This window comes from Variovorax sp. Varisp85 (assembly GCF_047304045.1).
GTDB lineage: Bacteria > Pseudomonadota > Gammaproteobacteria > Burkholderiales > Burkholderiaceae_C > Variovorax.
Genome location: NZ_JBGLYN010000010.1, coordinates 1 through 55,950 on the forward strand (window position 1 = coordinate 1; position 55,950 = coordinate 55,950).

At 66.3% G+C, this 55,950-nt stretch carries 54 protein-coding genes and 1 tRNA gene (1 of these 55 only partly in view); 17 read left to right on the forward strand and 38 right to left on the reverse strand.

Annotated elements, in window-relative coordinates; genetic code table 11:
* Positions 1 to 67 precede the first annotated feature (67 nt).
* From ACCC97_RS06090 to ACCC97_RS06110, 5 genes are all read left to right on the forward strand, one after another.
* A complete protein-coding gene (locus ACCC97_RS06090) occupies positions 68 to 997 on the forward strand; it encodes a branched-chain amino acid ABC transporter permease (protein WP_007830559.1) in 930 nt (309 codons plus the stop codon).
* Positions 998 to 1,000: 3 nt separating this feature from the next.
* Positions 1,001 to 2,065, forward strand: a complete 1,065-nt coding sequence (locus ACCC97_RS06095; protein WP_413331872.1) for a branched-chain amino acid ABC transporter permease — start codon at positions 1,001 to 1,003, stop codon at positions 2,063 to 2,065.
* A gap of 54 nt (positions 2,066 to 2,119) precedes the next feature.
* Positions 2,120 to 3,451 (forward strand): ABC transporter substrate-binding protein, encoded by a 1,332-nt coding sequence (locus ACCC97_RS06100; protein WP_007830557.1) that lies wholly within the window; start codon positions 2,120 to 2,122, stop codon positions 3,449 to 3,451.
* Positions 3,452 to 3,538: 87 nt separating this feature from the next.
* On the forward strand, positions 3,539 to 4,351 hold the full coding sequence (locus ACCC97_RS06105) for an ABC transporter ATP-binding protein (protein ID WP_007830556.1): 813 nt from the start codon (positions 3,539 to 3,541) through the stop codon (positions 4,349 to 4,351).
* A 28-nt stretch (positions 4,352 to 4,379) separates the two neighbouring features.
* Positions 4,380 to 5,630, forward strand: a complete 1,251-nt coding sequence (locus ACCC97_RS06110; protein ID WP_007830555.1) for a phenylacetate--CoA ligase family protein — start codon at positions 4,380 to 4,382, stop codon at positions 5,628 to 5,630.
* Here the strand turns inward: ACCC97_RS06110 and ACCC97_RS06115 are convergent.
* Together ACCC97_RS06115 and ACCC97_RS06120 are read right to left on the reverse strand one after the other, a co-directional pair.
* The gene (locus ACCC97_RS06115; protein ID WP_413331873.1) at positions 5,621 to 6,628 is read right to left on the reverse strand and encodes a hypothetical protein; all 1,008 of its coding nucleotides are present in this window, start codon (positions 6,626 to 6,628) and stop codon (positions 5,621 to 5,623) included. The genes ACCC97_RS06110 and ACCC97_RS06115 overlap by 10 nt on opposite strands.
* 124 nt (positions 6,629 to 6,752) lie before the next feature.
* Entirely contained in the window at positions 6,753 to 7,322 is a 570-nt protein-coding gene (locus ACCC97_RS06120; RefSeq protein WP_413331874.1) for a type 1 glutamine amidotransferase domain-containing protein, read from the reverse strand.
* A 303-nt stretch (positions 7,323 to 7,625) separates the two neighbouring features.
* Between ACCC97_RS06120 and ACCC97_RS06125 the strand changes: the two genes are divergently transcribed.
* Positions 7,626 to 8,600 (forward strand): tripartite tricarboxylate transporter substrate-binding protein, encoded by a 975-nt coding sequence (locus ACCC97_RS06125; protein WP_007830551.1) that lies wholly within the window; start codon positions 7,626 to 7,628, stop codon positions 8,598 to 8,600.
* A 108-nt stretch (positions 8,601 to 8,708) separates the two neighbouring features.
* On the opposite strand, the gene ACCC97_RS06130 is transcribed toward ACCC97_RS06125, so the two are convergent.
* Entirely contained in the window at positions 8,709 to 10,823 is a 2,115-nt protein-coding gene (locus ACCC97_RS06130) for a PQQ-dependent dehydrogenase, methanol/ethanol family (RefSeq protein ID WP_413331875.1), read from the reverse strand.
* 143 nt (positions 10,824 to 10,966) lie between these two features.
* On the opposite strand from ACCC97_RS06130, the gene ACCC97_RS06135 reads away from it, so the two are divergent.
* The gene (locus tag ACCC97_RS06135) at positions 10,967 to 12,238 is read left to right on the forward strand and encodes a helix-turn-helix domain-containing protein (protein WP_007830549.1); all 1,272 of its coding nucleotides are present in this window, start codon (positions 10,967 to 10,969) and stop codon (positions 12,236 to 12,238) included.
* 4 nt (positions 12,239 to 12,242) lie between these two features.
* On the opposite strand, the gene ACCC97_RS06140 is transcribed toward ACCC97_RS06135, so the two are convergent.
* From ACCC97_RS06140 to ACCC97_RS06160, 5 genes are all read right to left on the reverse strand, one after another.
* Positions 12,243 to 13,406: an ROK family transcriptional regulator gene (locus ACCC97_RS06140; protein WP_413331876.1), complete on the reverse strand. Its 1,164-nt coding sequence runs from the start codon at positions 13,404 to 13,406 to the stop codon at positions 12,243 to 12,245.
* Between the two features lies 1 nt (position 13,407).
* Complete coding sequence (locus ACCC97_RS06145; RefSeq protein WP_007830541.1) at positions 13,408 to 14,205, reverse strand: ATP-binding cassette domain-containing protein; 798 nt, start codon at positions 14,203 to 14,205, stop codon at positions 13,408 to 13,410.
* Between the two features lies 1 nt (position 14,206).
* Positions 14,207 to 15,397, reverse strand: coding sequence for a sugar ABC transporter permease (locus ACCC97_RS06150; protein ID WP_007830539.1), 1,191 nt, complete (start codon positions 15,395 to 15,397; stop codon positions 14,207 to 14,209).
* 96 nt (positions 15,398 to 15,493) lie between these two features.
* Positions 15,494 to 16,516 carry a D-xylose ABC transporter substrate-binding protein gene (gene xylF, locus ACCC97_RS06155; protein ID WP_007830537.1) on the reverse strand — a complete coding sequence of 341 codons (1,023 nt, stop codon included), beginning with the start codon at positions 16,514 to 16,516 and terminating at the stop codon, positions 15,494 to 15,496.
* A gap of 188 nt (positions 16,517 to 16,704) precedes the next feature.
* Entirely contained in the window at positions 16,705 to 17,469 is a 765-nt protein-coding gene (locus ACCC97_RS06160) for an SDR family oxidoreductase (protein ID WP_413331877.1), read from the reverse strand.
* Positions 17,470 to 17,592: 123 nt separating this feature from the next.
* On the opposite strand from ACCC97_RS06160, the gene ACCC97_RS06165 reads away from it, so the two are divergent.
* Together ACCC97_RS06165 and ACCC97_RS06170 are read left to right on the forward strand one after the other, a co-directional pair.
* Positions 17,593 to 18,519: a LysR family transcriptional regulator gene (locus ACCC97_RS06165; RefSeq protein ID WP_007830533.1), complete on the forward strand. Its 927-nt coding sequence runs from the start codon at positions 17,593 to 17,595 to the stop codon at positions 18,517 to 18,519.
* Between the two features lie 66 nt (positions 18,520 to 18,585).
* Positions 18,586 to 19,614 carry a Bug family tripartite tricarboxylate transporter substrate binding protein gene (locus ACCC97_RS06170; RefSeq protein WP_413315511.1) on the forward strand — a complete coding sequence of 343 codons (1,029 nt, stop codon included), beginning with the start codon at positions 18,586 to 18,588 and terminating at the stop codon, positions 19,612 to 19,614.
* Positions 19,615 to 19,733: 119 nt separating this feature from the next.
* Here the strand turns inward: ACCC97_RS06170 and ACCC97_RS06175 are convergent, their stop codons facing one another.
* The gene (locus ACCC97_RS06175) at positions 19,734 to 20,057 is read right to left on the reverse strand and encodes a DUF1840 domain-containing protein (protein WP_413331878.1); all 324 of its coding nucleotides are present in this window, start codon (positions 20,055 to 20,057) and stop codon (positions 19,734 to 19,736) included.
* An 11-nt stretch (positions 20,058 to 20,068) separates the two neighbouring features.
* The gene (locus tag ACCC97_RS06180) at positions 20,069 to 21,337 is read right to left on the reverse strand and encodes a class I SAM-dependent methyltransferase (RefSeq protein WP_413315510.1); all 1,269 of its coding nucleotides are present in this window, start codon (positions 21,335 to 21,337) and stop codon (positions 20,069 to 20,071) included.
* Between the two features lie 131 nt (positions 21,338 to 21,468).
* Between ACCC97_RS06180 and ACCC97_RS06185 the strand changes: the two genes are divergently transcribed.
* From ACCC97_RS06185 to ACCC97_RS06210, 6 genes are read left to right on the forward strand one after another with little or no spacing between them, the layout of a single operon-like run.
* The gene (locus ACCC97_RS06185; RefSeq protein WP_009124837.1) at positions 21,469 to 23,844 is read left to right on the forward strand and encodes a bifunctional salicylyl-CoA 5-hydroxylase/oxidoreductase; all 2,376 of its coding nucleotides are present in this window, start codon (positions 21,469 to 21,471) and stop codon (positions 23,842 to 23,844) included.
* Position 23,845: 1 nt separating this feature from the next.
* Positions 23,846 to 24,328: a MarR family winged helix-turn-helix transcriptional regulator gene (locus tag ACCC97_RS06190; RefSeq protein ID WP_009124835.1), complete on the forward strand. Its 483-nt coding sequence runs from the start codon at positions 23,846 to 23,848 to the stop codon at positions 24,326 to 24,328.
* On the forward strand, positions 24,325 to 25,179 hold the full coding sequence (locus ACCC97_RS06195; protein WP_009124832.1) for an enoyl-CoA hydratase family protein: 855 nt from the start codon (positions 24,325 to 24,327) through the stop codon (positions 25,177 to 25,179). Before ACCC97_RS06190 ends, ACCC97_RS06195 begins: the two co-directional genes overlap by 4 nt.
* Positions 25,180 to 25,183: 4 nt before the next feature.
* Positions 25,184 to 26,377 carry an acyl-CoA dehydrogenase family protein gene (locus ACCC97_RS06200; RefSeq protein WP_009124831.1) on the forward strand — a complete coding sequence of 398 codons (1,194 nt, stop codon included), beginning with the start codon at positions 25,184 to 25,186 and terminating at the stop codon, positions 26,375 to 26,377.
* A gap of 5 nt (positions 26,378 to 26,382) precedes the next feature.
* Positions 26,383 to 28,005, forward strand: coding sequence for an AMP-binding protein (locus ACCC97_RS06205; protein ID WP_009124830.1), 1,623 nt, complete (start codon positions 26,383 to 26,385; stop codon positions 28,003 to 28,005).
* Positions 28,002 to 28,400 carry a RidA family protein gene (locus tag ACCC97_RS06210; RefSeq protein WP_009124829.1) on the forward strand — a complete coding sequence of 133 codons (399 nt, stop codon included), beginning with the start codon at positions 28,002 to 28,004 and terminating at the stop codon, positions 28,398 to 28,400. Before ACCC97_RS06205 ends, ACCC97_RS06210 begins: the two co-directional genes overlap by 4 nt.
* Positions 28,401 to 28,508: 108 nt before the next feature.
* Here the strand turns inward: ACCC97_RS06210 and ACCC97_RS06215 are convergent.
* The 18 genes from ACCC97_RS06215 to rplN form a co-directional block, all read right to left on the reverse strand.
* A tRNA-Met gene (locus tag ACCC97_RS06215) sits at positions 28,509 to 28,585 on the reverse strand.
* Positions 28,586 to 28,603: 18 nt separating this feature from the next.
* Positions 28,604 to 29,002, reverse strand: a complete 399-nt coding sequence (gene rplQ / locus ACCC97_RS06220) for a 50S ribosomal protein L17 (RefSeq protein ID WP_009124828.1) — start codon at positions 29,000 to 29,002, stop codon at positions 28,604 to 28,606.
* 91 nt (positions 29,003 to 29,093) lie between these two features.
* Positions 29,094 to 30,083 (reverse strand): DNA-directed RNA polymerase subunit alpha, encoded by a 990-nt coding sequence (locus ACCC97_RS06225; protein ID WP_009124827.1) that lies wholly within the window; start codon positions 30,081 to 30,083, stop codon positions 29,094 to 29,096.
* Between the two features lie 142 nt (positions 30,084 to 30,225).
* Positions 30,226 to 30,849, reverse strand: a complete 624-nt coding sequence (gene rpsD / locus ACCC97_RS06230; protein WP_009124826.1) for a 30S ribosomal protein S4 — start codon at positions 30,847 to 30,849, stop codon at positions 30,226 to 30,228.
* A gap of 130 nt (positions 30,850 to 30,979) precedes the next feature.
* The gene (gene rpsK, locus ACCC97_RS06235) at positions 30,980 to 31,384 is read right to left on the reverse strand and encodes a 30S ribosomal protein S11 (protein ID WP_009124825.1); all 405 of its coding nucleotides are present in this window, start codon (positions 31,382 to 31,384) and stop codon (positions 30,980 to 30,982) included.
* Positions 31,385 to 31,396: 12 nt separating this feature from the next.
* Positions 31,397 to 31,762, reverse strand: a complete 366-nt coding sequence (rpsM, locus tag ACCC97_RS06240; protein WP_013544105.1) for a 30S ribosomal protein S13 — start codon at positions 31,760 to 31,762, stop codon at positions 31,397 to 31,399.
* A gap of 23 nt (positions 31,763 to 31,785) precedes the next feature.
* Positions 31,786 to 31,899: a 50S ribosomal protein L36 gene (gene rpmJ / locus ACCC97_RS06245; RefSeq protein WP_013544106.1), complete on the reverse strand. Its 114-nt coding sequence runs from the start codon at positions 31,897 to 31,899 to the stop codon at positions 31,786 to 31,788.
* Positions 31,900 to 31,963: 64 nt separating this feature from the next.
* Positions 31,964 to 33,277 (reverse strand): preprotein translocase subunit SecY, encoded by a 1,314-nt coding sequence (secY, locus tag ACCC97_RS06250; RefSeq protein ID WP_009124822.1) that lies wholly within the window; start codon positions 33,275 to 33,277, stop codon positions 31,964 to 31,966.
* Between the two features lie 27 nt (positions 33,278 to 33,304).
* Entirely contained in the window at positions 33,305 to 33,736 is a 432-nt protein-coding gene (gene rplO, locus ACCC97_RS06255; RefSeq protein WP_009124820.1) for a 50S ribosomal protein L15, read from the reverse strand.
* A gap of 11 nt (positions 33,737 to 33,747) precedes the next feature.
* Entirely contained in the window at positions 33,748 to 33,933 is a 186-nt protein-coding gene (rpmD, locus tag ACCC97_RS06260; protein WP_009124818.1) for a 50S ribosomal protein L30, read from the reverse strand.
* 35 nt (positions 33,934 to 33,968) lie between these two features.
* Entirely contained in the window at positions 33,969 to 34,487 is a 519-nt protein-coding gene (rpsE, locus tag ACCC97_RS06265) for a 30S ribosomal protein S5 (protein WP_009124813.1), read from the reverse strand.
* Positions 34,488 to 34,505: 18 nt separating this feature from the next.
* Entirely contained in the window at positions 34,506 to 34,871 is a 366-nt protein-coding gene (rplR, locus tag ACCC97_RS06270) for a 50S ribosomal protein L18 (protein ID WP_042672913.1), read from the reverse strand.
* Positions 34,872 to 34,885: 14 nt separating this feature from the next.
* A complete protein-coding gene (gene rplF / locus ACCC97_RS06275) occupies positions 34,886 to 35,419 on the reverse strand; it encodes a 50S ribosomal protein L6 (RefSeq protein WP_009124809.1) in 534 nt (177 codons plus the stop codon).
* Between the two features lie 24 nt (positions 35,420 to 35,443).
* On the reverse strand, positions 35,444 to 35,839 hold the full coding sequence (gene rpsH / locus ACCC97_RS06280) for a 30S ribosomal protein S8 (RefSeq protein ID WP_009124808.1): 396 nt from the start codon (positions 35,837 to 35,839) through the stop codon (positions 35,444 to 35,446).
* Positions 35,840 to 35,859: 20 nt separating this feature from the next.
* Positions 35,860 to 36,165 carry a 30S ribosomal protein S14 gene (gene rpsN, locus ACCC97_RS06285; RefSeq protein WP_009124806.1) on the reverse strand — a complete coding sequence of 102 codons (306 nt, stop codon included), beginning with the start codon at positions 36,163 to 36,165 and terminating at the stop codon, positions 35,860 to 35,862.
* 8 nt (positions 36,166 to 36,173) lie between these two features.
* Entirely contained in the window at positions 36,174 to 36,713 is a 540-nt protein-coding gene (gene rplE, locus ACCC97_RS06290; protein ID WP_009124804.1) for a 50S ribosomal protein L5, read from the reverse strand.
* An 11-nt stretch (positions 36,714 to 36,724) separates the two neighbouring features.
* On the reverse strand, positions 36,725 to 37,057 hold the full coding sequence (rplX, locus tag ACCC97_RS06295; RefSeq protein WP_009124803.1) for a 50S ribosomal protein L24: 333 nt from the start codon (positions 37,055 to 37,057) through the stop codon (positions 36,725 to 36,727).
* A 13-nt stretch (positions 37,058 to 37,070) separates the two neighbouring features.
* Positions 37,071 to 37,439 (reverse strand): 50S ribosomal protein L14, encoded by a 369-nt coding sequence (gene rplN, locus ACCC97_RS06300; protein ID WP_009124801.1) that lies wholly within the window; start codon positions 37,437 to 37,439, stop codon positions 37,071 to 37,073.
* Between the two features lie 227 nt (positions 37,440 to 37,666).
* On the opposite strand from rplN, the gene ACCC97_RS06305 reads away from it, so the two are divergent.
* Positions 37,667 to 38,818: an esterase-like activity of phytase family protein gene (locus tag ACCC97_RS06305; RefSeq protein ID WP_009124799.1), complete on the forward strand. Its 1,152-nt coding sequence runs from the start codon at positions 37,667 to 37,669 to the stop codon at positions 38,816 to 38,818.
* The gene (gene proC, locus ACCC97_RS06310; RefSeq protein WP_413331879.1) at positions 38,815 to 39,672 is read left to right on the forward strand and encodes a pyrroline-5-carboxylate reductase; all 858 of its coding nucleotides are present in this window, start codon (positions 38,815 to 38,817) and stop codon (positions 39,670 to 39,672) included. The genes ACCC97_RS06305 and proC overlap by 4 nt, the downstream gene beginning before the upstream one ends.
* A gap of 2 nt (positions 39,673 to 39,674) precedes the next feature.
* On the opposite strand, the gene ACCC97_RS06315 is transcribed toward proC, so the two are convergent.
* The 10 genes from ACCC97_RS06315 to ACCC97_RS06360 form a co-directional block, all read right to left on the reverse strand.
* Positions 39,675 to 40,145 carry a MaoC/PaaZ C-terminal domain-containing protein gene (locus ACCC97_RS06315; RefSeq protein WP_413331880.1) on the reverse strand — a complete coding sequence of 157 codons (471 nt, stop codon included), beginning with the start codon at positions 40,143 to 40,145 and terminating at the stop codon, positions 39,675 to 39,677.
* Between the two features lie 10 nt (positions 40,146 to 40,155).
* Positions 40,156 to 41,055: a 4-hydroxybenzoate octaprenyltransferase gene (ubiA, locus tag ACCC97_RS06320; protein WP_413331882.1), complete on the reverse strand. Its 900-nt coding sequence runs from the start codon at positions 41,053 to 41,055 to the stop codon at positions 40,156 to 40,158.
* Complete coding sequence (locus tag ACCC97_RS06325) at positions 41,045 to 41,620, reverse strand: Dps family protein (protein WP_009124795.1); 576 nt, start codon at positions 41,618 to 41,620, stop codon at positions 41,045 to 41,047. Before ACCC97_RS06325 ends, ubiA begins: the two co-directional genes overlap by 11 nt.
* A gap of 140 nt (positions 41,621 to 41,760) precedes the next feature.
* Positions 41,761 to 42,726 carry a LysR substrate-binding domain-containing protein gene (locus ACCC97_RS06330; protein WP_009124794.1) on the reverse strand — a complete coding sequence of 322 codons (966 nt, stop codon included), beginning with the start codon at positions 42,724 to 42,726 and terminating at the stop codon, positions 41,761 to 41,763.
* Between the two features lie 194 nt (positions 42,727 to 42,920).
* Positions 42,921 to 44,225 carry a hypothetical protein gene (locus tag ACCC97_RS06335; protein ID WP_272943555.1) on the reverse strand — a complete coding sequence of 435 codons (1,305 nt, stop codon included), beginning with the start codon at positions 44,223 to 44,225 and terminating at the stop codon, positions 42,921 to 42,923.
* Positions 44,226 to 44,365: 140 nt separating this feature from the next.
* Complete coding sequence (locus ACCC97_RS06340; RefSeq protein ID WP_413331883.1) at positions 44,366 to 46,339, reverse strand: LamG-like jellyroll fold domain-containing protein; 1,974 nt, start codon at positions 46,337 to 46,339, stop codon at positions 44,366 to 44,368.
* A 964-nt stretch (positions 46,340 to 47,303) separates the two neighbouring features.
* Positions 47,304 to 48,095 (reverse strand): transporter substrate-binding domain-containing protein, encoded by a 792-nt coding sequence (locus ACCC97_RS06345; protein ID WP_413331884.1) that lies wholly within the window; start codon positions 48,093 to 48,095, stop codon positions 47,304 to 47,306.
* 442 nt (positions 48,096 to 48,537) lie between these two features.
* A complete protein-coding gene (locus tag ACCC97_RS06350; protein ID WP_413331885.1) occupies positions 48,538 to 48,759 on the reverse strand; it encodes an MbtH family protein in 222 nt (73 codons plus the stop codon).
* Between the two features lie 21 nt (positions 48,760 to 48,780).
* Positions 48,781 to 50,100, reverse strand: a complete 1,320-nt coding sequence (locus ACCC97_RS06355; protein ID WP_413331886.1) for a glycosyltransferase — start codon at positions 50,098 to 50,100, stop codon at positions 48,781 to 48,783.
* A 10-nt stretch (positions 50,101 to 50,110) separates the two neighbouring features.
* Positions 50,111 to 55,950 carry the 3' portion of an amino acid adenylation domain-containing protein gene (locus tag ACCC97_RS06360; protein WP_413331887.1) on the reverse strand. Its footprint extends 1,657 nt past the window's final position, so the window shows 5,840 of its 7,497 coding nt (coding positions 1,658–7,497); the start codon falls outside the window, past its right edge — the gene reads right to left on this strand; its stop codon occupies positions 50,111 to 50,113.

Below are 55,950 nucleotides of genomic sequence, written 5' to 3' on the forward strand. Positions count from 1 at the left end.
ACGCCGCCTGCCCCCACCCCAACCCTCCCCCAGCGGGGGAGGGAGAAAGACAAGAAAGACACTGACCATGGGCTTTTTCCTCGAAACCCTCTTCGGCGGCCTCATGGTCGGCATGCTCTATTCGCTGATCGCCATCGGCTTCGTGCTGATCTACAAGGCCTCGGGCGTCTTCAACTTCGCACAAGGCGCGATGGTGCTGTTCGCGGCGCTGGCCATGGCGCGCTTCTCGGAGTGGTTCCCGCAGTGGTTCGGCTTCGAGAACCAGATCCTCGCGAACATCCTGGCCTTCGTCGCGGCCATGGCGGTGATGGTCGTGGTGGCCTGGCTGATCGAGCGGCTCGCGCTCAGCAAGCTGGTGAACCAGGAAGGCATCACGCTGCTGATGGCCACGCTGGGCATCGCCTACTTCCTCGACGGCGTGGGCCAGACGATCTTCGGCAACGACATCTACAAGATCGATGTGGGCATGCCCAAGGAGCCGCTGATGGTGCTCGAAGGCACCTTCCAGGGCGGGCTGCTGCTGAGCCAGGAAGACCTGATCGCCGCGCTGGTGGCGGCAGGGCTCGTGGTGGTGCTGGCGATCTTCTTCCAGAAGACGGCCACGGGCCGCGCCCTGCGCGCGGTGGCCGACGACCACCAGGCCGCGCAGTCGATCGGCATCCCGCTCAAGCGCATCTGGGTGATCGTGTGGTCGGTGGCCGGCTTCTCGGCACTGGTGGCCGGGATCATCTGGGGCTCCAAGCTGGGCGTGCAGTTCTCGCTCTCGCTGGTGGCGCTGAAGGCGCTGCCGGTGGTGATCCTCGGCGGGCTCACATCGATTCCGGGCGCCATCATCGGCGGCCTGCTGATCGGCGTGGGCGAGAAGTTGTCCGAAATCTATCTCGGCCCCATGCTTGGTGGCGGCATCGAGATCTGGTTTGCTTATGTGCTGGCACTGGTCTTCTTGCTGGTTCGCCCGCAAGGCCTGTTCGGCGAAAAAATCATCGATCGGGTCTGAGCAATGTTCTATAGAGAAAACGGCCAGTTCAAGTCGAGCTACCGCGCCGACCAGCAGATCTTCCCGATCGCGCAGGACCGCCTCGCGATCCTCGTGCTGCTGTTCGTGGCTTTCGTCGTGGTGCCGATCGGCGTGTCCGACTACTGGATGCGCGCCATCCTCACGCCCTTCCTCATTCTTTCGCTCGCAGCCCTGGGCCTCAACATCCTCGTGGGCTACTGCGGGCAGATCTCGCTGGGCACCGGTGCCTTCATGGCGGTGGGCGCGTACGCGGCCTACAACTTCCAGGTGCGCATCGACGGCATGCCGCTCATTGCCTCGCTGCTGCTGGGCGGCCTGTGCGCGACGGTGATCGGTGTGCTGTTCGGCATTCCGAGCCTGCGCATCAAGGGCCTGTACCTTGCAGTCGCCACGCTGGCCGCGCAGTTCTTCACCGACTGGGCGTTCCTGCGCATCCAGTGGTTCACCAACAATTCGTCCTCGGGTTCGGTGAGCGTGGCGGGACTCAACGTGTTCGGCGTGCCCATCGAGTCGCCGGTGCAGAAGTACCTGTTCTGCCTGATCTTCGTGGCGGTGTTCGCGCTGCTTGCAAAGAACCTGGTGCGCAGCGCCATCGGCCGCGAGTGGATGGCGATGCGCGACATGGACGTGGCCGCCGCCGTGATCGGCATCCGACCGGTGTACGCCAAGCTCACGGCCTTCGCGGTGAGCAGCTTCATCGTCGGCGTGGCCGGCGCGCTGTGGGGCTTCGTGCACCTGGGTGCGTGGGAGCCGGCGGCGTTCAGCATCGACCGCTCGTTCCAGCTGCTGTTCATGGTGATCATCGGCGGGCTCGGCTCGATCATGGGCAGCTTCTTCGGCGCCGCATTCATCGTGCTGCTGCCGCTCTTTCTGAACCAGTTGCCGGGGTGGCTGGGCTTCTCGATCTCCACCGCGCTGGCCTCGCACCTGGAGACCATGATCTTCGGTGCGCTGATCGTGTTCTTCCTGATCGTGGAGCCGCACGGGCTGGCGCGCTTGTGGTCCACGGCCAAGGAGAAATTGCGGCTCTGGCCCTTCCCCCACTGAATTCCCGTTCGTACGTAAAAACCGGCACCGAGGTGCCCACATAAGGAGACAGGCATGAAACTGAAATCGCTCGCTCTGACCGCCGCCCTGGTGGCCAGCACCCTCGGCGCCCTGCTGGCGCCCTCGCTCGCGCAGGCACAGGCCAAGGAACAGTTCTTCCCGCTGCTGGTGTACCGCACTGGCCCCTATGCGCCCAACGGCACGCCCTGGGCCAACGGCAAGCAGGACTACATCAAGTACATCAATGCCACCGGCGGCATCAACGGCGTGAAGATCGCGTACGAAGAGTGCGAGACCGGCTACGCCACCGACAAGGGCGTGGAGTGCTACGAGCGCCTGAAGGGCCACCCCGGCGTGGCGTTGTTCGACCCGCAGGCCACCGGCATCACCTTCGCGCTGACCGACAAGGTGCCGACCGACAAGATTCCGCTGATCACGCTGGGCTACGGCCTCTCGGCCTCGCAGGACGGCGGCGTCTTCAAGTGGAACTTCCCGCTGATGGGCTCCTACTGGACCGCGGCCGACATCCTGATCCAGCACATCGGGAAGAAGGAAGGCGGCATGGACAAGCTCAAGGGCAAGAAGATCACCCTCGTGTACCACGACTCGCCGTTCGGCAAGGAACCGATTCCGCTGCTGCAGGAGCGCGCGAAGCAGAACGGCTTCGAGCTCTCGCTGATCCCGGTGACCGCGCCCGGCGTGGAGCAGAAGTCGGCCTGGCTGCAGGTACGCCAGCAGCGGCCCGACTATGTGCTGCTGTGGGGTTGGGGCGTGATGAACTCCACCGCGCTCAAGGAGGCCGTGGCCACGGGCTACCCGCGCGAGAAGATGTACGGCGTGTGGTGGGCCGGCGCGGAACCCGACGTGAAGGACGTGGGCGCCAACGCCAAGGGCTACAACGCGCTCGCGCTCAACACCTCGGGCACGCAACCCAAGGTGATCCAGGACATCCTGAAGCAGGTGCATGACAAGGGCCAGGGCACGGGGCCGAAGGAAGAAGTGGGCTCGGTGCTCTACACGCGCGGCGTGATCATCCAGATGCTCGGCATCGAGGCCGTGCGGCGCGCGCAGGAGCGCTTCGGCAAGGGCAAGGTCATGACCGGCGAGCAGGTGCGCTGGGGCATGGAGAACCTCGCGCTCGACCAGAAGAAGCTCGACGCGCTGGGCTTCTCGGGCGTGATGCGCCCGGTGAGCACCTCGTGCCAGGACCACATGGGCTCGACCTGGGCGCGCGTGCACACCTGGGACGGTGCCAAGTGGGGCGGCATGTCCGACTGGTACGAGGCCGACAGCCAGATCATCAAGCCGATGGTGAAGGCCGCCGCCGACAAGTACGCAGGCGAGAAGAAGCTGACGCGCCGCGAAGCGGCGGACTGCAGTTCCTGACGCGCAGCTGATCCGTGGCGGCTCGCGAGAGCCGTCATTCGAAAGAGCAGCGTCGTCGTTGTTCTTTCGAATGCTTCGGACCACACCATGAGCGAACCCAACATCCTTCTCAACGTCAACGGCATCGAGGTCATCTACAACCACGTGATCCTCGTGCTCAAGGGCGTGTCGCTGACCGTGCCCGATGGCGGCATCGTGGCGCTGCTCGGCGGCAACGGCGCGGGCAAGACGACCACGCTGCGCGCGGTGAGCAACCTGCTCGCGGGCGAACGCGGCGCCGTCACCAAGGGCACCATCGAGCTGCGCGGCGAGCGCATCGAGGCGCTGTCGCCGGCCGAGCTTGTGAAGCGCGGGCTGATCCAGGTGATGGAAGGCCGCCACTGCTTCGCGCACCTGACGATCGAAGAGAACCTGATGACCGGCGCCTACACGCGCACCGATGGCAAGGCCGCGGTGCAGCAGACGCTGGAGAAGGTCTACGCGTACTTCCCGCGCCTGAAGACGCGGCGCACTTCGCAGGCGGCCTACACCTCGGGCGGCGAGCAGCAGATGTGCGCCATCGGCCGCGCGCTGATGGCCAATCCGAGCATGGTGCTGCTCGACGAACCCTCGATGGGCCTGGCGCCGCAGATCGTCGAAGAGGTGTTCGAGATCGTGAAGGACCTCAACGCCAAGGAGCGCGTGACCTTCCTGCTGGCCGAGCAGAACACCAACATGGCGCTGCGCTATGCCGACTACGGCTACATCCTGGAGAACGGCCGCATCGTGATGGACGGCGCGGCGCAGAGCCTGCGCGAGAACGAGGACGTGAAGGAGTTCTACCTCGGCGTTGGCGGTGCGGACCGCAAGAGCTTCCGAGATGTGAAGAGCTACAAGCGGCGCAAGAGGTGGTTGGCTTGAACCGACCAGAAAGATGAAGGGGACGGACATGACCGACCACTACGACAAGCTTGAAATCCGCGACCCCGCCGAACGCGAGCGTGACCTTCTGGCCGCATTGCCGAAGCAGATCGCGCAAGCGCAGACCGCCGCACCGGCGTTCGCGAAGATCCTCGACGGCGTCAAGCCCGCCGACATCACCACGCGCGAAGCCCTCGCCAAACTGCCTGTCACGCGCAAATCCGAACTGCTCGAGCTGCAGAAGGCACGCCGCGCGGACGACCCGTTCGGTGGCTTTGCCTCCATCGTGCGCGGGCCGCGCATGCTGCGCATCTTCGCGAGCCCCGGCACCATCTACGAACCCGAGGGCGAGGCCCGCGACTACTGGCGCACCGCGCGCGCGCTGCATGCGGCGGGCTTTCGCGCCGGCGAACTCATCCACAACAGCTTCAGCTACCACATGACGCCCGCGGGCTCCATCATGGAAAGCGGCGCACGCGCCATCGGCTGCACCGTGTTCGCGGGCGGCACCGGCCAGACCGAACAGCAGCTCGAGGCCATCGCCGACCTGAAGCCCGAAGGCTATGCGGGCACGCCGAGCTTCTTGAAGATCCTGCTTGAGAAAGCTGCGGAGAAGGGCATGAAGCTGCCCTCGCTCACCAAGGCGCTGGTGTCGGGCGAAGCCTTTCCGCCGAGCCTGCACGACTGGATTGCCGCGCATGGCGTGAAGGGCACGCAGTGCTACGCCACGGCAGACCTCGGTCTCATCGCCTACGAAACCAGTGCGCGCGAAGGCCTGGTGATCGACGAAGGCGTGCTGGTCGAGATCGTGCGCCCCGGCACCGGCGATCCCGTGCCCGACGGCGAGGTTGGCGAGATCGTCGTCACCAGCTTCAACCCCGACTACCCGCTCGTGCGCTTCGGCACCGGCGACCTCTCGGCCGTGCTCGCGGGCACCTGCCCCACCGGCCGCACCAACAAGCGCATCAAGGGCTGGCTCGGCCGCGCCGACCAGACCACGAAGGTGCGCGGCATGTTCGTGCATCCCTCGCAGGTGGCCGAGATCGTGCGGCGCTTTCCCGAGGCGCGGCGCGCGCGGCTTGTGGTGTCGGGCGAGATGGGCGACGACAAGATGACGTTGACGCTCGAATGCGCGGGCGCCGTGCCCATAGGGTTTCAGGCCCGCGTGGGCGATGCGATTCGCGAAGTGACCAAGCTACGCGGCGAAGTGGTCGTCGTGGGCGCAGGCGAACTGCCCAACGACGGCAAGGTGATCGACGACGTGCGCAGCTACAAGTAGCGGCGGTACAGCCCGCGCGTGGTGGCGCGCATCAGCACCACCACGAGCACCGAATAGGCCAGCACGAGCGCCAGGGCGAAGCCGATGAGCCCGCCCGCGGAGTCATGGCCGCGCGCCCACATCGACAGCACCAGCCACGCCAGCGCGATGGCGATGCAGCTCGCCTGCACCAGCACGAAGGCCAGCACCGCCGCCGCCACGGCCCTGAAAGGGCGCACACGCACCAGCCCGGCGCTGGTGCCGAGCCAGCCGCCCCACAACGCGAGCGCGAAGGCCACCAGCGGCGGCACCATCCAGGCGAGCAGCAGCTCCAGCCCCTCCATGCCGCTCGCCACGGAAGTCCAGCGGCTCACGACCACGCCGCTCCACATCTGCAGCGACGCGAACAGCGAGGCACCCACCAACGCCACGGCGCGGCGTGGCGATGAGCCGATGGCTTCGTCGTCTTGCATGGCAGAGGGTGCGGCGCGGCCTGCCCTCAGCGCGAACCAGGCTGCAACCCACACACCGAGCACGAGCACGATCAACTGGACAACGGACTGCAGGAACATGAACGCGGCCATCGCAGTGCGCATGGAATCCGGGCCAAAGAAGTCCTGCAGGCGGCCGCCCGGCATGAAGAGCAGTTGCACTTCGTAGAGCAGCGGGCTCAGCGCGTAGAAGTTCAGCACCAGCACCACCGCGTATGCCGCGCCATAGCGGCTGCGGAGATGGGACAGCCGCGCCACGCTGTCCACGCCGCGCTTTTCGAGCGCGTTGCGCCCATGGCTCCAGGCCAGCGCCGCTGCCAGCAACCAGGCCATGCCGACGCTGAACACCATTGGAATCCACATGCCTGGAAGGGCATAGGTGCTGCGCAGCTGCTCGCTGTCAGGCGAGTCGGGCCAGAGCAGCATGACCATGTTGACCGCCAACATCGCGGCACCGATGGCCACGGTGACGAGCGCGAGATCGCGCGGCAGTCGCCGCGCACGTGCGTGAGAAGGGGTTGCCGTCATTGGAATACTTTCGCCTTTCAGGGCGCATGCCGCTGCATGCGAAGAGAGAGCGAGGGTATCGGATGACGGCGCGTGTGCGGTGCAGGTTCAGTGCACGAATGCGCCACGCGGCCAGCCGCGTCGGTCAATGAAGCTCGGGCTCGTGCGCCAGCTCGAAGAGCTTCGTCATCTCGCAGTTGAATGCCGGCAGGTCGTCGGGCTTGCGGCTCGTCACGAGCGCCTGATCGACCACGACATCCTTGTCGCTCCACTTCGCTCCGGCGTTCTTCAGGTCGGTGCGCAGCGAAGGCCACGAGGTCATCTTGCGTCCCTTGACGCCGCCCGCCTCGATGAGCGTCCACGGCCCATGGCAGATCGCCGCGATGGGCTTGCCCGCTTCGACGAAGGCGCGCACGAACGCCACGGCCTTCTCGTCGATGCGCAGCGCGTCGGGGTTCATGACGCCACCGGGCAGCAGCAGCGCGTCGAAGTCACCGGCGTCGGCGCGCTTCAGCGGCACGTCGACCGCAAAACTGTCGGCAGGCTCATGGTGGTGCCAGCCGCGCACGGTGCCGGCGAGCGGCGAGACGATCTGCGTCTGCGCACCGGCACCGTCGAGCACCTTGCGCGGCTCGGTCATCTCGACCTGCTCGAAGCCGTCCGACACGAGGATGGCGACCTTCATTCCGTCGAGGGAAGAGGAGGTGATGGGCATGATGGATCTCCTTCGGGGTTGCTGCATAAAAAAAGCAATGAAGATTCACCCTAGGCCACGCCCACCTCGCCCGCATCGTCCTGCGCCGGATCCGCCTGTCGGACAGTTCGACAGGCGGCAAACTCCTCTTACGAGTCGCAGGATTTGTTTGCCCGATTCCGCAGGGCAGACATATTTCGCCCGAAGGAATCGCCGAGCCCGGGCGCCCTCGGCCCCCGGCCGTCTCTAAGGGCTATCCGGTATAGGTCAGGCTGTGGTCAGCCTTTAAGATCGCGGCCTTTTTATCCCCCTCCCGGAGACGTCATGAAGAAACTGTTCGCCCTCGCGGCGATTGCCGCCGCAGCCGCCGGTGTCCACGCCCAGGATTTCCCTGCGGGCAAGACCGTCACGCTGGTGGTGCCTTTCGCGGCCGGCGGCCCGACCGACCGTGTCGCACGCGACCTGGCGGAAGCCATGCAGAAGACGCTCGGCACCACCATCGTGGTGGACAACACTGCGGGCGCGGGCAGCTCCATCGGCACCGCCAAGGTGGCGCGCGCCGCGCCCGATGGCTACACGCTGCTGCTGAACCACATCGGCATGTCGACGATGCCGGCGCTCTACCGCAAGCTGCCCTTCAACGTCGAGAACGACTTCGAGTACCTCGGCATGGTCAATGAAGTGCCGATGACGCTGATCGGCAAGCCCGGCCTGCCCGCCAACAACTACAAGGAACTGACGGCCTGGATCGCCGCCAACAAGGGCAAGATCAACCTCGGCAACGCCGGCCTGGGCGCCGCCTCGCACCTGTGCGGCCTGCTGTTCCAGAGCGCGCTGAAAGTCGAGATGACGCCCGTGCCGTACAAGGGCACGGCCCCGGCCATCGCCGACCTGCTGGGCGGCCAGATCGACCTGCTGTGCGACCAGACGACCAACACAACCTCGCAGATCGAGGCCAAGAAGGTCAAGGCCTATGCGGTCACCACGAGCAAGCGCCTGACCACGCCGGCCCTGAAGGACCTGCCCACGCTCGACGAGTCGGGCCTCAAGGGCTTCGAGGTGACGATCTGGCACGGTGTGTATGCGCCCAAGGGCACGCCCGCGCCGGTGCTGAAGAAGCTCAACGAGGCCATCAAGGCCGCGATGAAGGACCCGGGCTTCGTCAAGCGCGAAGAGGCGCTGGGCGCGGTGATCACGACCGACAAGCGCACCGAGCCGGCCGAGCACAAGAAGTTCGTCTCGGCCGAGATCGCCAAGTGGGGCCCGATCATCAAGGCGGCTGGCGTGTACGCCGACTAGCTGTTGCCCGCCCCCAGGCGGCGCGGCAAAGCCGGTTCCGCGGTGTTCCTGGATTTGAATTCGCAGAAGCCGCCGTACTCTTGAGGACGGCGGCTTTTTTCGTTGCGGCTACTTCGGCCGGATGGCGTCAGCCGTCCCCTGGATGAAGGCCTTGATGCTCTCGATCTCGTCGCCCGAGAGCTTGCCCGTGAAGTCAGGCATGCCGCGCGCCATGGCCGGGCCCTTCAGGATGAACTTGTCGAGGTTCTCGATGTAGGCCGCATCCATGTAGCCGAGGTTCGGAATGTTGCCACCGCGGTCCACACCGGGCACGCCGTGGCAGAAGACGCAGTTGCTCACGTACAGCATGGTGCCGGCCTGCACTTTCGCGGGGTCGTACTTCACGCCCTGCACCAGCTTGTCCATGCGGTACTGAACGAAGTCCGGCATCTTCGCCGTGCCGCCGACCGCGAAGGTGTAGACCGTGCCGGGCCCCTGACGCTCGGTGGCACGCTGCGCGAGGCCGTACACGCCGCCCCAGCCCACCGCGACCGACACGTACTGCTTGCCGTCGACCATGTAGGTCGAGGGCGCCGCCACCACGCCGGTGCCGGTGGGCGTTTCCCACAGCTTCTCGCCCGTCTTCGCGTCGTAGGCCAGCAGGCGACCATCGGCCGTGCCCTGGAACACGAGATTGCCCGCGGTGGTGAGGGTGCCGCCGTTCCATGGCGAAGCGTAGTCGACGCCCCACGCTTCCTTCTGCGCGACCGGGTCCCAGGCCACGAGGCGGCCGAAGGGCTTGCTCTTGGGCGGCTCGGCATTGGCGAACTTGCCGAGGTTCCAGCCGAGGCCCGAGTGCGGTCGGCCCGGCACGTCCTCGTTGAACTTCCAGTCCTTGTCGTCCATGAGGTTGATCGGCACGTGCTGCGCGGGCAGGTAGGCGAAGCCGGTCTGCGGGTTGAACGACATCGGATGCCAGTTGTGCGCGCCGAACGGCCCCGGAATGGAGTCACCGGGCTTGGTGGTGTCGCGCGCCGCGGCGATCTCGATGGGACGGCCGTTCTTGTCATAGCCCGTGGCCCAGTTCACTTCGACGAAGTTCTTCGCCGAGATGAACTTGCCGTTGGTGCGGTCGATGACGAAGAAGAAGCCGTTCTTCGGCGCATGCAGCAGCACCTTGCGCGGCTTGCCGCCGAGCTTCATGTCGGCCAGGATCATCGACTGCGTGGAGGTGTAGTCCCAGTTGTCGCCCGGCGTCTCCTGGTAGTGCCACACGTACTTGCCGGTGTCGGGATTGAGCGCCACCACCGAGCCGAGGTACAGGTTGTCGCCGCCCTTGGGACTGCGCGCCTTGTGCGACCAGGGCGAGCCGTTGCCGGTGCCCACGTACATCAGGTTGAGCTCGGGGTCGAAGGCGAAGCTGTCCCACGCGGTGCCGCCACCGCCGGCTTCCCAGTACTTGCCGCTCGGGTCCCAGGTCTTGGCGGCACGCGCCATCGATTCGTCCTCGAAGGGCTTGGCCGGGTCGCCCGGCACCACGAACCAGCGCCACTTCTGGTCGCCGGTCTTCGCGTCGTAGGCGGTGACGTAGCCGCGCACGCCGTACTCGGCGCCGCCGTTGCCGATGATGACCTTGCCCTTGAACACGCGCGGCGCGCCGGTGATGGTGTAGCTGCCCTTCTGGCCCTCGATGGTGTTCTTCTCCCAGACCTTCTGGCCGGTGGCCGCGTCGAGCGCGATGAGCCGCCCGTCGTAGGCCGCCACGTAGACCTTGCCCTCGTGGATCGCCACGCCGCGGTTCACCACGTCGCAGCAGCCCCTGAAGCCCTTGGACTTGTCGACCTGTGGATCGAAGGTCCACAGCTTCTGCCCGGTGCGCGTGTCGATGGCGTGCACCACGCTCCACGAGGCGGTGATGTACATGATGCCGTCCACCACCAGCGGCGTGGCTTCCACGCCGCGCGTGGATTCGAGGTTGTAAGACCAGACCAGCCCCAGCTGCTTCACGTTGCCGGCGTTCACCTGGTCGAGCCTGCTGAAGCGCGACTCCGAATAGTCGAGGCCGACGCTGGGCCAGTCGGGCGTCTTCTTCTGCGCCGCGTTGGCGCGGATGAAGCTGCCGTCGACGCGCTTGGTGGCAGCGGCTGCGCGGTCCTGTGCGTTCTGGGCCGAGGCCGTGGTCGATGTGCCCAGGCACAGCAAGGCGCCGGCCAGCATGAGCAGCCCGGAGTGTGTTTTTTTCATCGCAGGTCTCCTTTGTCCCTCAAGGATCGTGCGCGCGGGCTCCGGGTTCACCCCCGGGATTTCCCCAGTCCGGCGCTGTTCCATTGCGGAACACATTCAGCGCTGGTCCCGACCCCGACCCCACCCAGGGAGGCAGCGAACCCATGGCCCTCGACAGAATCGGCACGCCGGACGCGCCGCGCCAGCTCTTTGCCAACACGCCCGCACAGCGCGTGGCGCTCGCGCGGCAGCAGTTCTTCGAGGAAGGCGTGCGCCCCTCGGGCCTCGTGGGCGAGGCGGTGATCCAGTCGTGGATGCGCTGCAGCCGCACGCACACCGACCGCCAGCGCATCGTGACCTTCGACGCGGTCACGCCGAGCCGCCTGCACGCCACGCTCGCGCGCAGCCGCGAGCTGCTCGATGCGGCGCGCCAGGAGCTGGCGCAGATGGAGCATGCACTCGCGGGCACCGACTGCCGCGTGATCCTCACCGACCGCGAGGGCGTGGTGGTGCACGTCACGCAGCAGCCCGCCGCCGCGCACCAGCCGGTGCTGCGCAAGACATCGCGCGTGGGCGTGAACATCTCCGAGCGCGTCGTCGGCACCACGGCGCCGGGCATCGTGGCGAGCACCGGGCAGGCCTGCGCGGTCGATGGCGCCGAGCACTATTTCGACGTGCTGGGCCACATGCAGTGCGCGGCGGCGCCGATCCGCGACGTGGCGGGGCAGCTCGCCGGCGTGCTCGACCTCACGGTGGAGGCGCGCCGCTTCGGCTTCGACGCGGCGTCGATGGTGGCGCTCCATGCCACGACGATTGAGAACCGGCTGCTGCAGGCGCAGTCGCGCGACCACCTGATCCTGCGCTTCCAGGCCAGCCCCACGCTGCTGGGCACGCCGCTCGAAGCGCTGGCAGGCGTCGCACCCGACGGCACGATCGCCTGGCTCAACAACGCGGGCGCGCGGCTGCTCGGGCGGCTGCCCGAGGCGGCGGACGAGCGCGACGTCGAATACCTGCTGGGACACGACCTCGCGAGCCTGCTGCGGCTCGGGCGGCGCGAGGCAGCGCAGCCGCTGCGGCTGGCGAGCGGGCTGGGCGTGTGGGTGCAGGCACGGCTGAAGGGCGCGGACGGCGCGGACTTCAGGCATGCGGTGGCGATGCCCGGCGAGGCGGCACCATTGGCCATCGAGCGGCAGGACGATGCGCGGATGCAGGCGCCCGAAGCCTGCGAGTGCACGAACCTTGTCGAATCCGCGTCTCCTGCGCAGGCGACGCTGCGCGAGCACAGCCGCAAGCTGATCGAGGAAACGCTCGCCGCGCATGGCGGCAATGTGTCGCAGGCGGCACGGCAGCTGCGCGTGTCGCGCGGCACGCTCTATCGGCGGCTGCACGGCTGGCGCGACAACAACGGCGCGGAAGAAGGCGCGTCGCCGGCCTGATCGATCAGGCCGCGGCGCGCGCCAGCGCACGCGCGCGGCGTGCCTTTGCGTCGGGCTGCAGCGGCCGCAGGTATTCGTGCAGCGCCAGCGCGGCCGCGCCCACTGCGGGCGCCAATGCGCCATGGCGCGCGGTGCGCAGGTCGGGCGGAGGCATGCCGGCACCGTCGGCGTGGCGCTTCACGCTCTCGAACGCTGCCTGCGCAAAGCCGCGATGGTCGGCGCAGGCCTTGCCGCCGAGCACGATCGCGCGCGGATTGAAGGTAACCCACAGGTTCTGCAGCAGCACGCCGAAGAAGGCCGCGGCGCGCTGCATGTCGGCGCCCTCGCGCTCCAGCACGCGCGAGCCGAAGAAGGCCTCGGCGCAGCCGCGGCGGCCGCACGAGCACAACGGCCCGTCGAGTTCGAGGATGGTGTGGCCGATCTCCCCGGCCATGCCCTGCGCGCCGGTGAAAAGCCGGTCGTTCAGCACCACGCCGGCGCCCACGCCCACGTCGCAGTTGACAAAAATCAGCGGGTCTTCGCCGTCCTGGCCTTCACTCGCCGCGAACTCGTACTCGCCAAGCGCGGCCGCATCGGCGTCGTTCTGCAGTTGCACGGTGACGCCGGGCAGGCCGACGGCGGCAAAGGCTTTCTCCAGCGCAGGCAGCAGGCTCACGTTGCGCCAGCCGAAGTTGGGCGCGAAGCGGACCACGCCGGTGCAGTCGTCCACCGCGCCCGGCACGCACACGCCGATGCTCGACAGGCGCAGGCCGAGCCGCTCGAGCACCACGTGCGCGGCGGCGGCCATGCGCGCGACCTGCGCGCACGCGCCGGCCGGCGAGCCGTCGGTCAGCGCACGGGTGTCGGCGTGCAGCACCTCGCCCTGCAGCGATACGCACACGAGGCGCACGGTCTCGACGGCGATCTCCACGCCCATCAGCGCGCGCACGCCGACGTTGATCTGCAGCGGCGTCGAAGGCCGGCCCATGCCGTCGGCCACCGTCGCGCCGGCCTCGCTGAGCCAGCCTTCGTCGAGCAGCTCGCGCACCAGCAGGCTGACGGTCGACTTGGTGAGCCCGCTCTCGCTCGCCAGCCGCGCGCGCGACAGGCCGGGCTGCGCGCGCAGCAGCCGCAGCAGCACGCTGCGGTTCATGCGCTTCAACAGTTGCTGGTCGCCGATGGTGGTCACATCAGGAGAGCGCTGCAGTCTCGGCGTGATGGGCCTGCTCTTTGCCCTCGGGCCGCTTGCCGGCAATGATCATCCCGAGCACTTCGTCCTCGGTCACATCGGTGGTGCGGTAGGTGCCGACCAGCTTGCCGTTCTTCATCACCGCGAGGCGATCGCTCAGCGAGAACACGTCGGGCATGTCGTGCGTGATCAGGAAGATGCCCACGCCGTCGGCCTTGAGCTGCTTCACGAGCCCGCCGACCATCGCGGTTTCTTCCGGGCCGAGCGCGGCGCATGGCTCGTCCATGATGAGGATGCGCGCATTGAAGTAGAGCGCGCGCGAGATCGCCACCACCTGCCGCTGCCCGCCCGAGAGCCGGCGCACCGGCACGCGGATATTGGTGAAGTTCCTGTTGAGGCGATGGAATACCTTGCGCGCCTGCACTTCCATGAAGTGATCGTCGAGCGTGCGCCATGGCGTCATCTTCTCGCGGCCGAGGAAGAGGTTCGACACCGAGTCGAGGTTGTCGGCCAGCGCGAGCGTCTGGTAGATGGTCTCGATGCCCTGGGCCTGCGCTTCGGCGGGCGTGCGGATGTGGACCTTCTCGCCCGCGATCAGCGTGTCGCCCGAGTCGATGGGGTAGGCGCCCGCGAGCATCTTCATCAGCGTGGACTTGCCGGCGCCGTTGTGACCCAGCAGCGCGACCACTTCGCCCGGGTAGAGGTTCACGCTCACGCCATCCACGGCCTTGACGCCGCCGAAGGCCTTGCGGATCTCGCGCAGCTCGACGAGCGGTTTTGTCTTGTCGATGTCGGCCATGTCAGTTCTCCCCGAACTTGCGGCGATAGAGCACGTCGAACACCACGGCCACGATCAGCACCTGGCCGATGATCACCATGCGCTTGCCGATCGGCACGTCGAGCAGCAGCATGCCGCTGTCCAGCGACTGCATGATCAGCGCGCCCAGCACCGAGCCGAAGATCGAGCCGCTACCGCCCGCCAGCGCCGTGCCGCCGATCACGGCCGCGGCGATCACGTACAGCTCCATGCCCGTGCCCAGCGAATTGGTGCCCGCGTTGAGCCGCGCGATCGACACGATGGCCGCAACCGTGACCAGCACCGCCAGCAGCGCGAACAGCATCAGCGTGACGCGCTTGACCGGAATGCCCACCAGCGCCGCGGCATCGGGGTTGCCGCCCATCGCGAACACATAGCGCCCGAAGCGCGTGCGGTGCACGATGAACGACAGCACGATCGCCACCACCGCCCAGATCAGCACCGGGATCGGAATGCCCTGCGGCTCGCTCTTCGACGAGATCTGGTAGTTGTTCATGACCCACGCGAAGCCGAACACCACCGCCACCGGCACCGCGGTGATCAGCACGTCGAGCCACAGCGCCTCGGTCGGCATCTCGTAGCGCTGGCGCGCGCGGCGCTTCTGCAGCATGCGCCCGAACAGCACCAGCGCGACCAGCCCTGCGAGCACCCAGCTCGCCGTAACGCCGATGCCGCCGTCGTAGCCGCCGCCCAGCCGCTGGAAGAACTCGTCGTTCACCGGCTGCGTCTTGCCGTCGGCCACGAGGAAGGCCGCGCCGCGAAACGACATCAGCCCGCCGAGGGTGACCACGAACGAGGGCACGCCGAGCACCGCCGTGAGCCAGCCTTGATAGATCGACACGAGGAGGGCCACGGCAAGCCCCGCGAGGCAGGCCGTGGGCCACGACCAGCCCGAGGTGTATTGGAGGTACGCGATCAGCACGCCGACGAAGCCCATCACCGAGCCGACCGACAGGTCGATGTGGCGCGCGACGATGACGAGCACCATCACGGTCGAGACGATGCCGACCACGGCCGTCTGCTGCGCGACGTTGTAGAGGTTCTCGGGCGACAGGAACACGCCGCCCGACATGACGCTGAACACCACCGCCATCACGGCCAGCAGCACGCACATCAGGATCAGCCGCAGGTCGATGCCCGTGCGGCGCCACCAGCCCGGAGTTTCATTGCTCATTTTTGAAGGTGCCCCTTGGAACGGCAGGTGCGCGACCGCGTACCGGCCAGCCCCAGGGGCCGGCCGGACGCCGCGTGGCGCGGATTGGCAGACTCGTTACTTGCAGGCGGCGGGCGCGCTCGCACCCGTGGCGCCCTTGCAGAGCTCGTCCTTATTGATCCAGCCGGCCTTGACGACCACGTCGAGGTTGTCGCGCGTGATCGGCACCGGCGTCAGCAGGCGCGAGGACAGTGAGATCTTCTTGGCGCCGCCGGCCCACGGTGCGGCCTTGTCGACCGGCTTGCCGGCGGCCAGCGCCATGGCGGCGGAGGCGGCTTCGCGGCCGAGTTCGCGCGAATCCTTCCAGACGGTGGCGGTCTGCGTGCCCAGCGCAATGCGGTTGAGCGCCGCGAAGTCGGCGTCCTGGCCCGACACCGGGATGCCGCGCAGGCCCTTGGCGGTGAGCGCTGCCACCGCGCCGCCGGCCGTGCCGTCGTTGGCCGCGACCACCGCGTCGACCTTGTTGCCGTTCTTGGTGAGCATCTGCTCCATGTTCTTCTGCGCGACCTCGGGCTTCCAGCCATCGGTGTATTCGTCGCCGACGATCTTGATGTCGCCCTTCTTGATCGCGGCGTCCAGCACCTCCTGCTGGCCGGCGCGCAGGAAGTCGGCGTTCGGGTCGCTCGGCGAGCCCTTGATGATCACGTAGTTGCCCTTGGGCTTGACCTTGAAGACTTCGCGCGCCTCCATGCGGCCGACTTCGACGTTGTCGAAGGTGATGTAGAACACGCCCGGCGCCTCGATCAGCCGGTCATAGGCCACCACGGGCACCTTCTGGCGCGTGGCCTTGGTGATGGCGGGCAGGATGGCGTCCTTGTCCATCGCCAGCACGATGAGCGCCTTGGCGCCCTTCGACATCAGGCCCTCGATGTCGCCCAACTGCTTCTCGGGCGAGCCGCCTGCATCGGCACTGATGTACTTGGCGCCGAGCTTCTCGAGCTGGGCCTTGATGGCGGCCTCGTCGGTCTTCCAGCGTTCTTCCTGGAAGTTGGACCAGCTCACGCCGACCACGGTTTGCGCCAGGGCGCCCACGGCCGTGAAACCGAAGGCCATGGCGGCCAGGGTGTGTTTCAGTTGCATCGATGTCTCTCCAGTGTTGGTGCGCCCCGCAGGAACCAGCGGTAAGAAATTAGTTAGTTTGAAGGGCGAACTAACTATCCCATCGGGGCGTGCCTCTGGGCATCCGGGAATTCCCGGAGCGCCATCCTGGCGAAGGCGCACGCGAAAAAGGCCGGGAGGTCCCGGCCTTCTCGTGAGCTCGCGCCGCTTCAGGCGGCGAAGCCACCGTCGATGTTCAGGCTGGCGCCGGTCACGAACGCGGCTTCCGGGCTGGCCAGGTAGCCGACCATGCCGGCGATTTCTTCGGGGCGGGCGTGGCGGGCGAGCGCCATCAGGCCGTGCATGGCAGCGGCGTTGGGGCCGTCGACCGGGTTCATGTCGGTGTTGACCGGGCCCGGCTGCACGTTGTTGACCGTGATGCCGCGCGGACCGAGGTCGCGCGACAGGCCCTGCACCAGGCCGACCAGCGCCGACTTGCTCATGGCATAGGCGCTGCCGCCGGGCCAGGGCATGCGCTCGGCGTTGGTGCTGCCGATGTTGATGATGCGGCCGCCTTCGCCCATGTGGCGCGAGGCCGCCTTGGCCGCGACGAACACGGCGCGCACGTTGACGTTCAGCGTCTTGTCGAAGTCCTCGAGCGAGAAGTCGTCGAGGGTGCCGCCGAGGAACACGCCGGCGTTGTTCACAAGGATGTCGATCTTGCCGAGCGCGCGGGCCGTTTCGTCGATGCCGGCGGTGAGCGCGGCGGCATCGGCGCTGTCGATCTTCAGCGCAAGGGCACGGCCGCCTTCGGACTGAATGCTGCGCACCAGTTCGTCGGCCGGGGCGCTGGAACTGGCGTAGCTGAAGGCTACGGCGGCACCGTCGCGCACCAGCCGGCGCACGATGGCGGCGCCAATGCCGCGCGAACCGCCGGTGACGAAGGCGACCTTGCCGGCCAGGACAGGAGAAGAAGAAGCAGTGTTGGAGGCCATGATTTTTCCGTGCAGGTGGAGGAGGAAGGCCTTCAGTGTCGGCAATTCATTCCTGTGGCGGTAGCCATCAATCGAGGCAATCAAATTCAACCCGGAGTTGAAGATGGGAATGACAATGCGGCCATGGAACCGCTCAGTCACCTCGAATCCTTCGTGCAGAGCGCCGAGGGCGGCAGCTTCTCGGCAGCGGCCCGGCGCCTGGGGCTGACGCCGGCGGCCGTGAGCAAGAACGTTGCACGGCTCGAAGCACGGCTGGGCGTGCGGCTGTTCCAGCGCAGCACGCGCCGCCTCACGCTGACCGAGGGCGGCGAGCGCTTCCTGGCGCAGGTCGGCGGCGCGCTCGCCACGCTGCAGGAGGCGGTGGCCGGCATCGACAAGGACGACGGCCAGCCCGCCGGCACGCTGAAGGTGAGCATGGGCCAGGCCTTCGGGCGCGAGCACGTGCTGCCGATGATGGGCGACTTCCTCGCGCGCTACCCGGCCATCCTGCCGGACTGGCATTTCGACAACCAGCAGGTGGACCTGGTGGGCGAGGGCTTCGACGCGGCCATCGGCGGCGGCATCGAACTCGCGGCCGGGTTGATAGCGCGGGAGCTGGCGCGCATTCACGTGGTGGCCGTGGCATCGCCGCGCTACATGGAGGGGCGCGAGCGGCCCCGGCATCCCTCGGACCTGGCGGCGCTCGACACGTTGCTGCGCCGGTCCTCGCCCACAGGCCGGCTGCGCGGCTGGACGCTGCGGCATGCGCGCGGCGAAGAGGCCACGGTGGAGCTGCCCCGGCCGCGCGCGATCTTCAACGACCCCGAGGCCATCGCGCATGCAGCGTTGATGGGTCTGGGCGTGGCGATGCTGCCGATGCCCTTCGTGGAGCGCGGCCTGCGCAGCGGCGAGCTGCTGCGGCTGCTGCCCGACTGGCACCAGGATGCGGGCGCGGTGTGGCTCTACTACCCGAGCAAGAAGCTGCTGCCGCCGAAGACGCGCGTGTTCATCGACTTCGTGCTCGAACGTTTTCGCGACGAGCGGTTTGCGCAGCGGATGCAGGTGGCCTGAGCGGCCTGCCGGCCCACGGGGTTTTCACCCGCGACGTGCGCGGCGCGCGCCTGTACAAACGCGCGCATGACTTCTTTCTTCTGCTCTTCCTTCCGGACCCATCGCCGCGCCGCGCTGGCCGCTTCCGTCGCCACCGCCCTCACGCTGATGGCCGCTCCTTCGTGGGCCCAAGGCACCTGGCCGACCAAGCCCGTGCGCATCGTCGTGCCCTTCGCGGCCGGCGGCACCACCGACATCCTGGCGCGCGCCGTCGCGCCCGAGCTGTCGAAGGCCTTCGGCCAGCAGTTCATCGTGGACAACCGCGCGGGCGCGGGCGGCAACGTGGGCGCCGAGCTTGTGGCCCGCGCGCCGAACGACGGCTACACGCTGCTGATGGGCACGGTGGGCACGCACGGCATCAACCGCGCGCTGTACCCCAAGCTGCCCTTCGACCCGATCAAGGACTTCGCGCCGATCACGCTGGTGGCCGCCGTGCCGAATGTGATGGAGATGAATGCCGACAAGGCGAAGACGCTGAACATCCGCAATGTGCAGGACTTCATCAAGTACGCCAAGGCCAACCCGGGCAAGCTCAACATGGCGTCGAGCGGCAGCGGCACGTCGATCCATCTCGCCGGCGAACTGTTCAAGAGCATGACCGGCACGTTCATGGCCCACATCCCGTACAAGGGCTCGGGCCCGGCGCTGCTGGACATGGTGGGCGGCAACGCCGACGTCATGTTCGACAACCTGCCCTCGTCGATGGCACAGATCAAGGCCGGCAAGCTCACCGCGCTGGCCGTGACGAGCGCGCAGCGTTCGCCCGCGCTGCCGGACATTCCGACGGTGGCTGAAGCGGGAGGCCCGTCGCTCAAGGGCTACGAGGCAAGCTCGTGGTTCGGGCTGCTGGCCCCGGCCGGAACCTCACCGGAGATCGTGAACCGCATCCAGCAGGAAGTGGCCAGGTCGCTGGGCACGCCGGCCATCAAGGAAAAGATGCTCGCGCAGGGCGCGATCCCGAGCGGCAATTCGCCCGCCGACTTTACGAAGCTCATTGCGAGCGAGCACGTGAAGTGGGCCAAGGTGGTCAAGGACTCCGGCGCGAAAGTTGACTGACCCCCAGGCTTCGCGCACTTCGTGTCGCTGGCGCCAACCCCCTTGCAGGGAGCAACGCCTGCGGCCCGGCAAAGCCGGTTCCGCGGCGTTTCGCGACTGGAGCCGTTCGATCTGGTCGATCAGGTCTTCCAAGTCACGTCTTTTTTCTCGGCCAGCGAATCCTTGAGCATGTGCAGCAGCGGGATCGCACGCTGGTGCAGCCCGACATGCTGCTTCTCGGCCTCGCTGGCGTGGCCTTCGACGGCGTAGTCGTCGTTGTTGTGTGCGTTGGCGGCCTCGCGCGCCAGCGCAGCTTCGAGGGCCGCAATGGCGCCCGGGATCTGCTCGACCGTGATGATGCCTTGCGGCGCAATCGCCTTGCCGACGATGTCGAACAACTGCCGGGCATGCACTTCGAGCATCACGAAGTCGGGAGAGGCTCGGGACTGGAATCGATAGAGCATGGTGTTCTCACTCACTTGTAGATGTAGTCACGGGCAAAAGGGTACACCGATTGCGCGCCGCGCAGAACGCCGTGTTCGACCTTGCCGTCTGGCTTGGTGGACAGCATCTGGTGCAGCGAGATCCAGCCCTGCTCGAAACTCATGGCCGAGCCTGCGAGGTAGAGACGATAGGCCCGCAGGATGCGCTCGGCGTTGTCGCTCTGGCGGCCGCCGCTGCGCCGCAGCACTTCGCGCGCGGCGTCGAGCTGCGCCTCCAGCGCGTCCGACCAGGCCCAGAGCGTGCGCGCATAGTGCGGGCGCAGGCTCTCGGTATCGACCATCTCCAGGCCGGCCGCGGCCGTCTCGCGCAACACGTGCGTCACGTGCAGCAGTTCGCCGCCCGGGAAGATGTACTTCTCGATGAAGTCGCCCATGCCGGCGCCGAGCTGGCGGTAGTTGAGTTCGCCCGAGGTGATGCCGTGGTTCATCACCAGCCCACCCGGCCTCAGCAGCGAATGGATCTTGCGGAAGTAGGTCGGCATGTTGGCCGCGCCCACGTGCTCGAACATGCCGACCGAGGAAATCTTGTCGAAAGGCTGGCCGACCGACAGCTCGCGGTAGTCGCGCAGTTCGACGCGCACGCGGCCTTGCAGGCCCTTTTCCTCGATCAGGCGCTGCACGTACGCGTGCTGGTTCTTCGACAGCGTGATGCCGGTAGCGTCCACGCCGTAATGCTCGGCCGCCCACAGCAGTAACGCGCCCCAGCCCGAGCCGATGTCGAGATAGCGCTCGCCCGGCTGCAGCATGAGCTTGCGGCAGATGTGGTCGAGCTTGGCTTCCTGCGCCTGCGCCAGCGTGAGATCGGGCGTACGGAAGTACGCACATGAATAGACCCGGCGCGCGTCGAGCCACAGCGCGTAGAAGTCGTCGGACACGTCATAGTGGAACTCGATCTGGGCCGCATCCTTGCGCAGCGAATGCGAGCCGTGCGACTTGGCCATGTGCTGAAGGCGGCTCCACCAGCCTGTGTCGGTTTCGGCCGGGTTGCCGGGCAGCATGCCGACCGTGGCGTCGATCAGGTCGCGCATGGCCCCCTCGATCTGCACCTTGCCCTCGACATACGCCTCACCGATGGCGCCCACCTGCCGCGCTGCCAGCTTGGCGAGCACGGCCCACTCCTTGAAGGCCAGCGTGACGCGGGCTCCCGCCTGGGCAACACGCCGGCCATCGGGCAGTTCCAGCGCGATGGGGACAGGCAGCGAAGCCAGCTGCGACTCGATCTTGGGTATCAAGTTTTGCATGGAGCCCATGGTATTGATTTTTCAAAGTTTTTGCATGACTGCCCTTGTCGGCCGAAGCCGCGACCCGCGCGCCGGACGGCCGTTACGAATCGCCATTGACAGCAGATTGTTTATGTCTAAACTATTGAACCATGAACAGCCTAAGCCCGGTCAAACCCGCTCCCGCCTCGGACCTCCAACGCATCCTGTGCATCGGCGGCGGGCCGGCGGGCCTGTACTTCGCCCTGTTGATGAAGGCGCGCAACCCCGCGCTGCAAATCACGGTGGTGGAACGCAACCGCCCCTTCGACACCTTCGGCTGGGGCGTGGTGCTGAGCGACCAGACGCTGGGCAACCTGCACGCGGCCGATGCGCCAACCGCGGCGCTGATCGGCAACGAGTTCCACCACTGGGACGACATCCAGGTCTTCTTCAAGGGCCGCCAGGTGCGCTCGGGCGGCCACGGCTTCTGCGGCATCGGCCGCAAGCGGCTGCTGAACATCCTGCAGGAGCGCTGCCTGGCACTGGGCGTCGAGCTGGTGTTCGAGACCGACGCCACCGACGACCAGGCGATCGCCGCGCAGTACAAGGCCGACCTCGTGATTGCCAGCGACGGCCTCAACAGCCGCATCCGCCAGCGCTATGCCGACGTGTTCAAGCCCGACATCGACCTGCGCAACTGCCGCTTCGTGTGGCTGGGCACGCACCAGACCTTCGACGCCTTCACCTTCGCCTTCGAGCAGACCGAGCACGGCTGGTTTCAGGCGCATGCCTACCAGTTCGACGACAAGACCTCGACCTTCATCGTCGAGACGCCCGAGGCCGTGTGGAAGGCCCACGGTCTCGACCAGATGGAGCAGCCCGAGGCCATCGCCTTCTGCGAGAAGCTGTTCGCCAAGTACCTGGGCGGCCACCCGCTCATCAGCAACGCCACGCACCTGCGCGGCTCGGCCAACTGGATCCGCTTTCCGCGCGTGGTGTGCGAGCGCTGGACGCACCGCATCGACGTCGAAGGCCGCTCGGTGCCCGTCGTGCTGATGGGCGACGCCGCGCACACGGCGCATTTCTCGATCGGCTCGGGCACCAAGCTCGCGCTGGAAGACGCGATCGACCTGGCCAACGAGTTCGCGCAGGGCGGCACGGTCGACCATGTGCTCGAAGGCTACGAGGCGCGCCGCAGCGTCGAGGTGCTGAAGATCCAGAACGCCGCGCGCAACTCCACCGAGTGGTTTGAGAACGTGCCGCGCTACACGGGCATGCAGATCGAGCAGTTCGCCTACTCGCTGCTCACCCGCTCGCAGCGCATCAGCCACGAGAACCTGCGCGTGCGCGACACGCAGTGGCTCGGCGGCTACGAGCAGTGGCTCGCAGGCGGCAAGGCGATGGCGCCGATGCTCATGCCCTACAAGGTGCGCGGGCTCACGCTGAAGAACCGCATCCTCGTGTCGCCGATGGCCACCTACAGCGCGGTCGACGGTGTGCCGCAAGACTTCCTGCTGGTCCACCTGGGCGCACGTGCGCTCGGCGGCGCCGCGATGGTGTTCGTCGAAATGACGAGCCCGACGCCCGAAGGCCGCATCACGCCGGCATGCACGGGCCTGTACAACGACGCGCAGCAGGCCGCCTTCAAGCGCATCGTCGATTTCGTGCACACGCAGTCGAGCGCGAAGATCGCCATGCAGCTCGGCCACAGCGGCCCCAAGGGCTCGACCCGCGTGGGCTGGGAAGGCACCGACGAACCGCTCGAAAGCGGCAACTGGCCGGTGCTCGGCGCAAGTGCCGTGCCTTACGGCGAGCAGAACCAGTTGCCCGCAGCGATCACCCGCTCCGAGATGGACACGCTGCGCGAGCAATTCGTAGCCTCCACCCGCCGCGCCGCCGAATGCGGCTTCGACTGGCTCGAGCTGCACTGCGCGCACGGCTACCTGCTGTCGGCCTTCATCAGCCCGCTCACCAACCTGCGCACCGACGAATACGGCGGCGACATCGAGGCGCGCTGCCGCTACCCGCTCGAAGTGTTCCGCGCCATGCGCGCGGTGTGGCCCGCCGACAAGCCGATGAGCGTGCGCATCTCCGCGCACGACTGGGCGCCCGGCGGCAACACCGATGCCGATGCGATCGTGGTCGCACGTCTTTTCAAGGAAGCCGGCGCCGATTTCATCGACGTGTCGTCGGGCCAGACCACGCGCGCCGCGAAGCCGGTGTACGGGCGCATGTACCAGACGCCGTTCTCGGACCGCATCCGCAACGAGGTCGGCATCTCGACCATCGCCGTGGGCGCCATCACCGACGCCGACCAGGCCAACAGCATCATTGCCGCCGGCCGCGCCGATCTCTGCGCCGTGGCCCGCCCGCACCTCGCCGACCCCGCATGGACGCTGCACGAGGCCGCAAAGCTGCAGAGCCGCGACGTCGATTGGCCCAAGCAATACCTGAGCGGCCGCGACCAGATGTACCGCGAGATCGCGAAGCAGCAGCAGATGGCCGCGGCTGCAGTGACGGCACAGAACAACGAGGAGACGCACTGACATGGACCTCGAAGCCCGCGCCCACAGCGAACACCCCGAGGCCCTGCGCCTCTGGCTGCGGCTCCTGACCTGCACCCAGCTCATCGAGAAGCAGGTGCGCAACGAACTGCGCTCCCAGTTCGCCACCACGCTGCCGCGCTTCGACCTGATGTCGCAGCTCGAGCGCTCGCCCGACGGGCTGAAGATGAACGAGCTCTCGCGCCGCATGATGGTGACGGGCGGCAACGTGACCGGCATCACCGACCAGCTCGTGGCCGAAGGACTGGTCGAACGAATCAACGTCGAAGGCGACCGGCGCGCGTGGCGCGTGCGGCTCACCGCGCGCGGGCGCAAGCTCTTCAACGAGATGGCGCAGCAGCATGAAGACTGGATCGTCGAGGCCTTTGCGGGCCTCAGCGGCAAGGAGATCGCGCAGCTCCACAAGCTGCTCGGCAAGGTCAAGCAACACTCACACAACCAACTATTGATGGCGGAGACCGAATGAAGCACTACATCGGCGCAGGCAACCCCATGCGCGCGCAATTCGAGGCGAAGGCGGCCTACAAGGCCGAGCACTTCGCGTGGAGTTTTGAAGCCGGTGTCGGCACCATCACGCTGAACCGGCCCGAGCGCAAGAACCCGCTGACCTTCGACTCGTACGCCGAACTGCGTGACCTGTTCCGCGCACTGGCCTACGCCACCGACGTGAAGGTCATCGTCGTGACCGGTGCGGGCGGCAACTTCTGCTCGGGCGGCGACGTGCACGAGATCATCGGCCCGCTGACCGGCATGCGCATGCCCGAGCTGCTGGAGTTCACGCGCATGACGGGCGACCTGGTCAAGGCGATCCGCGCCTGCCCCCAACCGATCGTCGGCGCCATCGACGGCGTGTGCGCCGGTGCCGGCGCGATGATCGCGCTGGCCTGCGACCTGCGCTACGGCTCGCCCGCCACGCGCACCGCATTCCTGTTCACGCGCGTGGGCCTGGCCGGCGCGGACATGGGCGCGTGTGCACTGCTGCCGCGCGTGATCGGCCAGGGCCGTGCGTCGGAACTGCTGTTCACCGGCCGCGCCATGACCGCGCAGGAAGGCCATGCCTGGGGCTTCTTCAACGCCCTGCACGAAAGCGATGCGTTGCTCGAAGCCGCCATCAAGGTGGCGCGCGACCTGGCGGAAGGTCCGACCTTCGCGCATGGCATGACCAAGACCATGCTGTCGCAGGAATGGTCCATGACCATCGACCAGGCCATCGAGGCCGAGGCGCAGGCGCAAGCGATCTGCATGCAGACCGAAGATTTCAAGCGGGCGTACGAGGCCTTTGCGGCCAAGCGCAAACCCGTGTTCGGTGGAGATTGACGCGATGATGACCAAAGCACCTGCACCGCCATCGACCGCGCACCTCGCGCTGCCATTCTTCGACGATGCACATCGCGCATTGGCCGATGGCCTGCTGCCCTGGGCCGCCGCGCAGGAGGTGGACGAGCGCGACGACCGCGCGGCGTGCCGGGACTGGGTGAAGCGGCTCGGCGACGGCGGCTGGCTGCGCTATGCCGTGCCCGGCAGCGCTGGCGGTGCGCTCGAGCGCCTCGACTCGCGCGCACTCGTGCTGCTGCGCGAGACGCTGGCCTTCCATTCGCCGCTCGCCGACTTCGCCTTCGCCATGCAGGGTCTCGGCAGCGGTGCGATCACGCTCGCTGGCACGCCAGAACAGCATGCAAGCTACCTGACTGCCGTGGCGAAGGGCAGCAAGATCGCGGCCTTCGCGCTCAGCGAACCCGAGGCAGGCTCCGACGTGGGTGCAATGGCCATGCGCGCCGAAACGACCGCCGACGGCTGGCGCCTGAACGGCGAGAAAACCTGGATCAGCAACGGCGGCATCGCCGATTTCTACTGCGTGTTCGCGAAGACCGATCCCACGGGCGGCACGCGCGGCATCACGGCCTTCATCGTCGACGCGACGACGCCCGGCCTCGACACCTCCGCGCACATCGACGTGATGGCACCGCATCCGCTCGCCACGCTGCGTTTCGAGAACTGCATCGTGCCGCGCACGGCGCAGCTCGGCGAACTCAATGGCGGCTTCAAGCTCGCGATGCGCACGCTCGACATCTTCCGCGCCTCGGTGGCGGCGGCAGCGCTCGGCATGGGTCGCCGCGCACTGGCCGAAGCCATCTCGCATTCGAAGAACCGCCGCATGTTCGGCCAGACGCTCGCCGACTTCCAGCTCACGCAGGCCAAGCTTGGCGAGATGGCCGCGCTGATCGACAGCGCGGCGCTGCTCACCTACCGCGCCGCATGGATGCGCGATGACGCCGAGCAGCGCGGCGCGCCTGCGGTCGGCGATGTGTCAGCCGCTGCCGCGATGGCCAAGATGTGCGCCACCGAGAACGCCAGCCGCGTGATCGACATGGCACTGCAGATGCATGGCGGCCTCGGCGTGAAGGTTGGCACGAAGATTGAGAGCCTCTACCGCGACATCCGCTCGCTGCGCATCTACGAAGGCGCGACGGAGGTTCAACAACTGATCATTGGCAAATCCGTTCTGCGGGGATAAACACCGTGTCTGCCCAAGTCGACCGCTTCGTTCACGACCGCCTGCCGCCCGCCGAGCAGCTGCCCGTCTTTCGCTACGACCTGCCCGAGCTGCAGTTGCCCGACCAGCTGAACCTGGTCGAGGAACTGCTCGACAAGGCCGCGTCGAAGGGCTTCGGCGACAACCCGATGCTGCGTTCACCGCAGGGCACGCTGACGTACGCGCAGGCCGCCATCGAAGTCAACCGCATTGCGCAGGTGCTGACCGAGGATCTCGGACTCGTGCCGGGAAATCGCGTGCTGCTGCGCGGCGGCAACTCGGTGGCCATGGCTCTGTCGTGGCTCGCGGTGGTGAAGGCCGGACTGATCGCGGTGGCGACGATGCCGCTGCTGCGCGCAAAGGAGCTGGGCGACATCATCGAGAAGGCGCAGCCCGTTGCTGCGCTGTGCGATGGCCGCCTGCTCGACGAACTCGCGATCGCACAGCGCGAGCACCCCGTGCTGGCCACCGTGATCGCATTCAACAGGCCCGAAGCGCCGGACTCGCTCTCCGCGCGCGCGGCGAAGAAGAGCGGCGTGTTCACGGCCTGCCCCACGGCTTCCGACGACGTCGCGCTGCTGGCCTTCACCTCGGGCACCACGGGCAAGCCCAAGGCGCCCGTCACCACGCACCGCGACGTGCTCGCAATGTGCGAGACCTGGCCGCGCCACGTGTTGCGCGCGCGCAGCGACGACATCGTGATCGGCTCGCCGCCGCTGGCTTTCACCTTCGGGCTCGGCGGGCTGCTCGTGTTCCCGATGTGGGCCGGCGCTTCGGTGTACTTTGCCGACGCGCCGTTCACACCAGAAGGGCTGGTGAAGCTCATCAACGAGGTGGGCGCGACGATCTGCTACACGGCGCCGACCTTCTATCGCCAGATGGCGCCCTTCGTGAAGCAGCACGGCATGCCCAGCCTGCGCATCAGCGTGAGTGCGGGCGAGGCGCTGCCCGACGCCACACGCCAGCTGTGGAAAGAAGCCACCGGCATCGAGATGCTCGACGGCATCGGCGGCACCGAGGTGTTCCACATCTACATCTCCGCCGCGGGCGGCGACGTACGCCGCGGCGCGGTGGGCAAGGTGGTTCCCGGCTTCACCGCCAAGGTGGTGGACGACGAAGGCAACGAAGTGCCGCGCGGCACGGTTGGCAAGCTTGCGCTGCAAGGCCCGGTGGGCTGCCGCTATCTCGACGATCCGCGCCAGGCCGACTACGTGAAGAACGGCTGGAACTACCCGGGCGATTCCTTCGTGCAGGACGACGACGGCTATTTCTTCTACCAGGCGCGCGCGGACGACATGATCATCACAGCCGGCTACAACGTCGGCGGGCCGGAGGTCGAAGACGCGCTGCTGAAGCACCCGGCGGTCGCCGAGTGCGGCGTGATCGGCAAGCCCGACGCCGACCGCGGCATGATCGTGAAGGCATTCTGCGTGCTCAAGCCAGGGCACGAAGGCGATGCGGCCCTCGTGAAGGCGCTGCAGGACCATGTGAAAGCGACGATCGCACCGTTCAAATACCCGCGGGAGATCGAGTTCGTCGCGGTGTTGCCGCGCACCGAAACCGGCAAGCTCCAGCGATTCAAACTGAGACAACTCAACACCACACCATGATCAACAAACTCCTGCAGCCTGAAGGCTGGCTGCCTCCCAAGGGCTATGCAAACGGTGTCGCTGCACGCGGCACGATGCTGTTCGTCGGCGGCCAGATCGGCTGGAACGCACAACAGCAGTTCGAGTCGGACGACTTCATCGAGCAATGCGGCCAGGCACTGCGCAACATTGCCGAGGTGTTGCGCGCAGGCGGCGCGGGCCCCGAGCACATGGTGCGCATGACCTGGTACGTGACGGACCGCGACGAATACAGCCGCCGGCTCTCCGAGCTCGGCCCCGTCTATCGCGATGCCATGGGCCGCAACTTCCCGGCCATGACCTGCGTGCAGGTGGCGGCGCTGGTCGAGCACCGCGCGAAGGTGGAAATCGAAGTCACGGCAGTCATTCCCGACTGATTGGGCGGCAATGGCCGGCGGAAATAAAAATGCCCTCTTCGAGAGGGCATTTTTTAATTCACCGACAAAAGAAAAAAGGCCCTTTGAAATTCAAAGGGCCTTTTAAATTGGTTGCGCGAGCAAGATTTGAACTTGCGACCTTTGGGTTATGAGCCCAACGAGCTACCAGGCTGCTCCATCGCGCGGCAAGATGGAATTATAACTTATTCTGCAGCGCTTTGCTCGGCTGCTTCTTCTTTAATTTCAGCACGGTCGACCAGTTCGACGAGCGCCATCGGGGCATTGTCGCCCACGCGGAAACCCATCTTCAGGATGCGGGTGTAGCCGCCCGGACGCGCTGCGAAACGCGGGCCGAGTTCGCCGAAGAGCTTGACGACGCTGTCGCGGCTGCGCAGGCGGTCGAAGGCCAGGCGCTTGTTGGCGAGCGTGGGCTTCTTGGCGAGCGTGATCATCGGTTCGATGACGCGGCGCAGTTCCTTGGCCTTGGGGACCGTGGTCTTGATGACTTCGTGCTCGATGAGCGAATTCATCATGTTCTGCAGCATCGCGAGGCGGTGCGAGCTGGTGCGGTTGAGTTTGCGGAGTCCGTGTCCGTGACGCATGGTGCTTTCCTTTACTTTATAAAAACAGGCAGCCGTGTCAGGTACTGCCCGGTGCACTGGCCCTTTCAGGGGCCAAATTCAAAAATTCAAATCAACGCTTGTCGAGACCGGCCGGCGGCCAGCTTTCGAGCTTCATGCCCAAGGTCAGGCCGCGCGAGGCGAGCACTTCCTTGATTTCGTTGAGCGACTTGCGACCCAGGTTCGGGGTCTTGAGCAGCTCGTTTTCGGTGCGCTGGATCAGATCACCGATGTAGTAGATGTTTTCGGCCTTCAGGCAGTTGGCCGAACGCACCGTCAGTTCGAGTTCGTCGACAGGGCGCAGCAGGATCGGATCGAATTGCTGTGCGCTGCGCGGTGCGGGTGCATCGAATGCAGCGAGTTCGCCGCCTTCGAGCTGCGCAAACACGGCGAGCTGTTCGACCAGGATTTTAGCCGAAGCGCGCACGGCATCTTCGGCGGTGATCGCACCGTTGGTCTCGATTTCGACCAGCAGCTTGTCCAGGTCGGTACGCTGTTCGACACGGGCGCTTTCGACCGTGTAGCTCACGCGCTTGACCGGCGAGAACGAGGCGTCCAGGACGATGCGACCGATCGACTTGGTCGGCTCGTCGGCGTAGCGGCGCATCGTGCCGGGCACGTAGCCGCGACCCTTTTCAACCTTGATCTGCATGTCGAGCTTGCCGCCTTGCGACAGGTGCGCGATCACGTGGTCGGGGTTGATGATCTCGACGTCGTGCGGGGTCTGGATGTCCGATGCCAGGACCGGACCTTCGCCGTCCTTGCGCAGGCTCAGCGTGACTTCGTCGCGGTTGTGGAGCTTGAACACCACGCCCTTGAGATTCAGCAGGATGTTGACGACATCTTCCTGCACGCCGTCGATCGACGAGTACTCATGCAGAACGCCGGCGATCGTGACTTCGGTGGCCGAGTAGCCCACCATGGACGACAGCAGAACGCGACGCAGCGCGTTGCCGAGCGTGTGGCCATAGCCGCGCTCGAAAGGCTCGAGCGTCACCTTGGCCTTGTTGGCCGCAAGTTGCTCGACCTGGATGGTCTTGGGTTTCAGCAGGGTGGTTTGCATGCAGACTTCCTCTCAATACCCCCGGCTCGTTACACCGGTAAGGCTGGTGAAGCACCTGATCCGCGACGAAGCGCGGAGCAGGAACGTGAACAACAATAACAATCTCCCGCACGCGCCGAAGGGCGGGTGCGGGTAGAAAAAATCAACGCGAATACAGTTCGACGATCAGCGATTCGTTGATGTCGGCTGCGAATTCGTCGCGATCGGGCACCTTCTTGAACGTGCCTTCGGCCTTGTCGGCATTCACATCGACCCAAGCCGGGATACCGACTTGCTGGGCGAGTTGCAGCGCTTCGACAATGCGGTTCTGCTTCTTGGACTTGTCGCGCACGGCGATCACGTCACCGGTCTTGACCAGGTACGACGGGATGTTGACCGACTGGCCGTTCACCGTGATCGCCTTGTGCGACACGAGCTGGCGTGCTTCAGCGCGGGTCGAGCCGAAGCCCATGCGGTAGACGACGTTGTCCAGGCGCGATTCGAGGATGAACAGCAGGTTGGCGCCGGTGTTGCCACGGCGACGATCGGCTTCTTCGAAGTAGCGGCGGAATTGCTTTTCGAGCACGCCGTACATGCGCTTGACCTTCTGCTTTTCACGCAGTTGCAGGCCGTAGTCGGAAGTGCGCTGACCCGAGGTGCGACCGTGCTGGCCGGGCTTGGAGTCGAACTTGGCCTTGTCCTGGATCGAACGGCGGGCGCTCTTCAGGAACAGGTCGGTGCCTTCACGGCGGGAAAGTTTGGCCTTGGGGCCGAGGTAACGTGCCACGATTCTTCCTTTGTGTATCTGCCGCAGTAGCCTGCGGGAGCCACTTGCGAAACGCGAGTGGCGGTGGGCTTAGATAAAAAACAAATGCGCAGCCGCTATTCAAAGCCGGCTGCGCCTTGCGGACTGACGATCAGATGCGGCGACGCTTCTGGGGACGGCAGCCGTTGTGCGGAACGGGCGTCACGTCGGCAATGGAATTGATCCGGATGCCGAGCGCAGCCAGTGCGCGCACCGACGATTCGCGACCGGGGCCCGGGCCCTTGATCTCGACGTCGAGGTTCTTGATACCTTGTTCGACAGCAGCACGGCCGGCCACTTCGGAAGCGACCTGCGCAGCGAACGGGGTCGACTTGCGCGAGCCCTTGAAGCCCTGGCCACCCGACGAAGCCCACGACAGGGCGTTGCCCTGGCGATCGGTGATCGTGATGATGGTGTTGTTGAACGAGGCATGCACGTGGGCGATGCCGTCCGCAACGTTCTTGCGAACCTTCTTGCGAACGCGCTGTGCGGCGTTGTTTGCAGGTGCTTTAGCCATGCTTGTCTATCCTTATTTCTTCAGGGACTGCGCTGCCTTGCGCGGACCCTTGCGGGTGCGGGCATTGGTGCGCGTGCGCTGGCCGCGCATCGGCAGGCCGCGACGGTGACGGAAGCCGCGATAGCAGCCGATGTCCATCAAACGCTTGATGTTCATCGTCGTCTCGCGACGCAGATCGCCTTCGATGGTGAACAGAGCGATCTGGTCGCGGATCTTCTCGAGATCGGCGTCGGTCAGATCCTTGATCTTCTTCGAATATTCGATGCCGCTCGCTTCGCAGATCTGACGGGCGCGGGTGCGACCGATGCCGAAGATGGCGGTCAGGCCGATTTCAGCGTGCTTGTGCGGCGGAATGTTGATGCCAGCAATACGTGCCATGTGCGTCCTCTAATACTCTTCAATCAACCCTGGCGCTGCTTGTGGCGCGGGTCGGTGCAAATCACACGCACCACACCTTTACGGCGGATGACCTTGCAATTACGGCAGATGGTTTTGACCGAAGCCGAAACTCTCATTTCATTCTCCTAAAACTGTTTAACGTGGCGGTCTACCGCCCGGACTCAATACTGCAACACAGCCCTACGATGTCTTGAAGTTCGCCTTCTTCAGCAGCGATTCGTACTGCTGGGACATCATGTAGTTTTGCACCTGGGCCATGAAGTCCATCGTGACGACCACGATGATCAGCAGGGAGGTACCACCGAAGTAGAACGGCACGTTGTACTTCAGGATCAGGAACTCGGGCAGCAGGCAGACGAAGGTGATGTACACCGCGCCGGCCAACGTCAGGCGAACCAGAATCTTGTCGATATAGCGAGCGGTCTGGTCACCCGGGCGAATGCCAGGAATGAATGCACCACTCTTCTTCAGGTTGTCGGCCGTTTCCTTGCTGTTGAACACGAGTGCCGTGTAGAAGAAGCAGAAGAAAACGATCGCGGCAGCATACAACAGCACGTAGATTGGCTCGCCAGGACGCAGTGCGCCGGCAACGTCCTTGATCCAGCGGAAACCGCCTTCACCGGTGCTGAACCAGCCAACCACCGTTGCGGGCAGCAGGATGATCGACGAGGCGAAGATCGGCGGAATCACACCGGCCATGTTCAGCTTCAAGGGCAGGTGCGACGATTGGCCGCCGTAGACCTTGTTGCCAACCTGGCGCCGCGCATAGTTCACGAGGATCTTGCGCTGGCCGCGTTCCACGAACACCACGAAGTAGGTGACCAGCACCACGACAGCGATGATGAAGAGCGCAATGATCGGATTCATCGCACCGGTCGTCACCAGCGAAGCCAGGCCGCCGATGGCGTTGGGCAAACCGGCCGCGATACCTGCAAAGATCAGGATCGAGATACCGTTGCCCAGGCCGCGCTCGGTGATCTGTTCGCCGAGCCACATCAGGAACATCGAACCTGCCGTCAGGCTCACCATGGCGGTCAGGCGGAAGCCGAAACCGGGGGCGATGACCAGACCGGCCGACGACTCGAGGGCCACTGCGATGCTGAACGACTGGAACAGTGCCAGACCCAGCGCGCCGTAGCGCGTGTACTGCGTGATCTTGCGGCGGCCGGCCTCGCCTTCCTTCTTCAATTGCTCGAAGGTCGGAAGCACGTAGGTCATCAGCTGCATGATGATCGACGCCGAGATGTACGGCATGATCCCCAACGCGAACACGGTGAAGCGCGACAGCGCACCGCCCGAGAACATGTTGAACAGGCTCAGAATGCCGCCCTGCTGGCCCTGGAACAACGCCGCCAGCTGGTCCGGGTTGATACCCGGCACAGGAATGTGCGCGCCAATCCGATAGACCACGAGCGCGAGCAGCAAAAAGACGAGCCGACGACGAAGGTCGCCGAACTTGCCTGTTTTTGCGATCGTTGCCGCGTTAGTTGCCACGAAGAACTTCTTTCAGTCCGATGGTGATCAGGCGATGCTGCCGCCGGCCGCTTCGATAGCAGCCTTGGCGCCAGCCGTTGCGCCCACGCCCGTCAGTTTGACGGCCTTGGTGAGTTCACCGGTCTTGACGACCTTGACGACCTTGGCGAGCTGGCCCACGAGGCCGGCTTGCTTCAGCGCCAGGACATCCACTTCAGCCAGACCGAGCTGCTCGAGGGCAGTCAGTGTGACTTCGGCGTTGAACTTCAGCAGGTGCGACTTGAAGCCACGCTTCGGCAGGCGACGCTGCAGCGGCATTTGACCGCCTTCGAAGCCGACCTTGTGGAAACCGCCTGCGCGCGACTTCTGACCCTTGTGACCGCGGCCTGCGGTCTTGCCGATGCCGGAGCCGATACCGCGGCCGACGCGACGCTTCGCGTGCTTGGCGCCGGCTGCCGGCTTGATGCCATTGAGTTCCATATCAGTCTCTCTTACAGAACCTTGACCAGATAACTGATCTTGTTGATCATGCCGCGCACCGCCGGGGTGTCCTGCAGCTCGCTCACGCTGTTGAGCTTGCGCAGGCCGAGGCCACGCACGGTCGCGCGATGCGATTCCTTGGTGCCAATCGGGCTCTTGACCAGTTGCACCTTGAGGGTTTGTTGTTGCGTCGTCATTTGAATGCTTCCTTCAGCCTTGCGAGAGCTTGCGCTCAGGCGAAGATTTCTTCGACGGTCAGGCCGCGCTTGGCAGCCACATCGGACGCGGTCGTCGAGTTCTTCAACCCGTCGAGCGTGGCGCGAACCATGTTGTAGGGGTTCGACGAACCATGGCTCTTGGCCACGATGTCGGTGATGCCCATGACTTCGAACACGGCGCGCATCGGGCCGCCGGCGATGATGCCAGTACCCTTCGGGGCGGGGATCATGACGACCGAAGCGGCGCCATGGTGACCCGTCACGCGGTGATGCAGCGTGCCGTTCTTGATCGGAGCCTTGAACAGGTTGCGACGGGCTTCTTCCATTGCCTTCTGCACTGCAGCAGGCACTTCCTTCGACTTGCCCTTGCCCATGCCAACGCGGCCGTCGCCGTCGCCCACGACGGTGAGTGCTGCGAAACCGAGGATACGACCACCCTTCACCACCTTGGTGACGCGGTTGATCGCGATCATCTTCTCGCGCAAACCGTCTTCAGGGCCTTCGTTCTGCGTTCTTGCTTGAATCTTTGCCATTTTGAATCTCGTGTCCGGTTAGAACTGCAGACCGGCTTCGCGAGCCGCCTCGGCCAGCGCCTTGACGCGGCCGTGGTACGCAAAACCTGCGCGGTCGAAGGCGACCTTCTCGACGCCGGCAGCCTTCGCCTTTTCAGCGATGCGCTTGCCGACGGCGGTCGCAGCAGCGGCATTGCCGCCCTTGCCCGAACCGCCGAGCGAGGTACGCACTTCGGCTTCGGCCGTCGATGCGGTTGCAATCACCTTGGTGCCGTCGTCGGAGATGACGGTGGCGTAGATGTGCAGGTTGGTGCGGTTCACCGTCAGACGGGCCACGCCCTGCGTCGCGATGCGGATGCGGGTCTGGCGCGAGCGGCGAAGACGCTGTGCTTTTTTGGTCAACATCATTTTGCTGCCCCTTACTTCTTCTTGGTCTCTTTGATCACGATCTTCTCGTCCGAATAACGGATGCCCTTGCCCTTGTAAGGCTCAGGCGGACGAACAGCGCGGATCTCAGCGGCGATTTGACCAACGCGCTGACGGTCAGCACCCTTGATCACGATTTCGGTCGGGGTCGCGGTGGCCACCGTGATGCCTTGAGGCATGTCGATGTTGACCGGGTGCGAGTAACCGACTTGCAGGTTCAACTTGTTGTTGGAGGCTGCAGCCTTGTAGCCGACGCCGACCAGGTTGAGCTTCTTCTCGAAGCCCTTGGTCACGCCAACCACCATGTTGTTCACCAGCTGGCGGATCGTGCCGCTCATCGCATTCGCTTCACGCGATTCGTTGGCGGGTTCGAAATTCAGCTTGCCGTCATTGCTGACGATCTTGACCAGTGCATTGCGCGCGAGGTTGAGCGTGCCGCCCGTGCCCTTGACGCTGATCTGGTCTTCCTTGATCGACACATCCACGCCAGCGGGGATGGTGATCGGCATTTTTCCTACTCGGGACATTTCAGTGACTCCTCGATGTCTCGGTTAGGCGACGTAGCACAGAACTTCGCCGCCGACACCGGTGGCGCGCGCCTTGCGGTCGGTCATCACGCCCTGGGGGGTCGTGACGATCGCAACGCCGAGGCCGTTCTGGACTTGCGGAATGGACGAGCTTGCCTTGTAGACGCGCAGGCCGGGGCGGCTCACGCGCTCGATGCGCTCGATGACCGGACGGCCAGCGTAGTACTTCAGAACAATTTCAAGTTCGCTCTTGCCGGCTTCGGTCTTGACCTGGAAGCCGTCGATGTAGCCTTCGTCCTTCAGGACTTGTGCGATCGCGACCTTCACCTTGGAAGACGGGACCGACACGGTGGGCTTCGCCACCATCTGCGCGTTACGGATACGCGTCAGCAGGTCGGCAATGGGATCACTCATGCTCATGTTGTTTGCTCCTGCCTGGCTTACCAGCTGGCCTTGGTGACACCGGGGATGTCGCCAGCGAAGGCCAGTTCACGGATCTTGGCGCGAGCCAGACCGAATTGACGGAAGGTGCCACGGGGGCGACCAGTGATTTCGCAACGGTTGCGCTGACGCGTGGGGTTCGCGTTGCGCGGGAGCTTCTGCAGGCCCAGGCGGGCAGCAGCGCGCTCTTCGTCGGTCTTCTTCACGTCGTTGGAGATCGCCTTCAGTTCCGCGTGCTTCGCAGCGAACTTGGCAACCAGCTTGTCGCGCTTGAGTTCGCGCTGGATCAGGGATTGTTTTGCCATGATTCGCCTCAGTTCTTGAACGGGAAACGGAAACCAGCAAGAAGAGCCTTGGCTTCTTCGTCGGTCTTGGCCGTCGTCGTGATGCTGATATTGAGACCGCGCAGGGCGTCGACCTTGTCGTACTCGATCTCAGGGAAAATGATCTGTTCCTTGACGCCGATGTTGTAGTTGCCACGACCGTCGAAGGCACGACCCGAAATACCGCGGAAGTCACGAACGCGCGGCAGCGCGATGGTCACGAAACGGTCCAGGAATTCATACATCTGAACGCCGCGCAGCGTGACCATGCAGCCGATCGGTTGCATTTCGCGAATCTTGAAGCCGGCAATGGCCTTCTTCGACTTGGTCACCACGGGCTTCTGGCCAGCGATCTTGGTCAGGTCGGCGACAGCGTTGTCGAGAACCTTCTTGTCGGCGACTGCTTCACCCACGCCCATGTTGAGCGTGATCTTGGTGAGGCGCGGAACCTGCATCGGCGACTTGTAGCCGAACTTTTCCGTCAGGTCTTTCGCGATCTTTTCGCGATAGTGTTGTTGGAGACGTGCCATGTGAGTACCTCTTAGGCGAACTTGATTTCGTCGCCGCTCGACTTGAAGACGCGAACAGCCACGCGCTTGCCGTCGGCACCCTGGGTGATCTTGATGCCCACGCGATCGGCCTTGCCGGTCGCGGCATTGAAGATCGCCACGTTGGATTGGTGAATGGGCATGGACTTCTCGACGATGCCACCGGTCGTACCCTTGAGCGGGTTCGGCTTGGTGTGCTTCTTGACGAGGTTCAGGCCTTCGATGACGACGTGCGAGTCATCCTTGCGCAGCGAGATGACGCCCCGCTTGCCCTTGTCACGACCGGCCAACACGATGACCTGGTCGCCTTTGCGAATCTTGTTCATGGCGTTGTTGTCCTTACAGAACTTCGGGTGCCAGCGACACGATCTTCATGAACTTCTCGGTGCGCAGTTCGCGCGTGACCGGTCCGAAGATGCGGGTGCCGATGGGCTCCAGCTTGGCGTTGAGCAGCACGGCGGCATTGCCGTCGAACTTGACGAGCGAACCGTCGGCGCGACGGATGCCCTTGGCGGTACGGACCACCACTGCACTGTAGATCTCGCCCTTCTTGACGCGACCACGTGGAGCGGCTTCCTTGATGCTGACCTTGATGACGTCGCCCACGCTGGCATAACGCCGCTTGGAGCCACCGAGCACCTTGATACACAGGACGGATTTCGCGCCCGTGTTGTCGGCCACTTCGAGCCGGGATTCAGTTTGGATCATTTCTTGATATTCCCAACTTGTACCGATGTGCATCCAGGAGGGAGGCACCGCGGTCAGTCTTGGGCCCGTCGTCCATGCCTCGAACCACTCGAGGCACTTCCGCTTTGGGCTGAAAGCTTCGCCTTTTGAAAGCGAAGCCAGCGATTGTGGCACGCACTACTGCCGATGTCAACAACCCCATTACATCACCGCGCGCTGGTACTAGACTCCAGGCGGTGCGCGACGCCTTGAATTCCTACCTTCCCCAGCCGAAGCGTCGGCGCGTGCTGGCGGGCGCGGCCGGCCTGCTGGCGCTGGGCCTGGCCGGCTGCCAGAGTGCCGCGCCGAACCCGGACCCCGGCCGGCTGCGGCGCATCGCGGAGGCCCGCTGGGCGCACCGCTTCGATATAGAGGGCACCGTGGCCGGAGGCCTCTCGGGCATCGACTACGACCCAATCCGAGGTGAGTACCTGCTTATCAGCGATGATCGATCGGACCTCGCGCCTGTGCGCTACTACATCGCCCGATGGCCCCAGCCGCAGGCCGCGCGCCCCGAGCCCCTCGGCGTGGTGCAGCTGCAACGCCCCGGCGGCGGCCCCTGGCCCAACAGGCGCCGGGCGGTCGAGGGACTTCCGGTTCCCGACCCCGAGGCATTGCGGCTGCGGCCTGCAACCAACACCTTGCTGTGGACCAGCGAGGGCGACATCGCCCGCGGCTTCGGCCCGGCGCTGTACGAGTCGGCTCGCGACGGCCGCTTTCTGCGTGAATTCTCCCTTCCGGCCATGTTCAGGCCCGACCCCGCCCAGCGCCGCGGCCCGCGCGACAACCTGACGCTCGAAGGACTGGCCCTCACGCCCGATGGCCGCTTCGCCTGGCTCGGCATGGAAAACGCCCTGATCCAGGACGGCCCCGAGCCCACCACCGGCGCCCCAGGCGGGCCTTGCCGCTTCACCCGGATCGATCTGGAAACCGGCCAGGCCGACCGCCAGATCGCCTACGTTCCCGACGCCATCCCCCTGCGCCCGCTGATTCCCGGCAGCTACGCCGACAACGGCGTGAGCGAGATCCTGATGCTCGATGCGGACCGCATGCTGGTGCTGGAGCGCGCCTACGCCACCGGCGCCGGCAATTCGCTGCGCCTGTATGAAATCGACACCCGTGCCGCCAGCGATGTGCTCGCCATCGACGCACTGGCGCCGGGCAACCACCGGCCGGCGGCCAAGACCCTGGTGGCCGACTTCGCCGCGCTCGGCCTGTCACGCCTCGACAACACCGAGGGCATGTGCTGGGGACCACCCCTGCCCGATGGCAAGCGCATGCTGGTCGTCGTGAGCGACGACAATTTCAATCCGCTTCAAATCACCCAGTTCGCCGCCTTCGAATACGCCGACCGACCATGACCATCGCCGTGACCTTCCTGCCCCGCACCGGCCCCGCGCCGCTGCCCCCCGTCGCCTTCATCGGAGGCGGCAACATGGCCAGCGCCATCATTGGCGGCCTGATCCAGCAAGGCACCCCGGCGGATGCGTTCGAGGTGGTCGAGCCCTTCGAGGAGGCCCGCACCAAGCTGGCCCAGTCCTTCGGCATCGCCGCGAAGGCCGACGCAGGCGGGGCGCTGTCGCGCTGCGGGGTGGTGGTGTGGGCAGTCAAGCCCCAGGCCTTTGCCGAAGCAGCCCGTCGGGTGCGCGGCTTCACTGAAGACGCGCTGCACCTGAGCGTGGCCGCGGGCATCCCGTCCGACAGCATCGCCCGCTGGCTCGGAACGGAGCGCGTGGTGCGCGCCATGCCCAACACGCCGGCACTCGTGGGCAAAGGCATGACGGGCCTGTACGCCCGACCCGGCGTCGAAGGGGCCGACCGCTCGCTGGTCGGGCAGCTGCTGGCGCCGACCGGCGAGCTGATCTGGGTCGACGCCGAATCGGCACTCGACGCCGTGACCGCCATGTCAGGCTCGGGCCCGGCGTACGTCTTCTATTTCATCGAGGCGATGACCGAAGCCGGCGTCGAGATGGGCCTGACGCCCGAGCAGGCCCAGCGGCTGGCCATCGGCACCTTCACCGGCGCCTCGGCGCTGGCGCACAGCGCAACCGAACCGCCGTCGGTGCTGCGCGAGCGCGTGACCTCCAAGGGTGGCACCACGTACGCGGCCATCACCTCGCTGCAGCAGGCCGACGTGAAGGCGCAGTTCAAGACCGCGATCCGCGCCGCGCAGAAGCGCGCCGCCGAACTGGGCGAGGAATTCGGCCGCGGCTGATTTCAGGCCGGCGGCAGCGCGCCGGGCCCGAGGAAGAACAGCCACTCGGCGGCCAGCGTGACGGTGCCGTCTTCCAGTTCGAGCAGCACCTCCTCCTTCACCATGAAGCTGTCGCCGGGCTTGGGCGTCACGTCCACGATGCGCACGCGCGCCCGGAAGCGCGCGCCCACCGGCATCGGCCGCACGAAGCGCAGGCGGTCGAAGCCGTAGTTCAGCGCGTAGTTCGAATCGAAGGGCAGCAGCGTGCGCATGGCCTCACCGGTCAGCCGGACCAGGTGCGAGACCTGGAAGAAGCCCTGCACGATGGTGCCGCCGTAGTCCGCCTCGCGCGCCGCGCGCTCGGGATCGAGATGGATCCACTCGCCTTCGCCGTCGCCCGACAGCTCCGAATAGCGCTGGACCATCTCCTGCGTGATGAAGTGCCATCCGGAGAAGCCCTCCTGGCCGATCTTTCGCTTCAACTGTTCCAGCATGCGGGCACTCTCAGCGGACGGCGTAGCCGACCACTATGCCGGCGAACACCGTGAAGCCCAGCCAATGGTTCAGACGGAAGGCCTTGAAGCAGCCCTCGCGCGTGCGCTCGCGGATCAGCCGCCAGTGCCACAGCGCCTGCACCGCGGCCGCGGCGATGCCGGCGTAGAACAGCGTGCCCAGCGAGTTGCTCGCGCCGGCCCAGGTCCAGACTGCGAGGAAGATCGCGTAGCTCGCCATCACCGCCGCCACATCGAAGCGGCCGAAGGTGATGGCTGAGGTCTTCATGCCGATCTTGAGGTCGTCGTCGCGGTCGACCATCGCGTACTCGGTGTCGTAGGCCAGCACCCAGAACAGGTTGCCCGCCAGCAGCCACGCGGCGAAGACCGGCACGGCGGACTGCACCGCCGCGAAGGCCATCGGAATACCGAAGCTGAAGGCAATGCCCAGCACCGCCTGCGGAACCGAGACGAAGCGCTTGGCGAACGGGTAGATCAGCGTGATGGCCAATGCCGCGAACGACCACAGCACCGTCGTGCGGTTGGTCGTGAGCACCAGCCCGAAGGCCGCCAGCGCCAGCACCACGCCCAGCCCCAGCGCCTCCTTGACCGACATCGCGCCGCTGGTGACGGGCCGCTGCGCCGTGCGCTTCACATGGCGGTCGAAGTCGCGGTCGGCCACGTCGTTGACGCAGCAGCCCGCGCTGCGCATGAGGAAGGTGCCGAGCGTGAATACCACCAGCAGGTGCCAGCCGGGCCAGCCGCCCGCCGCGAACCAGAGCGCGCCCAGCGTGGGCCACAGCAGCAGCAGCCAACCCGCCGGACGGTTCCAGCGGATCAGGTCGAGGTACAACGCAAAACGCCCGCGAGGGGGCGCGGGCGCGGTGGTGGGGGGAGCGGACTCAGTCTTCAAGGAGCGAACGCAGCATCCAGGCCGTCTGATCGTGCACCGTGCAGCGCGCGGTCAGCATGTCGGCCGTCGGGTCGTCGCCTGCTTCTTCGGCGACCGGAATGAATTCGCGCGCGATGCGCGACACGGTTTCGTGGCCCTTCACCAGGATGCGCACCATCTCCATCGCCTTGGGCGGGGTCTGCGGCACGTCGGGCACGGTGGCGATCTTGCTGAACTCGGCGTACGAGCCCGGCGCATAGTGGCCCAGCGCGCGGATGCGCTCGGCCAGCACGTCGGTCGCGCCCCACAACTCGGTGTACTGGCCCATGAACATCGCATGCAGCGAGTTGAAGTGCGGGCCGGTCACGTTCCAGTGGAAATTGTGCGTGGTGAGGTAGAGCGTGTAGGTGTCGGCCAGCACGCGGCTCAGGCCTTCGGCGATGGCGGCGCGGTCCTGGCGCTCGATGCCGATGTTGATGATCGGCGCATTGCGGCTGCCCGACTCCTGCGCGACCACCGTGCCGCCCTTCTTGGGCACCTTGCCGGCGGAGGAGGCGGACGACGATTTCTTCGAGGCTTTGGCCATGGCGGGAAGTCTTTCTTCAAATTGGGAGGAGTGGACACCCCGATTCTGAAAGCCGGCATGCGGCTTCGCAACAGCGCCACTCTATCTCAGCGATCAACGATTCAGAACGGCCGGCGCGCAGGCCGACCCCGCAAATGCTGCTACGAAAGGCGCTTCACGCCCGGCAGCTCGCAGGCATAGATCGCGTTGCGCAGCGCCGCGATCGCCTCGTAGCGCGTGAAGGTGCGCCGCCATGCGAGCACCACGCGGCGCGTGGGTGGGTCGCGGTCCTGCGCGTCGCGCACCGGCAGGTAGCGCACCATCTGCTCGAGTTCCTTGCGGCCCTTGAGCTTGGGCTTGAGTGCATCGGCCGGCACCGACAGGCGCGGCACCAGCGTCACGCCCATGCCCGAGGCCACCATGTGCTTGATGGTCTCCAGCGACGAGCCTTCGAAGCTCTTGCGGATGCCCTCGGCGTTGCTGGAGAAGCGCGCGAACTCCGGGCACACCTCCAGCACGTGGTCGCGAAAACAGTGGCCGGTGCCCAGCAGCAGCATGGTCTCGCTCTGCAGTTCTTCCGAGGTGATCGATTCGCGGTCGGCCAACTTGTGCTTGTTGGGCAGAGCCGCCATGAAGGGCTCGTCGTACAGCGGCGCCATCGCGAGGCCGGTGTCGGGAAAGGGCTCGGCCATGATGGCGCAGTCGATCTCGCCGGCGCGCAGCATCTCGAGCAGCTTGACGGTGAAGTTCTCCTGCAGCACCAGCGGCATCTGCGGCGTGCGCGCGATCACCTGCCGCACGAGGTCGGGCAGCAGGTACGGCCCGATGGTGTAGATCACGCCCAGGTTCAGCGGACCGGCCAGCGGGTCTTTGCCGCGCTTGGCGATCTCCTTGATGCTGGCCGCCTGGTCGAGCACGCTCTGGGCCTGCTGCACGATCTGCTCGCCGAGCGGCGTGACGGTCACTTCGCCGGCGCTGCGCTCGAAGAGCTTGACTTCGAGCTCGTCCTCGAGCTTCTTGATCGCGACCGACAGGGTCGGCTGGGAAACGTAGCAGGCCTCGGCCGCCTTGCCGAAGTGCCGTTCGCGGGCCACTGCGACGATGTATTTGAGTTCGGTGAGAGTCATAGCTTGCGTCAATTATGCGCAAGGGTTTGTGACCCGACCGTATAGGGTTTTAGGAGCGCTCATCACGAGTCCCCTTCAAGCGGATATGGTCGACGAGATCAAGGGATTGGCCTTGCTGCTTGCCTCCCCCCGCTTCTGTCATTCCTGTCGATGGGGCACCACCGCGCGGTAGAGGCCCCTTCGACGGGAAACCGCTACTTCAAGGCAGCACCGCTTCCCGCGAGGTACTGCGCTGAAAGACGCGCGAACTGACCGCCATCCGTGCTGATCGAGGTCTGGTGGCTGCCTCCTGCGCTGAAGACGATCCCGAAGGTGTGCATGTCGCCGTATTCCTGGGTGTTGCGCAGCATGTAGTCGACGTGGTTGTCGCGGTAGTGCTGGTCGGTGCCGCCGGGCGTGTCGGAAGGCACGCCCATCGGTGTCTGCCACCACAGGATCGGCAGGCCGTTGCCCAGCGCCGCGCGGTAGTCCGAATACTGCTTCTGCGAATCGTGGAAGTTCGGGCTGGTCTTGTTGCTCGCGTCCCAATAGAACGGAGCGCTTCCGTTCTGGCATTCCGCGGGCGGCGATGCGGCTTCCCTGCAGCCCGCGTCACGGTCGCTGGTCTGGGCGACGATGAAGTCCGCCTGGTTCGCCCCGGCCGTGCGCATCTGGGCGGCAATCTCCGCAGGCGTACCGCTCCAGAAGGCGGGCGGGAATCCGAGCAGCGCCTTGGGCGCGACCTTCCGGCCCATCTGCACGAAGCACTGGCCGAGACCCGCGACGGTGTTCGGCAGCGTGCTGCATTCCGGCTGGCCGCTCACGGCGGCGGCCATCTTCGTCAGATCGCGACCAGGCGCCTGCGACGCGGCGAAGCCCCAGAAGTCCGGCTCTACATTGACCAGGGCAGGCTTGCCCCATTCCGCGATGCGCTGGTACATCAGCCGGACCTGCCCCCAGTACTTGTCCATGAAGGTCGCATCGCTGATGCCGCTCAGATTGCCCTCGCCGTTCGCCGTCATCTGGTAGAGCGTGAACATGGGAACCGCACCATAAGCCTCGGCGGCTTGCGCGGAGAAGGTGACGTAGGCCCCATCGGGACTGTTCCACGTGGGCCACGACCCCGCGCCGACGCCCACCAGATAGCGCTCCACGATGTCGGGGTGAATGTCCTGGCTCTTCATGTCGTCGATGGAAGTGGCGCCCAGGCCAACCAGCACGCGAGAGGGCTTGCCGAGCTTCGCGACCAGGGCGGCCGACGCTGCAACGGGGGCAGCGTCGCCGCCCGGGTTGCCCGTAGTGCCACCACCGGCCTGGGTACCACCGCCAGTCGTGCTGCCACTGCCGCCTTGGCTGCCGCTCTGGCCGGCATTGGATGGACCGCCGCTGCCGGACTGACCTGTCGGGCTGCCGACCAGCGCAACGCCGGCTCCGCTACCGCCCCCGCCTCCGCCGCCACAGCCGAAAAGCAGCAGCGAAGTCATCAATGCGCAAGCGCATCGTTGAGAAAGAATGTTCATGAGAGAAGTCTGGTAAATCGAAGGAAACACCGGCGCGACCGAGGAGGTGCGCGCCGGTTCTGGTTCAGGGTTGCCGGGTTCCCCGCGGCTTGTGATGGCCGCCGAGCTGGATTGAAGGTTGTGCAGCTGCCCTACGGCTGTCAGCGAGCCAGGTCCGCGATGAAGGCCGCGTCCTGCGCCCCGCTGTAGATGCGAAGGTCCTGCATCCGGCCCTTGAAGAACGGATCACCGCCGTACTGCGAGCGGCCCAGCCAGGTTTGCGTGGTATGGCCGAACTGGAAGGGCGGCATCCGGATCTCGCTCTCGCTGGCGACCGGCGAGCCGTCGACATAGAGAGTGCCCACGGTGCCGGAGAGCGTGACTGCCACATGCACCCAACGGCCGATGGGCAGCGCGCTCGCGGACGACACGGACTCTTCGTTCCAGAACTGCACGCGCGTGGACATGAAGCGGAGCTGGTCTTTGCCATCGCGCGGGATGACCGCCATGTAGGCCACGTCGTTGGAGCCGAAGTCGAAGATGCGCGTATTGACTGCAGAGGCATCCCAGTAGACCCACAGCGCGATCGTGAAATCGCCCAGGGCCGACACGGCCCCATCGGGCAGCGCGACATGACCGCTGCGGCCGTCGAGCTGCACCGCGCCTCCGCCCGTGCGTCCTTCGCCCCAGCTTGTGCCGCCCTTCAACTGGGCATGCAGGCCGTGGCCGCTGGCATCGTTGGCATCCCCGTTGAGCGGCAGGTGCAGCCACAGCTCGCCGGGGACAGCCACGCGCAGGGTCTGCGCGCCGGCGAGCTCGCCCTCGCCGGTCACGGCATCGATCCGGTAGTACCAGGTGCCTTGGGCGGGGCCGTCGGTGTAGGTGCGGGGATCAGTGACTTGCGAGAGGGTCGTGAACGGGCCGTCGGGCGAAGCGGCGCGCTGAACAAGGTAGTGCGTGGCGTCGGCACTGCCCCACCACGACAGCAGCACCTTGCCGCCGCTGAGGAACGCGCTCAGGCCGCTGGGTTTGGCGGCAGGGACCGGATCGCGCGCATAGAGCAGCGTGCCCAGGCCGGTGCTGTCGCCGCCATCGGCGCGCTCCGGCCGCACCTTGTCGACGATTGCCTTGGTCCACGGTGCCGCGAGGCCCTTGCGGTTCACGTAGTGGTTGTAGATGAGTTCCCAGCAGGGCCGCGGGCTTCCCGTCCCCGCCACCGCGGTGCCTGTGCCGAAGACGCCGGTGTACGGGGTGAACGGCATCGTGTATGGGTTGCCGTTGGCGTCGCTCAGGTTCGTCTGGGCGACGTACTCGGCGCCGGACAGCAGCCGGTTGTTCCAGTACCCGTAGAGGTCTTCGCCCTGGTTCCAGGCCATCTCGCACAGCGCGCCGGCCAGGGCGATGCCCAAGGTCGAGTGGCCCTGGTCGCGGTGGCTTTCCTGCCATTGGCCCAGATGGCCCGGGTGCACGAAATAGACGTTCTGGGCGCTCGCGCCGTTGCCCCGACCCGTCTTGTAGTACTTGACCGCTTCATCGGTCAGATCGAGCCGGTCGCAGAACACGCCTATCGCGTAGATGGAGCAGATGTTGCACAGGTCCCAGTTGGCCCAATAGTGTGTGACCTTTCGTGTCTCGGTGCCGTTGTGATTGACCAGGAAGTCGTGGCACAACGGATAGAACACCTTCAGCAGCATGGTCTGGAAACGGGTGACGTCCTCTGGCGCCCAGCCGGCATAGGTGCGCATCAGCTCGGCGGCATCGGCCCATTGGTAGCCATAGAGGCCCGAGGCGAGGAAGACGTTCGAGTTGCCACCCAGCTTGGTCAGGGTCGACGACCAGGCGTTGAGAAACTCCACCGCCTTCCTGGCGTAGTCTTCATCGCCCGTGATCTTCCAGCGCAGCGCGAGGTGAAGGGCACGCTGCATGTCGACGATCATCTGGCCGAAGTTCTGCCCGTCGACGCCGCGGATCACGGTCTCCAGGGGGAACGGCTTCGCATCGAGGTTGGCGCGGCGGCCGTTGAGCAGCATGTTCCAGCCAGCGACCCAGGGCTGCTCGCTGGCGGCCAGCTTGTCCCGGATGCGTTTCAGGTCGGCCTCCGTGTGCAGCAGGCCGGGGTGGGTGAGCTTCCTCACTTGCGTCGGAGGAGCCGTCGGGTCAGGCGCGACGGGATCGGCGGCAGTGACAGGATCGGTGGCAGCGACAGCGCCAGTGGCATCGGGAGTTGCACCCGATATCTGTTGTTGCGACTGCTGCTGCGCGGGAATCCCCCCTACCGTCGAAAACCCTCCGCCTCCCCCGCCGCAACCTGCGGTGCCCAGGGCCAAGGCGCCCGCGGCGCCGAGAAAGAAAACACGGCGATCCAGCAGGAAGTCATTCCCGTCGTCGTTCAGTGGATGTGTCATCTATCGCAAATATGTAAAAAACAGATTCCGCAAAGTGCATGCCACGCGCTTGCATGGCTCCACGAAGCGATCTCGTTAGCACGGATGAATACATTGCGCGCGCTGCCACGGCTGCTACACGCGCATGAGTGACGTGCGTTGTCACATCGAATGTCCAGGCAAGTCAGAAATGTCAGCGAGGTGCCCGAACTGCAGGCTCAACATGAATCCTGGCGGGCATCGGCATGCACGAACTGGACGACGGATTGGATGAGCCTTGTCGCGCTGACTGGCTCGAACGTCTAGACAGGCATGACCGCCATCAGTGTGACGCACCGAAGGGACGGTAACGAGCATTCGAATGGCTCTAAAAATGAGCGGCTGAATCTCATTTTTTGAACATATCGAGAAAACCGAAGGGAAAGTTTGACTCCACAGTGGATGCACATCTGGAGCAATTGCAATCGTGGGTCGGACGCGACGAGCGGTTCGAGCACGACCTGCGAGGGTGCCGCACCTGCGATCGCGGAAGCGATCGAAGGTCGCTCGCACAAAGGATGCAATCGGATCTGGCGCGCTGGCGTCGGGTCGTGAGCCAGGCCGGCATTGCGCCGAAGGAGCAGCGTCAGTTCGCCCTGGACTGACGCGTCGCCGATACGGGCACGCACCCGACCCCGACGACGAGCATCTTCAACCGTGTCGTGGCGATTCGGATCTACTGCGGCAGCTCGCCCGCCGGGCGCTCCAGCCATTTCATCGACAACTTGTCCAGTTCGCCGTTCTTCTTCGCCTCGTCGATGATGCCGTTCACCCTCAGCCGCAATGAATCCTCACCCTTGGCCACCCCGATGTAGTTCGGGCTCTCTTTCAACAGCAGCTTGTAGGTGATGCCGAGCGAGGGATTGCTGCTCATGACGGTGTTCGCGACGGATGCCCCCGTGGCGATCAATTGGGCCTGTCCGGACACGAAGGCCGCGACGGTTCTGGTGTTGTCGTCGAAGCGCCTGATATCGGCACCCGCTGGCGCAACCTTGTTGAGTTCCTGGTCTTCGACCGAGCCGCGCGTGACTGCGATCGACTTGCCCGACAGGTCGGCGAAGTTCTTGATGCTCAAGGTCTTCGCACCGAAGATGGCTTGATAGAAAGGCGAATACGCGGCGGCAAAGTCGATCTGCTTCTCGCGATCCGGATTCTTTCCCAAGGTGGCGATGACCAATGCAGCTTTTCTTTTCTGCAGATATGGAATGCGATTGGCACTGGTCACGGGTATCAGGTCGACCTCCACGCCGAGCTTGGCCCCGATGTAGTTGGCCATGTCGATGTCCAGGCCATGCATCTTGAAGTCCCGGTCCATGGATCCATAAGGCGGGAAATCAGGAGGCACCCCGATTGCGATCTTCTTGTTCTTCAGGATGGTTTCCAACGCGCTTTGCGCATGGACTGCGCCGGTTGCCATGAGACCGCTGAGCGCGAGTCCCAGAACGATTTGCAATCTGCTGAATTTCATGATTCCTGAACAAAGAAGAGTAGTTGTGGGTTTGATCTCGAGCGCACGCCTGGTCGCCAAATGGCCGTGCCATCCCCGAGCCGCATGAATCATGCCAGTGGTATACAAGGCTCATGCACCCATGTCGAAAACAAATGTGGTGCGCAAGATGCGAGCCGCCCCGATTCGGGGACCGTCGCCCCATATTGGGGCCATCCCGAAGGGCCGTTTCGCGACGCTGGCACGCGATAGCGTCCTGGTGCTTATTTCCCGGAAGCGGGTCGAGCATTCCAGCTTGTAGCCGGCGCAAGGCTCGAGGCCATCCGCCCCTCATCTCGCGCCGCTGGCTCGGCGTGTTCCTTGTTCTGCGCAAAGCCCTCGGCCTCTTCACCACCTGCAGCCGGCACGCGGAACCGCGACGCATACGCCCACGCAGCGCCACGCCGATGCAGGGCGAACGCCCTCATGCCTTGATGGCGTCGCGATCCCCGGCCACGAGGGACCGCGGCCGCATGTCGGTCCAGTTCGCCTCGATGAAAGCGCTGCAGGCCGCCCTGTCGGTCGCGGCCAGCGCAATCTCCCAGCCGGTGGGCACTGCAATGAAGCTCGGCCACAGCGAGTGCTGTCCTTCTTCATTGACCAGCACGAGGAAGGTGGCGTTCTTGTCGTCAAACGGATTGCTCATCGTCGATTTCCTTGCAGAGATTCAAGCCGTTTCCACGGGCTCGGGGGCAGCCTTGTGCAGCGCCGCGAGGGCCGCGGTGATTTCGCCCAGCGCGTGATGGCGCGCGAAGTCTTCGCGCAGCGTGCCCGCACGCTGGCGGTAGGTCGGTTCGCTCAACAGCCTTCGCACCGCGTCGCCGATCTGGCGCGCGGCCGGTTGCCCGTTGCCGAGGTTGATGCCTGCGCCCGACCAGGCCACGCGCGCCGCGATCTCGGGCTTTTCCTCGGTGGCTCCGGCCACCGCCAGCGGCACGCCGAGGCTCAGCGCATGGTTGACCGAGCCGTAGCCGCCGTTGGTCACCATCGCATGCACCTTGGGCAGCAGGCGGTCGTAAGGCAGGAAAGGCAGCACGCGAGCATTGGCCGGAATGGCCATGCCCAGCGCGGCCGGCAGCGGGCCGCCGGTGGTGGCGATGACCTGGATGTCCTTCGCGCCGGCCAGCGCCTGCAGCGTGGGGCCGATCAACTGCGCCGGATTCTGGTTGGCCAGCGTGCCCTGCGTGACCAGCACGACCGAGCGGCCATCGTCCAGCTCATGCCACCAGTCGGGCGGCGTGAAGTCGCGGCTGGCGGGCGCGAGCAGCGGGCCGACGAAACGCACCGAGGCGGGCAGGTCGCTGCGCGGGTATTCGAAGGATGCGGCCGTCAGCTGCAGGTAGAGATCCGGCAGCCTGACCATGGCGTCGATGAAGAAATCCGGCAGCGCAGGCAGGCCCGCGCATGTCAGCAGCGCATCGAAGTAGCGCTGCACCTCGCCGAACATCGCCTGCTTGAGGTTGGCGTTCATCGCCCGGTTGCGCACGCGCCCTTGCGGCGTGGACGACGGCGGCAGCGCGGTGCCGAAGAAGGCGGTGTCGCAGCTCGACAGCGGCAGCGCCGAGATGCCGATGGCCACGACCGCCGGGCGCTGCTCGCGCGGCCCGAGCAGCAGCGGGAAGGTGCCGCAGAACATCGTGTCGACCACGATGGCATCGGCCTCGAAGTGCTCCAAGATCGCGCGCAGGCCGGCGCGCTGCGCGGCCATGGCGTCGGCAAAGAAGTGCTTGAGGCCGAAGCACATTTGCGCATGAGCCGACGGCAGGCGCTGGCGCTGCGGGAAACGCTGGTCGAGCTCGCGATGATCGAAATCGATCGCGGCCTCGAAGGCCGTGAACGTCGCGCCAGTGGCCTCGGCCTGCGCCCTGAACCGGCTCGCGGTGTGCACCCGCACCTCGTGCCCGAGGCCCACCAGGTGCTGGGCGATGGCCAGCATCGGCAGCACGTGTCCCGGCAAGGCGGTTGCGGCGATGAGATAGCGTGCCATGTCGCTCCTCCTAGGACGTGCTGGTTTCCAGGGCCCGGCGCGCCTTGGTGTCGATGCCGAGGTCGACGAAGTAGCGCTGCAGCAGCTCGCGGTCGACCGGCCGGATCGCTGCGCCGATGGCTTCGAGCTGCGCATGCGTGGCCGCGCCGCTGACCTGCGGTGGCGTAGCCGAGGTGTCGTAGCGGTCAAGGATGGCCAGCACCGCCGCAAGGTCGCGGTCCTGCCCGACGGCGAACCGTTCATGCGCGCGTTCAAGCCAGGGCTCGAGCCCCACCGGTTCGAGCCGCATGCCGAGCCGCTCGAACACCGGCGGTATGTCGCGCACCCGCAGCGCCTCCTGGCTCATCAGGTGGAACACCTGGCCCCATGACGCCTGCCGGCCCGCGAGACCGAGGATGGCGCGCGCCACGTCGTCCACCGGCGTCAGGTTGAGCGGCAGGTCCATGTCGGGAATCGCTTCCAGGTCGGCATAGAGATGCGCCACGCGCCAGATCAGGTCCTCGGCGTTGCAGATCGCGTGTGTGTGGTCGCCGGTGACCGCGCCCAGCCGGTAGATCGCCACCGGCATGCCGCGCGCCTGCGCCTCGCGGGCCAGCGCGTCGCCGACCCACTTGCTCTGGCTGTAGCCGTCGACCAGCCCGCTCCAGGAGGCCAGTGCCGACTGCTCGGTGACGGCGCCCTCCTTGCCGTTGTTCTGGTCGATCACCGCCAGCGTCGAGACGTAGTGCATGCTCTTGGGCCGGCCCTGCGCGGTCCACTCGAGCAGCGTCACCACGCTGTCGACGTTCGCGGGCTTCAGGCTCGCATAGGGATGCAGGAAGTCGACCTGCGCGGCGCAGTGGTAAATGGCGTCGCAGCCGTCGCGCACCAACTGCACGGCGTTGTCGTCGAGGCCGAGCCGCGGTTGGCCGAGGTCGCCGGTCACGACCATGATGCGCGCATCGTCCCAGATCGCGCCGAGCTGGCGCTGGGCCAGCGTGAGCTGCAGGCGGCGCCTGCCCGCCTCCTCGTCGGCGGCGCGCACGTGGCAGACCACGCAGGCCGATGTGTCGCGCAGCAGCGCGGCCAGCAGGTGGCTGCCGACGAAGCCGCTGGCGCCGGTCAGGAACACCCGCTTCGCATCCAGCGGCGGCGCAGCATCCTGCCTGCGGATGTGCGCGGGCAGGTCGAGCTCGCGCGACAGGTCGAGCGCCTCGGCCGCGCCGGCGGTGTTGTCGAGCCATGCGGCAAGCTCGGCGATCGACGGGCGGTTGTAGACCTCGGCATGCGGAAAGTCCACGCGCAGCTGCTGGCGGATGCGCATGCCGAGCTGGATGGCCATCAGCGAATGCCCGCCGAGCTCGAAGAAGTTGTCGTGGATGCCCACGCGCTCCAGGTGCAGCGTCTCGGCCCAGAGCGCGGCCAGCTGCCGTTCGGTGGGCGTGCGGGGTTCGGCATAGTGCGCCGCGGCCCGCTGCTCGGGCGCCGGCAGCGCCTTGCGGTCGAGCTTGCCGCTCTGGGTCAGCGGCAGCAGCGGCAGGTGGACGAAGGCCGAGGGCACCATGTAGTCGGGCAGCGCCCGCGCCATGTGGGCGCGCAGCTCGGCCGGCTGCGGGTCGGCGGCGGCGACCACGTAGGCCACGAGGCGCTTCTCGCCCGGCACGTCCTCGCGGGCGATCACGGCCGCCTGCGTCACCTGCGGGTGCCGCAGCAGCACCGACTCGATCTCGCCCGGCTCGATGCGAAAGCCGCGGATCTTCACCTGCTGGTCGGCGCGGCCCAGGAAATCGAGGCTGCCGTCATTGCGCCAGCGCACCAGGTCGCCGCTGCGGTACATGCGGCTGCCGGGTTCGCCGAAGGGGTTGGCGATGAAACGCTCGGCGCTGAGCAGCGGGCGATTCAGGTAGCCGCGCGCCAGCCCGCTGCCGGCGATGTAGAGCTCGCCCGCGACACCGGGCGGCACTGGCTGCAGGCTGTCGTCGAGCACGTACAGGCGCGTGTTCCAGACCGGCCGGCCGATGGACGGCGGCTCTTCGGCATTCATCGGCGCGCTCATGCTCGCGCAGATGGTGATTTCCGTCGGGCCATACGCATTGATCATGCGGCGGCCTTGTGACCAGCGCGCAGCCAGCGCGGCGGGGCAGGCATCGCCGCCCACCACCAAGGTTTGCAGGTGCGGGAATTCGCCGTACGGCAGGGTGGCGAGCGCGGCGGGCGGAATCAGCGCGTGGCTCACGGCCTGCCTGTGGAGCAGGTCGGCCAGCTCCGGTCCCAGCAGCTGCTGCGCCCCCGGCAGCACCAGCGCGGCGCCGGCGTGGAAGGCCATCAGCAGGTCCATCACCGAAGCGTCGAAGCCGCTGGAAGAGAACTGCAGCACGCGCGAGTCCGGGCCGATGGCGAAGCGCTGCGCCATCGCGGCGCCGAGGCTGCTCAGGCCCGCGTGCGGCACCACCACGCCCTTGGGCATGCCGGTGGAGCCGGAGGTGTAGATGACGTACGCGGCATCCTGCGGCTCGGCCGCGCGCGCATGCGCCGGCGCGGCGTCCGGCTGGATCGCCAGCGCGGCGACCGTCTCGTCGCTGTCGAGCGCCAGGCAATGCGCGATGCCGGCGAGTTCCGGCAGCAGCGCAGCGTGGGTCAGCACGCAGGCAGGTGCCGCCTCCTCGAACACGAAGGCGCTGCGCCCGGTCATGTGGTTCGGGTCGATGGGCAGGTAGGCTGCGCCGGCCTTGACGATGGCCAGGTGCGCCACCACGAGGTCGAGCGAGCGCGGCAGCACCGCCGCGACGATGGCGCCGGCGCCGGCGCCGATGCCCCGGCTCCGCAGCAGGTGTGCGAGCCGGTTGGCGCGCGCATCGAGTTCGGCATAGCTGAGCGTTGCATCGTCGAGCACCACCGCCGCCGCATGCGGGCGCTCGGCGGCATGCGACGCCACCATGGCAGCCAGCGATAGCGGCGCGATGTCTCGCGTGCTGCCGCTCCAGTCGGACAGCAGGCGCCGGCTTTCCTCGGCGCTCAGGATGTCCAGGCTGCCCAGCGCGGTGTCAGGCGCCTCGCAGGCCTGTTCCAGCAGGCGCACCAGGCGCTCGGCGATGGCCTCGACGGTGCTGCGCTCGAACAGGTCGGTGCTGTACTGGATGCCGCCGGCAATGCCGCCCGGCAGGCCGTCGGCGCCGCGCTGCTCGTCGAGGATGAAGGACAGGTCGAACTTCGCCGTGTCGACGGCCACCGGCTGCGGCGTGATCGACAGGCCGGGCAGGCTGAAGGACAGGCGGCTGTTGCTGCTCTGGAATCCCAGCATCACCTGGAACAGCGGCAGGTTGGCGCCCGAGCGCTCCGGGCGCAGCAGCTCCACGATGCGGTCGTACGGGAACTCCTGGTTCGCGTACGCGGCGAGGTTGGTGGCGCGCACCCGCGCGATCAGCTCGCGCAGCCCCGGCTGCCCCGAGGCATCGGTGCGCAGCACCAGCGCATTGACGAAGCAGCCGATCAGGTCGTCCAGCGCATGGTCGCTGCGCCCGGCGACCGGCGTGCCGATGACGATGTCGTCTCCCGCGCCCAGCCGGTTCAGCAGGCCCGCCAACGCCGCCTGCAGCACCATGAAGACGCTGGCCTGGCCGTCGCGCGCCAGCTGCAGCATGCGCTCGTGGACGTGCGGCGGAATGTGCATCGGCACCACGTCGCCGTGGTAGCTGGGAACGGCCGGATGCGGGCGGTCGACCGGCAGGCTCAGCCGCTCGGGCAGGCCGCGCAAGGTCTCGCGCCAGAACTCGCGCTGGCGCCCGGCCATGCTCTCGGGATCGTCCTCGCTGCCGAGCAGGTCCTGCTGCCACAGCGCGTAGTCGGCGTACTGCAGCGGCAGCGGCGCCCAGCTAGGCGCCTTGCCTTCGCTGCGCGCGGCGTAGGCAATGCTCAGGTCGCGCGCCAGCGGCAGCAGCGACGCGCCATCGCCGACGATGTGGTGCGTCAGCAGCAGCAGCACGTGCTCGTCGGCCGCCAGCCTGAACAGATGGGGACGCAGGGGCGCCATGCTGCCGAGATCGAAGCCCAGGCGGGCCGCTGCATGCAGCTGGGCAGCGATCTCTTCTTCGCTGCTGTCCGCTTCGGCCAGCACCGCGCGGGCCTGCGCGCCGTCGAGGATGTGCTGGTACGGCAGCCCGTCCTCGTTCGGATAGATGGTGCGCAGGCTTTCGTGGCGCTGCACCAGGTCGTCGAGCGCCGCCTGCAACGCCGCGCGGTCGAGCACGCCCGACAGGCGCAGGGCCAGCGGCATGTTGTAGGCCGGGTTCGCGTTCTCGAGCTGGTTCATCAGCCACAGGCGGCGCTGCGCGAAGGACAGCGGAATGCGCGCCGGGCGCGGCATCGGCACGAGGCTGGGCCGCGCGCCAGAGGCCTGGTCGAGCAGCTCCGCGAGGCCGGCGATGGTGGAGACCTGGAACAGCGTGTCCAGCGGCAGGTCGATCATGAACTGCTGCCGGATCATCGAGATCAGCTGCACGATCATCAGCGAGTGCCCGCCGAGCTCGAAGAAGTTGTCGTCGATGCCGACGCGCGGCAGGTGCAGGGTCTCGGCCCAGAGCCCCGCCAGGATCTTCTCGGTGGGCGTGCGCGGCGCGGCGTAGGGCGTGGCCGCCTGCAGTTCCGGCGCCGGCAGCGCCTTGCGGTCGAGCTTGCCGCTCGGGCCGAGCGGCAGGGCCGGCAGGCTGACGAAGGCCGAGGGCACCATGTACTCGGGCAGGGCCTGCGCGAGGTGGTCGCGCAGCTCGGCCGCCTGCGGATCGGCCGCATCCGCAGCCACGACATAGGCCACGAGGCGCTTCTCGCCCGCCACGTCCTCGCGGGCGATCACCGCGGCCTGTGCGACCAGCGGATGCCGCAGCAGCACCGACTCGATCTCGCCTGGCTCGATGCGCAGGCCGCGGATCTTCACCTGCTGGTCGGCACGGCCGAGAAAGTCCAGGCTGCCGTCGCTGCGCCAACGCGCGAGGTCGCCGCTGCGGTACATGCGGCTGCCGGGTTCGCCATAGGGGTTGGCAACGAAGCGCTCGGCGCTCAGCAGCGGGCGGTTCAGGTAGCCTCGCGCGAGGCCGATGCCCGCGATGTACAGCTCGCCGGTGGTGCCGGGCGGCACCGGCTGCAGGCCGCTGTCGAGCACGTGCATCTGCGTGTTCCAGATCGGCCGGCCGATGGGCACGCTCGACGACGACGGTTCCTCTTCGGGCGTGCGCGGGCATTCCCATGACGTGACATCGACCGCAGCTTCGGTCGGTCCGTAGAGGTTGTGCAGTTCGCACGACAGGCGCTGCTGGAACTGCGACTGTAGCGCGGGCGACAAAGCCTCGCCGCTGCAGATCACGCGCCGCAGCGTGGTGCAGGCCGACGCGGCCGGCTCGAGCAGGAAGACCTCCAGCATCGACGGCACGAAGTGGAGGGTGGTGATGGCCTCGTCCGCGATCAGCGCCGCGAGGTACGCCGCATCCTTGTGGCCGCCCGGCTTCGCCAGCACCAGCGTGGCGCCGTCGATCAGCGGCCAGAAGAATTCCCACACCGACACGTCGAAGCTCGACGGCGTCTTCTGCAACACGCGGTCGTCGGCCTGCAGCCCGTAGCGGTCCTGCATCCAGCGCAGGCGATTGACGATGGCGCGGTGCGACACGACCGCGCCCTTGGGCCTTCCGGTGGAGCCGGAGGTGTAGATCACATAGGCGGGGTGCGAGGGATCGACGGCGATGCCGGGATCGGTGTCGGCACAAGTCCCCAGTTCCGCAAACGTTTGCGCTACATCGAGCAGCAATTTCGGGGCATCGGCCGGCAGCGACTCCGCGAGTGCCGCCGTCGTCACCAGGCACACCGGCCGTGCGTCGCCGAGCA

Coding starts and splice junctions, on each gene's coding strand:
- ACCC97_RS06090 (WP_007830559.1), top strand. CDS start 68: ATGGGCTTTTTCCTCGAAACCCTCTTCGGCGGCCTCATGGTCGGCATG.
- ACCC97_RS06095 (WP_413331872.1), top strand. CDS start 1,001: ATGTTCTATAGAGAAAACGGCCAGTTCAAGTCGAGCTACCGCGCCGAC.
- ACCC97_RS06100 (WP_007830557.1), top strand. CDS start 2,120: ATGAAACTGAAATCGCTCGCTCTGACCGCCGCCCTGGTGGCCAGCACC.
- ACCC97_RS06105 (WP_007830556.1), top strand. CDS start 3,539: ATGAGCGAACCCAACATCCTTCTCAACGTCAACGGCATCGAGGTCATC.
- ACCC97_RS06110 (WP_007830555.1), top strand. CDS start 4,380: ATGACCGACCACTACGACAAGCTTGAAATCCGCGACCCCGCCGAACGC.
- ACCC97_RS06115 (WP_413331873.1), bottom strand. CDS start 6,628: ATGACGGCAACCCCTTCTCACGCACGTGCGCGGCGACTGCCGCGCGAT.
- ACCC97_RS06120 (WP_413331874.1), bottom strand. CDS start 7,322: ATGCCCATCACCTCCTCTTCCCTCGACGGAATGAAGGTCGCCATCCTC.
- ACCC97_RS06125 (WP_007830551.1), top strand. CDS start 7,626: ATGAAGAAACTGTTCGCCCTCGCGGCGATTGCCGCCGCAGCCGCCGGT.
- ACCC97_RS06130 (WP_413331875.1), bottom strand. CDS start 10,823: ATGAAAAAAACACACTCCGGGCTGCTCATGCTGGCCGGCGCCTTGCTG.
- ACCC97_RS06135 (WP_007830549.1), top strand. CDS start 10,967: ATGGCCCTCGACAGAATCGGCACGCCGGACGCGCCGCGCCAGCTCTTT.
- ACCC97_RS06145 (WP_007830541.1), bottom strand. CDS start 14,205: ATGGCCGACATCGACAAGACAAAACCGCTCGTCGAGCTGCGCGAGATC.
- ACCC97_RS06150 (WP_007830539.1), bottom strand. CDS start 15,397: ATGAGCAATGAAACTCCGGGCTGGTGGCGCCGCACGGGCATCGACCTG.
- xylF (WP_007830537.1), bottom strand. CDS start 16,516: ATGCAACTGAAACACACCCTGGCCGCCATGGCCTTCGGTTTCACGGCC.
- ACCC97_RS06160 (WP_413331877.1), bottom strand. CDS start 17,469: ATGGCCTCCAACACTGCTTCTTCTTCTCCTGTCCTGGCCGGCAAGGTC.
- ACCC97_RS06165 (WP_007830533.1), top strand. CDS start 17,593: ATGGAACCGCTCAGTCACCTCGAATCCTTCGTGCAGAGCGCCGAGGGC.
- ACCC97_RS06170 (WP_413315511.1), top strand. CDS start 18,586: ATGACTTCTTTCTTCTGCTCTTCCTTCCGGACCCATCGCCGCGCCGCG.
- ACCC97_RS06175 (WP_413331878.1), bottom strand. CDS start 20,057: ATGCTCTATCGATTCCAGTCCCGAGCCTCTCCCGACTTCGTGATGCTC.
- ACCC97_RS06180 (WP_413315510.1), bottom strand. CDS start 21,337: ATGCAAAACTTGATACCCAAGATCGAGTCGCAGCTGGCTTCGCTGCCT.
- ACCC97_RS06185 (WP_009124837.1), top strand. CDS start 21,469: ATGAACAGCCTAAGCCCGGTCAAACCCGCTCCCGCCTCGGACCTCCAA.
- ACCC97_RS06190 (WP_009124835.1), top strand. CDS start 23,846: ATGGACCTCGAAGCCCGCGCCCACAGCGAACACCCCGAGGCCCTGCGC.
- ACCC97_RS06195 (WP_009124832.1), top strand. CDS start 24,325: ATGAAGCACTACATCGGCGCAGGCAACCCCATGCGCGCGCAATTCGAG.
- ACCC97_RS06200 (WP_009124831.1), top strand. CDS start 25,184: ATGATGACCAAAGCACCTGCACCGCCATCGACCGCGCACCTCGCGCTG.
- ACCC97_RS06210 (WP_009124829.1), top strand. CDS start 28,002: ATGATCAACAAACTCCTGCAGCCTGAAGGCTGGCTGCCTCCCAAGGGC.
- rplQ (WP_009124828.1), bottom strand. CDS start 29,002: ATGCGTCACGGACACGGACTCCGCAAACTCAACCGCACCAGCTCGCAC.
- ACCC97_RS06225 (WP_009124827.1), bottom strand. CDS start 30,083: ATGCAAACCACCCTGCTGAAACCCAAGACCATCCAGGTCGAGCAACTT.
- rpsK (WP_009124825.1), bottom strand. CDS start 31,384: ATGGCTAAAGCACCTGCAAACAACGCCGCACAGCGCGTTCGCAAGAAG.
- rpsM (WP_013544105.1), bottom strand. CDS start 31,762: ATGGCACGTATTGCTGGCATCAACATTCCGCCGCACAAGCACGCTGAA.
- rpmJ (WP_013544106.1), bottom strand. CDS start 31,899: ATGAGAGTTTCGGCTTCGGTCAAAACCATCTGCCGTAATTGCAAGGTC.
- rplO (WP_009124820.1), bottom strand. CDS start 33,736: ATGGAACTCAATGGCATCAAGCCGGCAGCCGGCGCCAAGCACGCGAAG.
- rpmD (WP_009124818.1), bottom strand. CDS start 33,933: ATGACGACGCAACAACAAACCCTCAAGGTGCAACTGGTCAAGAGCCCG.
- rpsE (WP_009124813.1), bottom strand. CDS start 34,487: ATGGCAAAGATTCAAGCAAGAACGCAGAACGAAGGCCCTGAAGACGGT.
- rplR (WP_042672913.1), bottom strand. CDS start 34,871: ATGTTGACCAAAAAAGCACAGCGTCTTCGCCGCTCGCGCCAGACCCGC.
- rplF (WP_009124809.1), bottom strand. CDS start 35,419: ATGTCCCGAGTAGGAAAAATGCCGATCACCATCCCCGCTGGCGTGGAT.
- rpsH (WP_009124808.1), bottom strand. CDS start 35,839: ATGAGCATGAGTGATCCCATTGCCGACCTGCTGACGCGTATCCGTAAC.
- rpsN (WP_009124806.1), bottom strand. CDS start 36,165: ATGGCAAAACAATCCCTGATCCAGCGCGAACTCAAGCGCGACAAGCTG.
- rplE (WP_009124804.1), bottom strand. CDS start 36,713: ATGGCACGTCTCCAACAACACTATCGCGAAAAGATCGCGAAAGACCTG.
- rplX (WP_009124803.1), bottom strand. CDS start 37,057: ATGAACAAGATTCGCAAAGGCGACCAGGTCATCGTGTTGGCCGGTCGT.
- rplN (WP_009124801.1), bottom strand. CDS start 37,439: ATGATCCAAACTGAATCCCGGCTCGAAGTGGCCGACAACACGGGCGCG.
- proC (WP_413331879.1), top strand. CDS start 38,815: ATGACCATCGCCGTGACCTTCCTGCCCCGCACCGGCCCCGCGCCGCTG.
- ACCC97_RS06315 (WP_413331880.1), bottom strand. CDS start 40,145: ATGCTGGAACAGTTGAAGCGAAAGATCGGCCAGGAGGGCTTCTCCGGA.
- ACCC97_RS06325 (WP_009124795.1), bottom strand. CDS start 41,620: ATGGCCAAAGCCTCGAAGAAATCGTCGTCCGCCTCCTCCGCCGGCAAG.
- ACCC97_RS06330 (WP_009124794.1), bottom strand. CDS start 42,726: ATGACTCTCACCGAACTCAAATACATCGTCGCAGTGGCCCGCGAACGG.
- ACCC97_RS06335 (WP_272943555.1), bottom strand. CDS start 44,225: ATGAACATTCTTTCTCAACGATGCGCTTGCGCATTGATGACTTCGCTG.
- ACCC97_RS06345 (WP_413331884.1), bottom strand. CDS start 48,095: ATGAAATTCAGCAGATTGCAAATCGTTCTGGGACTCGCGCTCAGCGGT.
- ACCC97_RS06350 (WP_413331885.1), bottom strand. CDS start 48,759: ATGAGCAATCCGTTTGACGACAAGAACGCCACCTTCCTCGTGCTGGTC.
- ACCC97_RS06355 (WP_413331886.1), bottom strand. CDS start 50,100: ATGGCACGCTATCTCATCGCCGCAACCGCCTTGCCGGGACACGTGCTG.